At 57.1% G+C, this 55081-nt stretch carries 62 protein-coding genes, 4 tRNA genes and 1 rRNA gene (1 of these 67 cut by a window edge); 58 read left to right on the forward strand and 9 right to left on the reverse strand.

The window, feature by feature from the left end; genetic code table 11:
• The first annotated feature begins 2 nt into the window (after window positions 1–2).
• The 50 genes from rrf to bfr all read left to right on the forward strand — a co-directional run bounded on the left by rrf (window position 3) and on the right by bfr (window position 35677).
• Window positions 3–118 (forward strand): 5S ribosomal RNA (gene rrf, locus GIV35_RS10085).
• Between the two features lie 155 nt (window positions 119–273).
• Window positions 274–1233 (forward strand): bifunctional biotin--[acetyl-CoA-carboxylase] ligase/biotin operon repressor BirA, encoded by a 960-nt coding sequence (gene birA / locus GIV35_RS10090; protein ID WP_223024229.1) that lies wholly within the window; start codon window positions 274–276, stop codon window positions 1231–1233.
• A complete protein-coding gene (locus GIV35_RS10095; RefSeq protein WP_054896954.1) occupies window positions 1223–1972 on the forward strand; it encodes a pantothenate kinase in 750 nt (249 codons plus the stop codon). The genes birA and GIV35_RS10095 overlap by 11 nt, the downstream gene beginning before the upstream one ends.
• Before the next feature lie 7 nt (window positions 1973–1979).
• Window positions 1980–2426: a hypothetical protein gene (locus tag GIV35_RS10100; protein WP_236264451.1), complete on the forward strand. Its 447-nt coding sequence runs from the start codon at window positions 1980–1982 to the stop codon at window positions 2424–2426.
• A gap of 142 nt (window positions 2427–2568) precedes the next feature.
• Window positions 2569–2653 (forward strand) — tRNA-Tyr (locus GIV35_RS10105).
• 24 nt (window positions 2654–2677) lie between these two features.
• Window positions 2678–2751, forward strand: a tRNA-Gly gene (locus GIV35_RS10110).
• Window positions 2752–2777: 26 nt separating this feature from the next.
• A tRNA-Thr gene (locus GIV35_RS10115) sits at window positions 2778–2853 on the forward strand.
• Between the two features lie 143 nt (window positions 2854–2996).
• Window positions 2997–3072 (forward strand) — tRNA-Trp (locus GIV35_RS10120).
• A 45-nt stretch (window positions 3073–3117) separates the two neighbouring features.
• Window positions 3118–3486 carry a preprotein translocase subunit SecE gene (secE, locus tag GIV35_RS10125; protein ID WP_003194658.1) on the forward strand — a complete coding sequence of 123 codons (369 nt, stop codon included), beginning with the start codon at window positions 3118–3120 and terminating at the stop codon, window positions 3484–3486.
• Window positions 3487–3495: 9 nt separating this feature from the next.
• Window positions 3496–4029 (forward strand): transcription termination/antitermination protein NusG, encoded by a 534-nt coding sequence (nusG, locus tag GIV35_RS10130; protein WP_003176436.1) that lies wholly within the window; start codon window positions 3496–3498, stop codon window positions 4027–4029.
• Window positions 4030–4145: 116 nt separating this feature from the next.
• On the forward strand, window positions 4146–4577 hold the full coding sequence (rplK, locus tag GIV35_RS10135) for a 50S ribosomal protein L11 (RefSeq protein ID WP_003176435.1): 432 nt from the start codon (window positions 4146–4148) through the stop codon (window positions 4575–4577).
• Window positions 4577–5272: a 50S ribosomal protein L1 gene (gene rplA / locus GIV35_RS10140; RefSeq protein ID WP_003176434.1), complete on the forward strand. Its 696-nt coding sequence runs from the start codon at window positions 4577–4579 to the stop codon at window positions 5270–5272. Before rplK ends, rplA begins: the two co-directional genes overlap by 1 nt.
• Window positions 5273–5471: 199 nt before the next feature.
• Window positions 5472–5972 carry a 50S ribosomal protein L10 gene (rplJ, locus tag GIV35_RS10145; protein ID WP_003232405.1) on the forward strand — a complete coding sequence of 167 codons (501 nt, stop codon included), beginning with the start codon at window positions 5472–5474 and terminating at the stop codon, window positions 5970–5972.
• Window positions 5973–6050: 78 nt separating this feature from the next.
• Entirely contained in the window at window positions 6051–6416 is a 366-nt protein-coding gene (gene rplL / locus GIV35_RS10150; protein ID WP_020302454.1) for a 50S ribosomal protein L7/L12, read from the forward strand.
• A gap of 219 nt (window positions 6417–6635) precedes the next feature.
• Complete coding sequence (gene rpoB / locus GIV35_RS10155; protein WP_010206926.1) at window positions 6636–10709, forward strand: DNA-directed RNA polymerase subunit beta; 4074 nt, start codon at window positions 6636–6638, stop codon at window positions 10707–10709.
• A gap of 64 nt (window positions 10710–10773) precedes the next feature.
• A complete protein-coding gene (rpoC, locus tag GIV35_RS10160; protein WP_005791982.1) occupies window positions 10774–14973 on the forward strand; it encodes a DNA-directed RNA polymerase subunit beta' in 4200 nt (1399 codons plus the stop codon).
• Window positions 14974–15189: 216 nt separating this feature from the next.
• A complete protein-coding gene (rpsL, locus tag GIV35_RS10165) occupies window positions 15190–15561 on the forward strand; it encodes a 30S ribosomal protein S12 (protein ID WP_002555494.1) in 372 nt (123 codons plus the stop codon).
• A 118-nt stretch (window positions 15562–15679) separates the two neighbouring features.
• The gene (gene rpsG / locus GIV35_RS10170; RefSeq protein ID WP_002555493.1) at window positions 15680–16150 is read left to right on the forward strand and encodes a 30S ribosomal protein S7; all 471 of its coding nucleotides are present in this window, start codon (window positions 15680–15682) and stop codon (window positions 16148–16150) included.
• A gap of 30 nt (window positions 16151–16180) precedes the next feature.
• Window positions 16181–18286 (forward strand): elongation factor G, encoded by a 2106-nt coding sequence (gene fusA / locus GIV35_RS10175; protein WP_003194651.1) that lies wholly within the window; start codon window positions 16181–16183, stop codon window positions 18284–18286.
• Between the two features lie 30 nt (window positions 18287–18316).
• Window positions 18317–19510: an elongation factor Tu gene (gene tuf, locus GIV35_RS10180; protein WP_005791980.1), complete on the forward strand. Its 1194-nt coding sequence runs from the start codon at window positions 18317–18319 to the stop codon at window positions 19508–19510.
• A gap of 158 nt (window positions 19511–19668) precedes the next feature.
• Window positions 19669–19980 carry a 30S ribosomal protein S10 gene (gene rpsJ, locus GIV35_RS10185; protein ID WP_003186070.1) on the forward strand — a complete coding sequence of 104 codons (312 nt, stop codon included), beginning with the start codon at window positions 19669–19671 and terminating at the stop codon, window positions 19978–19980.
• A gap of 81 nt (window positions 19981–20061) precedes the next feature.
• Window positions 20062–20697 (forward strand): 50S ribosomal protein L3, encoded by a 636-nt coding sequence (gene rplC, locus GIV35_RS10190; RefSeq protein WP_003194649.1) that lies wholly within the window; start codon window positions 20062–20064, stop codon window positions 20695–20697.
• A gap of 12 nt (window positions 20698–20709) precedes the next feature.
• On the forward strand, window positions 20710–21312 hold the full coding sequence (gene rplD / locus GIV35_RS10195; protein ID WP_003176424.1) for a 50S ribosomal protein L4: 603 nt from the start codon (window positions 20710–20712) through the stop codon (window positions 21310–21312).
• On the forward strand, window positions 21309–21608 hold the full coding sequence (gene rplW / locus GIV35_RS10200) for a 50S ribosomal protein L23 (protein WP_002555488.1): 300 nt from the start codon (window positions 21309–21311) through the stop codon (window positions 21606–21608). The genes rplD and rplW overlap by 4 nt, the downstream gene beginning before the upstream one ends.
• 14 nt (window positions 21609–21622) lie before the next feature.
• Entirely contained in the window at window positions 21623–22447 is an 825-nt protein-coding gene (rplB, locus tag GIV35_RS10205) for a 50S ribosomal protein L2 (RefSeq protein WP_003186055.1), read from the forward strand.
• Window positions 22448–22463: 16 nt separating this feature from the next.
• Window positions 22464–22739 carry a 30S ribosomal protein S19 gene (rpsS, locus tag GIV35_RS10210; protein WP_002555486.1) on the forward strand — a complete coding sequence of 92 codons (276 nt, stop codon included), beginning with the start codon at window positions 22464–22466 and terminating at the stop codon, window positions 22737–22739.
• Between the two features lie 11 nt (window positions 22740–22750).
• The gene (rplV, locus tag GIV35_RS10215) at window positions 22751–23083 is read left to right on the forward strand and encodes a 50S ribosomal protein L22 (protein ID WP_003103908.1); all 333 of its coding nucleotides are present in this window, start codon (window positions 22751–22753) and stop codon (window positions 23081–23083) included.
• Between the two features lie 13 nt (window positions 23084–23096).
• On the forward strand, window positions 23097–23783 hold the full coding sequence (gene rpsC / locus GIV35_RS10220) for a 30S ribosomal protein S3 (protein ID WP_003176422.1): 687 nt from the start codon (window positions 23097–23099) through the stop codon (window positions 23781–23783).
• A 12-nt stretch (window positions 23784–23795) separates the two neighbouring features.
• Entirely contained in the window at window positions 23796–24209 is a 414-nt protein-coding gene (gene rplP / locus GIV35_RS10225) for a 50S ribosomal protein L16 (RefSeq protein ID WP_003176421.1), read from the forward strand.
• Window positions 24209–24400, forward strand: a complete 192-nt coding sequence (rpmC, locus tag GIV35_RS10230; protein WP_002555481.1) for a 50S ribosomal protein L29 — start codon at window positions 24209–24211, stop codon at window positions 24398–24400. The genes rplP and rpmC overlap by 1 nt, the downstream gene beginning before the upstream one ends.
• A gap of 2 nt (window positions 24401–24402) precedes the next feature.
• Window positions 24403–24669 (forward strand): 30S ribosomal protein S17, encoded by a 267-nt coding sequence (gene rpsQ, locus GIV35_RS10235; RefSeq protein ID WP_003194644.1) that lies wholly within the window; start codon window positions 24403–24405, stop codon window positions 24667–24669.
• A gap of 23 nt (window positions 24670–24692) precedes the next feature.
• Window positions 24693–25061: a 50S ribosomal protein L14 gene (rplN, locus tag GIV35_RS10240; protein ID WP_002555479.1), complete on the forward strand. Its 369-nt coding sequence runs from the start codon at window positions 24693–24695 to the stop codon at window positions 25059–25061.
• An 11-nt stretch (window positions 25062–25072) separates the two neighbouring features.
• The gene (gene rplX, locus GIV35_RS10245; protein ID WP_003176416.1) at window positions 25073–25387 is read left to right on the forward strand and encodes a 50S ribosomal protein L24; all 315 of its coding nucleotides are present in this window, start codon (window positions 25073–25075) and stop codon (window positions 25385–25387) included.
• A 22-nt stretch (window positions 25388–25409) separates the two neighbouring features.
• Window positions 25410–25949: a 50S ribosomal protein L5 gene (gene rplE / locus GIV35_RS10250; RefSeq protein WP_003194642.1), complete on the forward strand. Its 540-nt coding sequence runs from the start codon at window positions 25410–25412 to the stop codon at window positions 25947–25949.
• Window positions 25950–25962: 13 nt separating this feature from the next.
• Window positions 25963–26268 (forward strand): 30S ribosomal protein S14, encoded by a 306-nt coding sequence (rpsN, locus tag GIV35_RS10255; protein ID WP_003176414.1) that lies wholly within the window; start codon window positions 25963–25965, stop codon window positions 26266–26268.
• Between the two features lie 208 nt (window positions 26269–26476).
• Window positions 26477–26869, forward strand: coding sequence for a 30S ribosomal protein S8 (gene rpsH / locus GIV35_RS10260; RefSeq protein ID WP_003176413.1), 393 nt, complete (start codon window positions 26477–26479; stop codon window positions 26867–26869).
• A gap of 12 nt (window positions 26870–26881) precedes the next feature.
• Window positions 26882–27415: a 50S ribosomal protein L6 gene (gene rplF, locus GIV35_RS10265; protein WP_003194640.1), complete on the forward strand. Its 534-nt coding sequence runs from the start codon at window positions 26882–26884 to the stop codon at window positions 27413–27415.
• A 10-nt stretch (window positions 27416–27425) separates the two neighbouring features.
• Window positions 27426–27776, forward strand: coding sequence for a 50S ribosomal protein L18 (gene rplR / locus GIV35_RS10270; protein WP_003186037.1), 351 nt, complete (start codon window positions 27426–27428; stop codon window positions 27774–27776).
• A 3-nt stretch (window positions 27777–27779) separates the two neighbouring features.
• The gene (gene rpsE / locus GIV35_RS10275) at window positions 27780–28280 is read left to right on the forward strand and encodes a 30S ribosomal protein S5 (RefSeq protein WP_003176409.1); all 501 of its coding nucleotides are present in this window, start codon (window positions 27780–27782) and stop codon (window positions 28278–28280) included.
• Window positions 28281–28282: 2 nt separating this feature from the next.
• The gene (gene rpmD, locus GIV35_RS10280) at window positions 28283–28459 is read left to right on the forward strand and encodes a 50S ribosomal protein L30 (protein WP_003176408.1); all 177 of its coding nucleotides are present in this window, start codon (window positions 28283–28285) and stop codon (window positions 28457–28459) included.
• 3 nt (window positions 28460–28462) lie between these two features.
• Window positions 28463–28900 (forward strand): 50S ribosomal protein L15, encoded by a 438-nt coding sequence (rplO, locus tag GIV35_RS10285; protein ID WP_003176407.1) that lies wholly within the window; start codon window positions 28463–28465, stop codon window positions 28898–28900.
• On the forward strand, window positions 28901–30229 hold the full coding sequence (secY, locus tag GIV35_RS10290) for a preprotein translocase subunit SecY (RefSeq protein ID WP_003194637.1): 1329 nt from the start codon (window positions 28901–28903) through the stop codon (window positions 30227–30229).
• Window positions 30230–30257: 28 nt separating this feature from the next.
• A complete protein-coding gene (gene rpmJ, locus GIV35_RS10295; RefSeq protein ID WP_002555468.1) occupies window positions 30258–30374 on the forward strand; it encodes a 50S ribosomal protein L36 in 117 nt (38 codons plus the stop codon).
• Window positions 30375–30503: 129 nt separating this feature from the next.
• Window positions 30504–30860 carry a 30S ribosomal protein S13 gene (rpsM, locus tag GIV35_RS10300; RefSeq protein ID WP_003194635.1) on the forward strand — a complete coding sequence of 119 codons (357 nt, stop codon included), beginning with the start codon at window positions 30504–30506 and terminating at the stop codon, window positions 30858–30860.
• Window positions 30861–30890: 30 nt separating this feature from the next.
• Window positions 30891–31280 (forward strand): 30S ribosomal protein S11, encoded by a 390-nt coding sequence (gene rpsK / locus GIV35_RS10305; protein ID WP_002555466.1) that lies wholly within the window; start codon window positions 30891–30893, stop codon window positions 31278–31280.
• 18 nt (window positions 31281–31298) lie between these two features.
• On the forward strand, window positions 31299–31919 hold the full coding sequence (rpsD, locus tag GIV35_RS10310) for a 30S ribosomal protein S4 (RefSeq protein WP_003176404.1): 621 nt from the start codon (window positions 31299–31301) through the stop codon (window positions 31917–31919).
• 22 nt (window positions 31920–31941) lie between these two features.
• Complete coding sequence (locus GIV35_RS10315) at window positions 31942–32943, forward strand: DNA-directed RNA polymerase subunit alpha (protein WP_003176403.1); 1002 nt, start codon at window positions 31942–31944, stop codon at window positions 32941–32943.
• 41 nt (window positions 32944–32984) lie between these two features.
• Window positions 32985–33371, forward strand: a complete 387-nt coding sequence (gene rplQ, locus GIV35_RS10320) for a 50S ribosomal protein L17 (protein WP_003176402.1) — start codon at window positions 32985–32987, stop codon at window positions 33369–33371.
• 237 nt (window positions 33372–33608) lie between these two features.
• The gene (locus GIV35_RS10325; protein WP_236264452.1) at window positions 33609–35057 is read left to right on the forward strand and encodes a catalase; all 1449 of its coding nucleotides are present in this window, start codon (window positions 33609–33611) and stop codon (window positions 35055–35057) included.
• Window positions 35058–35212: 155 nt separating this feature from the next.
• Window positions 35213–35677: a bacterioferritin gene (bfr, locus tag GIV35_RS10330; protein ID WP_003176400.1), complete on the forward strand. Its 465-nt coding sequence runs from the start codon at window positions 35213–35215 to the stop codon at window positions 35675–35677.
• Between the two features lie 67 nt (window positions 35678–35744).
• On the opposite strand, the gene uvrA is transcribed toward bfr, so the two are convergent.
• Window positions 35745–38579 (reverse strand): excinuclease ABC subunit UvrA, encoded by a 2835-nt coding sequence (gene uvrA, locus GIV35_RS10335; protein WP_003194630.1) that lies wholly within the window; start codon window positions 38577–38579, stop codon window positions 35745–35747.
• Window positions 38580–38757: 178 nt separating this feature from the next.
• On the opposite strand from uvrA, the gene GIV35_RS10340 reads away from it, so the two are divergent.
• From GIV35_RS10340 to tam, 3 genes are all read left to right on the forward strand, one after another.
• Window positions 38758–40152, forward strand: a complete 1395-nt coding sequence (locus GIV35_RS10340; protein WP_236264453.1) for an MFS transporter — start codon at window positions 38758–38760, stop codon at window positions 40150–40152.
• Between the two features lie 9 nt (window positions 40153–40161).
• Complete coding sequence (locus GIV35_RS10345; protein WP_105228726.1) at window positions 40162–40677, forward strand: single-stranded DNA-binding protein; 516 nt, start codon at window positions 40162–40164, stop codon at window positions 40675–40677.
• Window positions 40678–40866: 189 nt separating this feature from the next.
• Window positions 40867–41628: a trans-aconitate 2-methyltransferase gene (tam, locus tag GIV35_RS10350; RefSeq protein ID WP_105228725.1), complete on the forward strand. Its 762-nt coding sequence runs from the start codon at window positions 40867–40869 to the stop codon at window positions 41626–41628.
• A 21-nt stretch (window positions 41629–41649) separates the two neighbouring features.
• Here the strand turns inward: tam and GIV35_RS10355 are convergent, their stop codons facing one another.
• Complete coding sequence (locus tag GIV35_RS10355; RefSeq protein WP_200647584.1) at window positions 41650–42213, reverse strand: cysteine hydrolase family protein; 564 nt, start codon at window positions 42211–42213, stop codon at window positions 41650–41652.
• Window positions 42214–42309: 96 nt separating this feature from the next.
• On the opposite strand from GIV35_RS10355, the gene GIV35_RS10360 reads away from it, so the two are divergent.
• From GIV35_RS10360 to GIV35_RS10370, 3 genes are all read left to right on the forward strand, one after another.
• Window positions 42310–43281, forward strand: coding sequence for a GlxA family transcriptional regulator (locus GIV35_RS10360; protein WP_105228723.1), 972 nt, complete (start codon window positions 42310–42312; stop codon window positions 43279–43281).
• Window positions 43282–43450: 169 nt separating this feature from the next.
• On the forward strand, window positions 43451–44560 hold the full coding sequence (locus tag GIV35_RS10365; RefSeq protein WP_223024232.1) for a DUF3182 family protein: 1110 nt from the start codon (window positions 43451–43453) through the stop codon (window positions 44558–44560).
• Window positions 44550–45305, forward strand: a complete 756-nt coding sequence (locus tag GIV35_RS10370) for an alpha/beta hydrolase family protein (protein ID WP_105228721.1) — start codon at window positions 44550–44552, stop codon at window positions 45303–45305. Before GIV35_RS10365 ends, GIV35_RS10370 begins: the two co-directional genes overlap by 11 nt.
• A 113-nt stretch (window positions 45306–45418) precedes the next feature.
• Here GIV35_RS10370 and GIV35_RS10375 read toward each other — a convergent pair whose 3' ends face one another.
• The 4 genes from GIV35_RS10375 to GIV35_RS10390 are packed head-to-tail and all read right to left on the reverse strand — an operon-like array spanning window position 45419 to window position 49332.
• A complete protein-coding gene (locus GIV35_RS10375) occupies window positions 45419–46384 on the reverse strand; it encodes a lysylphosphatidylglycerol synthase domain-containing protein (RefSeq protein ID WP_223024233.1) in 966 nt (321 codons plus the stop codon).
• Window positions 46374–47636, reverse strand: a complete 1263-nt coding sequence (gene clsB, locus GIV35_RS10380) for a cardiolipin synthase ClsB (protein ID WP_223024234.1) — start codon at window positions 47634–47636, stop codon at window positions 46374–46376. Before clsB ends, GIV35_RS10375 begins: the two co-directional genes overlap by 11 nt.
• Window positions 47633–48409, reverse strand: a complete 777-nt coding sequence (locus tag GIV35_RS10385; RefSeq protein WP_032895083.1) for an endonuclease/exonuclease/phosphatase family protein — start codon at window positions 48407–48409, stop codon at window positions 47633–47635. Before GIV35_RS10385 ends, clsB begins: the two co-directional genes overlap by 4 nt.
• Complete coding sequence (locus GIV35_RS10390) at window positions 48406–49332, reverse strand: DUF72 domain-containing protein (protein ID WP_223024235.1); 927 nt, start codon at window positions 49330–49332, stop codon at window positions 48406–48408. The genes GIV35_RS10385 and GIV35_RS10390 overlap by 4 nt, the downstream gene beginning before the upstream one ends.
• 188 nt (window positions 49333–49520) lie before the next feature.
• Here GIV35_RS10390 and GIV35_RS10395 point away from each other — a divergent pair, with 188 nt between their 5' ends.
• Window positions 49521–51605: a mechanosensitive ion channel family protein gene (locus GIV35_RS10395; protein WP_236264454.1), complete on the forward strand. Its 2085-nt coding sequence runs from the start codon at window positions 49521–49523 to the stop codon at window positions 51603–51605.
• 112 nt (window positions 51606–51717) lie between these two features.
• The gene (locus tag GIV35_RS10400; RefSeq protein WP_105228716.1) at window positions 51718–52602 is read left to right on the forward strand and encodes a sugar nucleotide-binding protein; all 885 of its coding nucleotides are present in this window, start codon (window positions 51718–51720) and stop codon (window positions 52600–52602) included.
• Between the two features lie 167 nt (window positions 52603–52769).
• Here the strand turns inward: GIV35_RS10400 and GIV35_RS10405 are convergent, their stop codons facing one another.
• From GIV35_RS10405 to GIV35_RS10415, 3 genes are all read right to left on the reverse strand, one after another.
• On the reverse strand, window positions 52770–53468 hold the full coding sequence (locus GIV35_RS10405) for an OmpW/AlkL family protein (protein WP_014720136.1): 699 nt from the start codon (window positions 53466–53468) through the stop codon (window positions 52770–52772).
• Between the two features lie 139 nt (window positions 53469–53607).
• The gene (locus GIV35_RS10410) at window positions 53608–54129 is read right to left on the reverse strand and encodes a DUF3299 domain-containing protein (RefSeq protein ID WP_200647578.1); all 522 of its coding nucleotides are present in this window, start codon (window positions 54127–54129) and stop codon (window positions 53608–53610) included.
• 11 nt (window positions 54130–54140) lie between these two features.
• Window positions 54141–55081 carry the 3' portion of an ABC transporter permease gene (locus tag GIV35_RS10415; protein WP_105228714.1) on the reverse strand. Its footprint extends 325 nt past the window's final position, so only the last 941 of its 1266 coding nucleotides appear in the window; its start codon lies beyond the right edge, outside the window; it ends in the stop codon at window positions 54141–54143.

Raw genomic sequence — 55081 nt, forward strand, 5'->3', positions numbered from 1 at the left:
TTCTTGACGACCATAGAGCATTGGAACCACCTGATCCCATCCCGAACTCAGCAGTGAAACGATGCATCGCCGATGGTAGTGTGGGGTTTCCCCATGTGAGAGTAGGTCATCGTCAAGATTAAATTCCGAAACCCCAATTGCGAAAGCAGTTGGGGTTTTGTTTTGGGCGCTCGAAAATCTGGTGGGGCGTCGATCATGACTGATATCCAGCCTTTCTATGCAATGACCCTGCGCATGGCTATCATGCGTGCCTCATTCTGAGGCGATATGTGCATGCTGACGTTGTTGAAACTTCTGAAAGATGGTCGCTTTCATTCTGGAGAAGCGCTTGGTGCCGCCCTAGGCGTCAGTCGCAGTGCCGTGTGGAAGCAGCTTCAGCATCTTGAGGCAGAATTGAATCTCCCCATTCATAAGATCCGGGGGCGCGGATATAAATTGGCTGCGCCATTGATGTTTTTGAATGCGCAGGAAATTTCTCAGAGGGCGGCTTCCTTGGCTTGGCCCGTTCACATTTTCGACTCCATTGACTCCACTAATGCTGAGGCTTTACGTCTTGTCGATGCGGGCAGTGCGGCTCCTTTTATTGTGCTAGCGGAGCAGCAGACGGCTGGTAGGGGGCGACGAGGCCGCAAATGGGTCAGCCCATTTGCGCAAAACGTTTACTACAGCCTTGTATTGCGTGTTGAGGGCGGCCTGCGGCAACTGGAAGGGCTGAGTCTGGTGGTGGGGCTGGCAGTCCTGCAGGCTCTGCGTGAGTCGGGCGTGGAGGGCGCAGCTTTGAAGTGGCCAAACGACGTCCTGGTTGGGCACAAGAAAATCTCAGGCATCTTGCTTGAGTTGGTGGGAGATCCCGCAGATATCTGTCACGTTGTGCTAGGGATAGGTATCAATGTGAATATGCAGAAGGCTGTAGAGGTTGATCAGCAGTGGACCTCGATGCAGCTCGAGACGGGCTCTTCTGTTGATCGCAATCACCTGGTGGCGCGACTGGGCTTGCAGCTACAAGCCTACCTGGACCGACACAAGGCTGCGGGTTTTGCTGGGCTGCAAGCAGAGTGGGAGCAGCATCACGCGTGGCAAGGGAAGTGTGTGTCGCTTATCGCGGGCGTCAATCAGATTGATGGGGTTGTGCTCGGTGTAGATTGTCAGGGCGCGTTGCGTTTGGATGTCGGTGGCGTTGAGAAAATATACAGCGGTGGTGAGCTAAGTCTGAGGTTGCGTGATGATTCTTGAGCTCGACTGTGGAAATAGCTTTATCAAGTGGCGTGTTCTTGAGTCGAGTGATGCAAGTGTCCGCGCCGAAGGCATCGCAGGTTCGGATATTGCGCTGATCGACAGTTTGGTGGCTTTGCCTGGTCTATTGCTCACGCGTTGTCGGTTGGTGAGTGTTCGCGCGCTTGAGGAGACCGATAAGTTGATAGCAGCGTTGGTAGGGGCATTTGGCGTTGCTGTTTCCTGTGCCACCTCTGCTCGAGAAATGAGCGGAGTGCGCAACGGCTACGAAGACTTCCAGCGCCTGGGAATGGATCGATGGCTGGCCATGCTAGGCGCGTTCAAGTTGGCGTCAGGTGCATGTCTGGTACTCGATTTTGGTACGGCGGCGACCGCAGATTTTATCGGTCCGGACGGTGAGCACCTGGGGGGGTTTATTTGCCCGGGTATGCCGCTTATGCGTAATCAACTGCGAACCCATACTCGCAAGATACGTTATGACGACGCGGCCGCTGAGCGGGCGCTGGAGCGTCTCTCTCCAGGTCGCACGACCGTAGAGGCCGTCGAGCGTGGTTGTACGCTCATGCTTAGAGGTTTCGTGCTGACTCAGCTCGAGTTGGCGCGAGGCTATTGGGGGGAGGATTTCACGGTCTTCCTCACTGGAGGCGATGCCGACCTGGTCAGGGATGCTGCGCCTCAGGCTCGGCTGGTCCCGGACCTGGTGTTTGTTGGTTTGGCGATGGCGTGTCCTTTGTCTTGAGGTGATTATGCGCTGGCTGTTTTTACTTTTACTGGTTCTCAATGTTTTTTATTACGTCTGGCATCAGCAAGAGGCGCCATTGCGGGCCAAGGATGTCACGCCCTTGAGTCTCCATCGAGGAGCGCAGCAAGATATTCGCCTCTTGAGTGAGTCGGCAGATGTGGTGGCTCGGCGTGATCGAGCGAGGTCGGTGGAGGCGCAGAATACCTGCTTGTACATCGGTGGTTTCTCGGATCGACGCCAAGCCTCCTCTCTCGAGCAGAGGCTCACGAGCCTGGATATAAAGGTCACGGTCCAGTTGCTGAATGCACAGAGCGCCTCGGGTTATTGGTTGCGTGTGGCCCCTGAGAGCCGTCGCCTGGCTGACGATCTGCCCTTTGAAAGCCTTGCTAATGAATTCAATGAGTTAAAACATAAAATAATGCTGTGCGAAGGCATTGCAACTCTCGAATAGTTTGCATAGAATGGCGCCCGCTTCGCAGTGAAGACCTTTAAGGGCTACAGTGCAAAGCTACCGTCAATGCAGCTAACCTCATAATTTAAATGAGAAAATGCTTGACAGAAGGTCGGCGTGATGTAAAATGCCGGCTCGCTTAGGAGGGGTTCCCGAGCGGCCAAAGGGATCAGACTGTAAATCTGACGTCTACGACTTCGAAGGTTCGAATCCTTCCCCCTCCACCATTTTTAGCGTGAGCTGCAAGCTCCGCGGGTATAGTTTAGTGGTAGAACCTCAGCCTTCCAAGCTGATGATGCGGGTTCGATTCCCGCTACCCGCTCCAAGTTTGCAGGTTGTGCGAGGTGTTTCGCTCTTGTAGCTCAGTTGGTAGAGCACACCCTTGGTAAGGGTGAGGTCAGCGGTTCAAATCCGCTCAAGAGCTCCATATGACAAGGCAGATATGAAAATATCTGCCTTTGTTTTAACAGCTGCCTCGGCTTGAATGTTGTTCGATGTTTCAGGTCTTGTGGGGTTGGTTGTTGTAAAGTCTTTTTCAGGCCTGCATAATGGTCGGCCTGATTTTGTTTTAGGTCAGTAGCTCAATTGGCAGAGCGACGGTCTCCAAAACCGTAGGTTGGGGGTTCGATTCCCTCCTGACCTGCCAGATTCACGTGGTGTGTCTGGCTTTCTTTTCACAGGATCTTCATAGATGACTCCTAAGGCTGAAGCTCAAAGCTCTCGTTTCGATCTGGTAAAGTGGCTCGCTGTAGTCGCCTTGGTGGTCGTAGGCGTTGTTGGCAATCAGTACTATTCTGCTTCGCCGATCCTGTACCGTGTACTCGCTTTGCTTGCCCTCGCTGCTGTAGCTGCCTTTGTAGGCCTGCAGACTGCCAAAGGCAAGTCCTTCGCGGTACTGGTTAAGGAAGCTCGCACCGAAATCCGTAAAGTCGTTTGGCCGACTCGCCAAGAAACCACTCAGACCACATTGATTGTCGTGGCTGTTGTTCTGGTTATGGCGTTGCTGTTGTGGGGGCTTGACTCCCTGCTCGGCTGGCTTGTTTCCTTGATTGTTGGCTAAGGGTGTCCCGTGGCTAAGCGTTGGTACGTTGTGCATGCTTACTCGGGTTACGAGAAGCATGTTATGCGCTCTTTGCTGGAGCGCGTAAAGCTGGCAGGCATGGAAGATGGCTTCGGCGAAATTCTGGTTCCCACTGAAGAAGTGGTTGAAATGCGGAATGGGCAGAAGCGCAAAAGCGAACGCAAGTTCTTCCCTGGCTACGTGCTGGTACAGATGGACATGAACGAAGGTACTTGGCACTTGGTCAAGGATACCCCTCGCGTCATGGGCTTCATTGGCGGTACTGCCGATAAGCCTGCTCCGATCACCGACAAAGAGGCGGAAGCAATTCTGCGTCGTGTTGCTGATGGTAGCGACAAGCCGAAGCCGAAGACGTTGTTCGAGCCTGGTGAGGTTGTTCGCGTTACAGACGGTCCGTTCGCTGATTTCAACGGTACGGTCGAAGAAGTTAACTACGAAAAGAGCCGGATCCAAGTGGCGGTGCTCATTTTCGGTCGCTCTACCCCGGTAGAGTTGGAGTTCAGCCAGGTCGAAAAGGTCTAGCAGGACAAGCATCCCAACCCCGCAGCCTAGGCTGTGGGGTTTTGTCGTCACTGGGATAAACGCGCAAGTAACCGGGGAGCCTTTCGAGGCGTTTGAACCCGTAATTGGAGTGCCTCATGGCCAAGAAGATTACCGCTTACATCAAGCTGCAAGTGAAGGCCGCTCAGGCCAACCCTAGCCCACCCGTCGGTCCAGCTCTGGGTCAGCACGGCGTGAACATCATGGAATTCTGCAAGGCCTTCAACGCCCGTACTCAGGGTCTTGAGCCAGGTCTGCCGACTCCAGTGATCATCACTGTATACAGCGACCGTAGCTTCACCTTCGAAACCAAGTCGACCCCGGCTTCGGTTTTGCTGAAGAAAGCTGCCGGTCTGACCAGCGGTTCCGCTCGTCCTAACACCGTTAAGGTTGGCACTGTAACCCGTGCTCAGCTGGAAGAAATCGCGAAAACCAAAAACGCGGATCTGACTGCAGCTGATATGGATGCAGCCGTGCGTACCATCGCCGGTTCTGCTCGTAGCATGGGCCTTAACGTGGAGGGTGTGTAATGGCTAAGCTGACCAAGCGCCAAAAGGCTATCGCCGGCAAAATCGAAGCGGGCAAGTCCTACAACTTCGTAGACGCTGCTGCCCTGCTGACCGAGCTGTCGACTGTCAAGTTCAGCGAGTCTGTTGACGTTGCTGTGAACCTGGGCGTTGACCCACGTAAATCCGACCAGGTCGTTCGTAGCGCTACTGTGCTGCCACACGGTACTGGCAAGACTGTACGTGTTGCCGTCTTCACCCAAGGCCCAGCTGCTGAAGCTGCTCTGGCCGCTGGTGCTGATCGCGTTGGCATGGACGACCTGGCTGCCGAAATGAAAGGCGGCGACCTGAACTATGACGTCGTAATTGCTTCCCCGGATGCAATGCGCGTTGTAGGTCAGTTGGGTCAGATCCTCGGTCCGCGTGGCCTGATGCCTAACCCTAAAGTCGGCACCGTAACTCCAGACGTAGCTACCGCGGTTAAAAACGCCAAGGCTGGTCAGGTTCGTTATCGCACCGACAAAAACGGCATCATTCACACCTCCGTTGGCAAAGTCGGCTTCGATGCCGTCAAGCTGAAGGAAAACGTTGAAGCCCTGATCGCTGATCTGAAGCGTATCAAGCCTGCTTCCTCGAAAGGTATCTACGTCAAGCGCGTTACCCTGAGCACCACTATGGGCCCAGGTCTGGTCATCGACCAAGGCTCGCTGGACGTATAAGACATAAATTGGCGCGAGCAATTGCGCCAATTGAAAGATTGGGGTCCCTGCCTGGCGGGGGCTATCCAAGACCGTAGGCGACGCAAGTCTTAAACCAACAAGCCTACGCAGATGGTGCTCCCGGTTCCTTACCGAATCAGACACCAAAACGACATCAGGCCTAGGCCAGATGAAACGGTAACAAGCAGGAGTTAAACCCGTGGCAATTAATCTCGAAGACAAGAAGGCCATCGTCGCTGAAGTCAACGAGGCTGCCAAAGCTGCTCTGTCCGCTGTCGTGGCTGATGCCCGTGGTGTGACAGTAGGCGCTATGACCGGACTCCGTAAAGAGGCTCGTGAAGCTGGCGTATACGTGCGTGTTGTACGTAACACCCTGCTCAAGCGCGCCGTTGCTGACACTGAATACAGTGTTCTCAACGACGTGTTCACTGGCCCGACTCTGATCGCGTTCTCTAAAGATCATCCAGGCGCTGCTGCCCGTTTGTTCAAGGAATTCGCCAAGAGTCAGGATAAGTTCGAGATCAAGGCAGCTGCGTTCGAGGGCAAGTTCCTCGCAGCTAACCAAATCGACGTACTGGCAACACTGCCGACCCGCGACGAAGCCATTTCGCAGCTGATGAGCGTGATTCAAGGCGCTACCAGCAAGCTGGCTCGTACTCTGGCTGCAGTTCGCGAGCAAAAAGAAGCTGCAGCAGCCTAAGGCTGAGCAACCTCTCTCGCGTATTTTTGTTTATTTCGATGGCCGCGTAGGCCGTCCCCCAATTCAGGAAATACAGCAATGTCTATCTCCCAAGACGATATCCTCAACGCCGTAGCTGAAATGTCGGTTCTGCAGGTTGTTGAGCTGATCAAAGCTTTCGAAGAAAAATTCGGCGTTTCCGCTGCCGCTGCTTCCGCCGGTCCAGCTGCTGCTGCCGCCGTTGTTGAAGAGCAAACCGAATTCAACGTCATGCTGACCGAAGCTGGCGAGAAGAAAGTAAACGTGATCAAGGCAGTACGTGAACTGACCGGTCTGGGCCTGAAAGAAGCCAAGGCTGTAGTTGACGGCGCTCCTGCCATGGTTCTGGAAGCTGTTACTAAAGACGCAGCTGACAAAGCCAAAGCTACTCTGGAAGAAGCAGGCGCTAAAGTCGAGCTGAAGTAAGCATCGACCTTGCGTCTCCAGCCCAAGCGTTAAGCTGAAGGCTGATGGCTGGTGGCTCTTGCCACCGGCCTTTTTCCGTTCTTGGCTGTCGACTCGGTCGCCGCCATTAACGCGCTGTAGCCACCCGAAGCGGTGGTGCAAACCATGGGGTTTGCAAGATTTTCTGGCTGCTCCCGTCGGAGGGGCCAAACAAGCAGGTGACCAAGCTGGGGAACGCTGATGGCTTACTCATATACTGAGAAAAAACGTATCCGCAAGGACTTTAGCAAGTTGCCGGACGTCATGGATGTCCCGTACCTTCTGGCTATCCAGCTGGATTCGTATCGTGAATTCTTGCAGGCGGGAGCGACCAAAGATCAGTTCCGCGACGTGGGCCTGCATGCGGCCTTCAAATCCGTTTTCCCGATCATCAGCTACTCCGGCAATGCTGCGCTGGAGTACGTCGGTTATCGCCTGGGCGAACCGGCATTTGATGTCAAAGAATGCGTGTTGCGTGGCGTTACGTACGCCGTACCTTTGCGGGTAAAAGTCCGTTTGATCATTTTCGACAAAGAATCGTCGAACAAAGCGATCAAGGACATCAAAGAGCAAGAAGTCTACATGGGCGAAATCCCATTGATGACTGAGAACGGTACCTTCGTAATCAACGGTACCGAGCGTGTAATCGTTTCCCAACTGCACCGTTCCCCGGGCGTGTTCTTCGACCACGACCGCGGCAAGACGCACAGCTCCGGCAAACTCCTGTACTCCGCGCGGATCATTCCGTACCGCGGTTCGTGGTTGGACTTCGAGTTCGACCCGAAAGACTGCGTGTTCGTGCGTATCGACCGTCGTCGCAAGCTGCCGGCCTCGGTACTGCTGCGCGCGCTCGGCTATACCACTGAGCAAGTGCTGGACGCTTTCTATACCACCAACGTATTCAGCCTGAAGGATGAAACTCTCAAGCTGGAGCTGATCGCTTCGCGTCTGCGTGGTGAAATTGCTGTCCTGGACATCCAGGATGAAAAAGGCAAGGTCATCGTTGAGGCTGGCCGTCGTATCACTGCGCGCCACATCAACCAGATCGAAAAAGCCGGTATCAAAGAGCTGGAAGTGCCTCTGGACTACGTTCTGGGTCGCACTACCGCCAAGGTCATCGTTCACCCGGCTACAGGCGAAATCCTGGCTGAGTGCAACACCGAGCTGAACACCGAGATCCTGGCCAAAATCGCCAAGGCCCAGGTTGTTCGTATCGAGACCCTGTACACCAACGATATCGACTGCGGTCCGTTCATCTCCGACACACTGAAGATCGACTCCACCAGCAACCAATTGGAAGCGCTGGTCGAGATCTATCGCATGATGCGTCCTGGTGAGCCACCAACCAAAGACGCTGCCGAAACCCTGTTCAACAACCTGTTCTTCAGCCCTGAGCGTTATGACCTGTCTGCGGTCGGCCGGATGAAGTTCAACCGTCGTATCGGTCGTACCGAGATCGAAGGTTCGGGCGTGCTGTGCAAGGAAGACATCGTCGCGGTATTGAAGACTCTGGTCGACATCCGTAACGGCAAAGGCATCGTCGATGACATCGACCACCTGGGTAACCGTCGTGTTCGCTGCGTAGGCGAAATGGCCGAGAACCAGTTCCGCGTTGGCCTGGTACGTGTTGAGCGTGCGGTCAAAGAGCGTCTGTCGATGGCTGAAAGCGAAGGCCTGATGCCGCAAGACCTGATCAACGCCAAGCCAGTGGCTGCGGCGGTGAAAGAGTTCTTCGGTTCCAGCCAGCTTTCGCAGTTCATGGACCAGAACAACCCGCTCTCCGAGATCACCCACAAGCGCCGTGTTTCTGCACTGGGCCCGGGCGGTCTGACCCGTGAGCGTGCTGGCTTTGAAGTCCGTGACGTACACCCGACGCATTACGGTCGTGTATGCCCGATCGAAACGCCGGAAGGTCCGAACATCGGTCTGATCAACTCTCTGGCTGCCTATGCGCGCACCAACCAGTACGGCTTCCTCGAAAGCCCATACCGTGTGGTGAAAGACGCCCTGGTCACCGACGAGATCGTATTCCTGTCCGCCATCGAAGAAGCTGATCACGTGATCGCTCAGGCTTCGGCCACGATGAACGACAAGAAAGTCCTGGTCGACGAGCTGGTAGCTGTTCGTCACTTGAACGAGTTCACCGTCAAGGCGCCGGAAGACGTCACCTTGATGGACGTTTCTCCGAAGCAGGTAGTTTCGGTTGCAGCGTCGCTGATCCCGTTCCTGGAACACGATGACGCCAACCGTGCGTTGATGGGTTCCAACATGCAGCGTCAAGCTGTACCGACCCTGCGTGCTGACAAGCCGCTGGTAGGTACCGGCATGGAACGCAACGTAGCACGTGACTCCGGCGTTTGCGTCGTGGCTCGTCGTGGCGGCGTGATCGACTCCGTTGATGCCAGCCGTATCGTGGTTCGTGTTGCCGATGACGAAGTAGAAACTGGCGAAGCCGGTGTCGACATCTACAACCTGACCAAATACACCCGCTCGAACCAGAACACCTGCATCAACCAGCGTCCGCTGGTGAGCAAGGGTGATCGCGTTCAGCGTAGCGACATCATGGCCGACGGCCCGTCCACCGACATGGGTGAACTGGCTCTGGGTCAGAACATGCGCATCGCGTTCATGGCATGGAACGGCTTCAACTTCGAAGACTCCATCTGCCTGTCCGAGCGTGTGGTTCAAGAAGACCGCTTCACCACGATCCACATCCAGGAACTGACCTGTGTGGCGCGTGATACCAAGCTTGGGCCTGAGGAAATCACTGCAGACATCCCGAACGTGGGTGAAGCTGCACTGAACAAGCTGGACGAAGCCGGTATCGTTTATGTAGGTGCTGAAGTTGGCGCTGGCGACATCCTGGTCGGTAAAGTCACTCCGAAAGGCGAGACCCAACTGACGCCGGAAGAGAAGCTGCTGCGTGCCATCTTCGGTGAAAAAGCCAGCGACGTTAAAGACACCTCCCTGCGTGTACCTACCGGTACCAAGGGTACGGTCATCGACGTACAGGTCTTCACCCGTGACGGCGTTGAGCGTGATGCTCGTGCACTGTCCATCGAGAAGACCCAGCTCGACGAGATCCGCAAGGACCTGAACGAAGAGTTCCGTATCGTTGAAGGCGCGACCTTCGAACGTCTGCGTTCCGCTCTGGTAGGCCACAAGGCTGAAGGCGGCGCAGGCCTGAAGAAAGGTCAGGACATCACCGACGAAATCCTCGACGGTCTTGAGCACGGCCAGTGGTTCAAACTGCGCATGGCTGAAGATGCTCTGAACGAGCAGCTCGAGAAGGCCCAGGCCTATATCGTTGATCGTCGCCGTCTGCTGGACGACAAGTTCGAAGACAAGAAGCGCAAACTGCAGCAGGGCGATGACCTGGCTCCAGGCGTGCTGAAAATCGTCAAGGTTTACCTGGCAATCCGTCGCCGCATCCAACCGGGCGACAAGATGGCCGGTCGTCACGGTAACAAAGGTGTGGTCTCTGTGATCATGCCGGTTGAAGACATGCCGCACGATGCCAATGGCACCCCGGTCGACGTCGTCCTCAACCCGTTGGGCGTACCTTCGCGTATGAACGTTGGTCAGATCCTTGAAACCCACCTGGGCCTCGCGGCCAAAGGTCTGGGCGAGAAGATCAACCGCATGATCGAAGAGCAGCGCAAAGTCGCAGACCTGCGTAAGTTCCTGCACGAGATCTACAACGAGATCGGCGGTCGCAACGAAGAGCTGGACACCTTCTCCGACCAGGAAATCCTGGATCTGGCGAAGAACCTGCGCGGCGGCGTTCCAATGGCTACCCCGGTGTTCGATGGTGCCAAGGAAAGCGAAATCAAGGCCATGCTGAAACTGGCAGACCTGCCAGAAAGCGGCCAGATGCAGCTGTTCGACGGCCGTACCGGCAACAAGTTCGAGCGCCCGGTTACTGTTGGCTACATGTACATGCTGAAGCTGAACCACTTGGTAGACGACAAGATGCACGCTCGTTCTACCGGTTCGTACAGCCTGGTTACCCAGCAGCCGCTGGGTGGTAAGGCTCAGTTCGGTGGTCAGCGTTTCGGGGAGATGGAGGTCTGGGCACTGGAAGCATACGGTGCTGCATACACTCTGCAAGAAATGCTCACAGTGAAGTCGGACGATGTGAACGGTCGTACCAAGATGTACAAAAACATCGTGGACGGCGATCACCGTATGGAGCCGGGCATGCCCGAGTCCTTCAACGTGTTGATCAAAGAAATTCGTTCCCTCGGCATCGATATCGATCTGGAAACCGAATAACACGTGACGCGAATCGAGAGCGGGGCTGTTTAGCCCGCTCTCTGCTCCGCCAGGAGGAAAGGCCTTGAAAGACCTACTGAATTTGCTGAAAAACCAGGGTCAAGTCGAAGAGTTCGACGCCATCCGTATTGGGTTGGCATCGCCTGAGATGATCCGTTCGTGGTCGTTCGGTGAAGTTAAAAAGCCGGAAACCATCAACTACCGTACGTTCAAACCTGAGCGTGACGGCCTGTTCTGCGCCAAGATCTTTGGCCCGGTAAAGGATTACGAGTGCCTGTGCGGTAAGTACAAGCGCTTGAAGCACCGTGGTGTGATCTGCGAGAAGTGTGGCGTTGAAGTCGCACTGGCCAAAGTTCGTCGTGAGCGCATGGCGCACATCGAACTGGCTTCGCCGGTTGCCCACATCTGGTTCCTGAAATCGCTGCCGTCCCGTATCGGCTTGCTGATGGACATGACCCTGCGTGATATCGAACGTGTTCTCTACTTCGAGAGCTATGTCGTTATCGACCCAGGCATGACCACCCTTGAAAAAGGTCAGCTGCTGAACGACGAGCAGTACTTCGAAGCGCTGGAAGAGTTCGGCGACGATTTCGATGCCCGCATGGGTGCCGAAGCTGTCCGCGAACTGCTGCACGCTATCGACCTGGAGCACGAGATTGGTCGTCTGCGCGAAGAGATTCCGCAAACCAACTCCGAAACCAAGATCAAGAAACTGTCCAAGCGTCTGAAGTTGATGGAAGCCTTCCAGGGTTCCGGCAACTTGCCAGAGTGGATGGTGCTGACCGTTCTGCCGGTTCTGCCGCCAGACCTGCGTCCGCTGGTGCCGTTGGACGGTGGTCGTTTCGCGACGTCCGACCTCAACGACCTGTACCGCCGCGTGATCAACCGTAACAACCGCTTGAAGCGCCTGCTTGATCTGTCCGCTCCGGACATCATCGTGCGCAACGAAAAGCGTATGTTGCAAGAAGCGGTCGATGCCCTGCTCGACAACGGTCGTCGTGGCCGCGCTATCACCGGTTCGAACAAGCGTCCTCTGAAATCCTTGGCTGACATGATCAAGGGTAAGCAGGGTCGTTTCCGTCAGAACTTGCTCGGTAAGCGTGTTGACTACTCCGGTCGTTCGGTAATTACCGTAGGCCCGACCCTGCGTCTGCACCAGTGCGGTCTGCCTAAGAAGATGGCACTCGAGCTGTTCAAGCCGTTCATCTTCGGCAAGCTGGAAATGCGCGGTCTTGCGACCACCATCAAAGCGGCCAAGAAAATGGTCGAGCGCGAACTGCCAGAGGTTTGGGACGTTCTCGCTGAAGTGATCCGCGAACACCCGGTTCTCCTCAACCGTGCACCGACCCTTCACCGTCTGGGTATCCAGGCGTTTGAACCTGTACTGATCGAAGGTAAGGCTATCCAGCTGCACCCTCTGGTCTGTGCTGCGTACAACGCCGACTTCGACGGCGACCAAATGGCCGTGCACGTACCGCTGACACTGGAAGCCCAGTTGGAAGCGCGTGCGTTGATGATGTCGACCAACAACATTCTGTCGCCAGCTAACGGTGAGCCAATCATCGTTCCGTCGCAGGACGTTGTATTGGGTCTGTACTACATGACTCGTGAAGCGATCAACGCCAAAGGCGAGGGTCGTGTGTTCGCTGACCTGCAAGAAGTTGACCGTGTGTTCCGTGCTGGCGAAGCCGCACTGCACGCCAAGGTCAAGGTGCGGATCAACGAAACCGTCAACGACCGTGACGGCGGCAGCGTGAGCAACACCCGTATCGTCGACACCACTGTCGGCCGTGCGCTGTTGTATCAGGTTGTGCCAAAAGGTCTGTCGTACGACGTCGTCAACCTGCCGATGAAGAAAAAGGCGATCTCCAAGCTGATCAACCAGTGCTACCGCGTGGTTGGTTTGAAAGAGACCGTTATCTTCGCTGACCAGTTGATGTACACAGGTTTCGCTTACTCGACTATCTCCGGCGTTTCCATCGGTGTTAACGACTTCGTTATCCCGGATGAAAAAGCTCGCATCATCAGTGCTGCTACTGACGAAGTGAAAGAGATCGAGAGCCAGTACGCCTCCGGCCTGGTAACTCAGGGCGAGAAGTACAACAAGGTGATCGACCTTTGGTCCAAGGCGAACGACGAAGTTTCCAAGGCGATGATGGCCAACCTCTCGAAAGAGAAAGTCATCGACCGTCACGGCGACGAAGTTGACCAAGAGTCCTTCAACTCGATGTACATGATGGCCGACTCGGGCGCACGGGGTTCTGCTGCGCAGATCCGTCAGCTCGCCGGTATGCGTGGCCTGATGGCCAAGCCGGACGGTTCCATCATCGAAACGCCGATTACTGCGAACTTCCGTGAAGGTTTGAGCGTACTTCAGTACTTCATCTCCACTCACGGTGCTCGTAAGGGTCTTGCGGATACCGCGTTGAAAACCGCTAACTCCGGTTACCTGACTCGTCGTCTGGTAGACGTTGCACAAGATCTGGTTGTAACCGAGATCGATTGCGGCACCGAGCACGGCCTGCTGATGACTCCGCACATTGAAGGCGGTGACGTTGTAGAGCCGCTGGGTGAGCGCGTATTGGGTCGTGTTATTGCCCGTGACGTATTCAAGCCAGGCACCGAGGAAGTTATCGTTCCTGCCGGTACCCTGGTGGATGAGAAGTGGGTCGAGTTCATCGAACTCAACAGCATCGACGAAGTGATCGTTCGCTCGCCGATCAGCTGCGAAACCCGCTACGGCATCTGCGCCAAGTGCTACGGCCGTGACTTGGCTCGTGGTCACCAGGTGAACATCGGTGAAGCGGTCGGCGTTATCGCTGCCCAGTCCATCGGTGAGCCGGGTACCCAGCTGACCATGCGTACGTTCCACATCGGTGGTGCGGCAAGCCGGACCTCCGCAGCCGACAGTGTTCAGGTTAAGAATGGCGGTACCGTCCGTCTGCACAACCTCAAGCACGTTGAGCGAGTGGATGGCCACCTGGTTGCTGTGTCCCGTTCCGGTGAGCTGGCAATCGCTGATGACTACGGTCGTGAGCGCGAGCGTTACAAGCTGCCGTACGGTGCTGTGATTTCGGTTAAAGAAGGTGACAAGGTCGACGCTGGCGCAATCGTGGCCAAGTGGGATCCGCACACTCACCCAATCGTTACCGAAATGAAAGGTACCGTGACCTACGTGGGCATGGAAGAAGGCATCACGATCAAGCGTCAGACTGACGAATTGACCGGTATGACCAACATTGAAGTACTCGACGCCAAAGATCGTCCAGCTGCCGGCAAAGACATCCGTCCTGCCGTGAAGATGGTCGACGACAACGGCAAGGACCTGTTGCTGCCAGGCACTGACGTAATCGCTCAGTACTTCCTGCCAGCCAACGCCCTGGTCGGTGTAGCGGATGGTGCGAAGATCGCGATCGGTGATGTTATCGCGCGTATTCCGCAAGAAACTTCGAAGACCCGTGACATCACCGGTGGTCTGCCGCGTGTTGCCGACTTGTTCGAAGCTCGTCGTCCGAAAGAAGCGTCGATTCTGGCTGAAGTCAGCGGCACCATCGCGTTCGGTAAAGAGACCAAGGGCAAGCGCCGTCTGGTCATTACTCCGAACGACGGTAGCGATCCGTATGAAGAGCTGATTCCGAAGTGGCGTCACCTGAACGTGTTCGAAGGCGAGCAGGTAAACCGCGGCGAAGTTATCTCCGACGGCCCGAGCGATCCACACGACATCCTGCGTCTGCTGGGTGTGAGTGCGCTGGCCAAGTACATCGTTAACGAAATCCAGGACGTTTACCGTCTGCAAGGCGTGAAGATCAACGACAAGCACATCGAGACCATCCTGCGTCAGATGCTGCGTAAAGTTGAAATCGCTGAATCCGGCGATTCCAGTTTCATCAAGGGTGACCAGATGGAACTGACTCACGTACTGGTAGAAAACGAGCGCCTGGCGAACGAAGAGAAATTTGTCTCCAAGTTCACTCGCGTGTTGCTGGGTATCACCAAGGCGTCGTTGTCCACTGAGTCGTTCATCTCGGCGGCCTCCTTCCAGGAGACCACTCGCGTACTGACCGAAGCAGCGGTAACCGGCAAGCGCGATTACCTGCGCGGCCTGAAAGAAAACGTAGTCGTGGGTCGTCTGATCCCGGCGGGTACCGGCTTGGCTTACCACAGCGAACGTAAGCGTCGCCGTGATGCTGACAAGCCGCTGCGCGTAAGCGCCAGTGAAGTGGAAGCTGCACTGACCGAAGCGCTGAACTCAAGCGGTAACTGAGTTCCGCGATAGATGAGTCTGGGCCCTGGCACTCCCATTCGTCGGATCGAGGCATTTTTGCCCCGGTTCGACGCGAGGGGAGGTCGGGGCCTTGCCTTGACTGGGGGCAAGATCCTCTTTAGACTCTTGTACCCCTAAATTTGGCGGGAATTCGTTCCTGCCATTTTGCTTTTCTTGCAAGACAATAGCGTCGCAAGACAACAGTGGAGCTAGTAGATGGCAACTATCAACCAGCTGGTACGTCAGCCGCGTAAGCGTATCGTCGAGAAATCCGACGTACCTGCGCTGCAGAACTGCCCGCAACGTCGTGGCGTATGCACCCGTGTGTATACCACCACGCCGAAAAAACCTAACTCGGCACTGCGTAAAGTATGCCGTGTGCGTCTGACCAACGGTTTCGAGGTTTCCTCGTACATCGGCGGTGAAGGCCACAACCTGCAAGAGCACAGCGTGGTACTGATCCGCGGCGGTCGTGTAAAAGACTTGCCAGGTGTTCGTTATCACACCGTACGCGGTTCCTTGGATACTTCCGGCGTTAAAGGTCGTAACCAGGGTCGTTCGAAGTACGGTACCAAGAAGCCTAAGTAGTAGCGGCTTTTTGTAAACCTGAATCATCTTATTTTCTGAGTCGATAAGAGTAAGGTCGGAGGCGTCCCGAAAGGGCACCGATTCCGAGCGAACCTGAAGACCGTTTGAGGGCTTATCCATGCCAAGAAGACGCGTAGCAGCCAAGCGCGAAGTGCTTGACGATCCAAAATACGGAAGCCAAATTCTGGCCAAGTTCATGAACCACGTAATGGAAAGCGGCAAGAAAGCCGTTGCCGAGCGTATCGTTTATGGCGCGCTGGAAAAGGTTAAAGAGCGCAAGAACAGCGACCCCCTGGAAATCTTCGAGAAAGCTCTCGACGCCATCGCTCCGCTGGTCGAAGTGAAGTCGCGCCGTGTAGGCGGTGCTACTTACCAGGTTCCGGTTGAAGTTCGCCCGTCCCGTCGTAACGCTCTGGCAATGCGCTGGTTGGTAGACTTCGCCCGTAAGCGCGGCGAGAAGTCTATGGCTCTGCGTTTGGCCGGCGAACTGTTGGACGCTGCTGAAGGTAAAGGTGCTGCTGTTAAGAAGCGTGAAGACGTGCACCGTATGGCTGAAGCCAACAAAGCTTTCTCGCACTACCGCTTCTAATTTTAGCTTCACTAATTTTGCGAGGGCTTTATGGCTCGTACTACTCCGATTAGCCGCTACCGTAACATCGGTATCGTCGCTCACGTGGATGCTGGTAAAACCACCACCACCGAGCGCGTACTGTTTTACACCGGCAAAAGTCACAAAATGGGCGAGGTGCATGACGGCGCCGCGACCACAGACTGGATGGTTCAGGAGCAGGAGCGTGGTATTACCATTACTTCTGCTGCTATTACCGCCTTCTGGAAAGGTTCCGAGAAGCAGTACAAAGACGAGCATCGCTTCAACGTAATCGATACCCCGGGTCACGTAGACTTCACCATTGAAGTTGAGCGTTCCCTGCGCGTACTCGACGGCGCTGTCGTTGTGTTCTGCGGCACCTCGGGTGTTGAGCCTCAGTCGGAAACCGTATGGCGTCAAGCCAACAAGTACGGCGTTCCACGTCTTGTTTATGTAAACAAGATGGACCGTGCTGGTGCCAACTTCCTGCGCGTGATCGGTCAGATCAAGCAGCGTCTGGGTCACACTCCGGTGCCAATCCAGTTGGCTATCGGTTCCGAAGACAACTTCCAGGGTCAGATCGATCTGATCAACATGGAAGCTGTTTACTGGAATGATTCTGACAAAGGTATGGTTCCTGTTCGCAAGCCTATCCCTGAAGAGCTTCAGGAACTGGCTGACGAGTGGCGCAACAACATGGTTGAGGCTGCGGCCGAAGCCAGCGAAGAGCTGATGAACAAGTACCTCGAAGGTGAAGAGCTCACCAACGTGGAAATCAAGGCCGCCCTGCGTCAGCGTACCATCGCTGGCGAGATCGTCTTGGCTGTTTGCGGTTCTTCCTTCAAGAACAAGGGTGTTCCCCTGGTTCTCGACGCCGTTATCGACTACCTGCCTGCTCCAACCGACATTCCTGCTATCAAGGGTTCCAACCCTGATAACGAGGAAGAAGAGATGGAGCGTCATGCAGACGACAACGAGCCGTTCTCGGCTCTGGCGTTCAAGATCGCTACCGACCCATTTGTGGGTACTTTGACCTTCGTCCGCGTTTACTCGGGCGTGTTGGCCTCCGGCGACGGCGTGATCAACTCGGTTAAAGGCAAGAAAGAGCGCGTGGGTCGTATGGTGCAAATGCACGCAAACGCCCGTGAAGAGATCAAGGAAGTACGCGCTGGTGACATCGCGGCCCTGATCGGCATGAAGGACGTCACCACTGGTGAGACTTTGTGCGACGCTGCCAAGCCAATCATCCTGGTTCGCATGGACTTCCCGGAGCCGGTTATTTCGGTTGCCGTAGAGCCTAAGACCAAGGATGACCAGGAAAAAATGGGTATCGCTCTGGGCAAGCTTGCTCAGGAAGATCCATCTTTCCGCGTCAAGACTGATGAAGAGACTGGTCAAACGATCATCTCCGGCATGGGCGAGCTGCACCTGGACATCCTGGTTGACCGGATGCGCCGTGAGTTCAACGTCGAAGCCAACATCGGTAAGCCTCAGGTTTCCTATCGTGAGCGCATCACGAAGAACTGTGAAATCGAAGGCAAGTTCGTTCGTCAGTCCGGCGGTCGTGGTCAGTTCGGTCACTGCTGGATCCGTTTTGCTCCTGCTGACGAAGGTCAGGAAGGTCTGCAATTCGTGAACGAAGTAGTAGGTGGTGTTGTTCCTAAGGAATACATCCCTGCTATCCAGAAGGGTATCGAAGAGCAGATGAAGAACGGTGTTGTTGCCGGCTATCCGCTGATCGGCCTGAAAGCAACCGTTTTTGACGGTTCTTACCACGACGTCGACTCCAACGAGATGGCGTTTAAGGTGGCTGCTTCCATGGCAACCAAGCAACTGGCCCAGAAGGGCGGTGGTGAGTTGCTTGAGCCAATCATGGCGGTAGAAGTTGTTACACCTGAAGACTATATGGGTGATGTCATGGGCGACCTTAACCGTCGTCGCGGCATGATCTTGGGTATGGAAGACACGGTTTCCGGCAAAGTGATTCGCGCCGAGGTTCCGTTGGGCGAGATGTTCGGTTATGCGACCGACGTTCGTTCCATGTCCCAGGGTCGCGCAAGCTACTCTATGGAATTCAAAAAATACAACACAGCTCCGGCGCACATCGCTGAAACTGTATCCAAAAAACAAGGCTGATTCAGTCCTTTAGGCAAGGAGTTAATTGTCGTGGCTAAAGAAAAATTTGATCGTTCCCTACCGCACGTAAACGTTGGCACCATCGGCCACGTTGACCACGGTAAAACCACTCTGACCGCTGCTCTGACTCGCGTCTGCTCCGAAGTTTTCGGTTCGGCTCGTGTTGACTTCGACAAGATCGACAGCGCACCAGAAGAAAAAGCTCGTGGTATCACCATCAACACCGCGCACGTTGAGTACAACTCGACTATTCGTCACTACGCTCACGTTGACTGCCCAGGTCACGCTGACTACGTGAAGAACATGATCACTGGTGCTGCCCAGATGGACGGCGCTATCCTGGTTTGCTCGGCCGCTGATGGTCCGATGCCACAAACCCGTGAGCACATCCTGCTGTCCCGCCAGGTTGGCGTTCCGTACATCGTGGTTTTCCTGAACAAGGCTGACCTGGTAGACGACGCTGAGCTGCTGGAACTGGTTGAGATGGAAGTGCGCGATCTGCTGAGCACTTACGACTTCCCAGGCGACGACACTCCGATCATCATCGGTTCTGCTCGTATGGCTCTGGAAGGCAACGACGAAAACGAAATGGGCACCACTGCCGTTCGTAAACTGGTTGAAACTCTGGACAGCTACATCCCAGAACCAGTTCGTCTGACCGACAAGCCGTTCCTGATGCCAATCGAAGACGTATTCTCGATCTCCGGTCGCGGTACTGTTGTGACTGGTCGTATCGAGCGCGGTATCGTTCGCGTTCAGGATCCACTGGAAATCGTTGGTCTGCGTGACACTACTGTTACCACCTGCACCGGTGTTGAAATGTTCCGCAAACTGCTCGACGAAGGTCGTGCTGGCGAGAACTGCGGCGTTCTGCTGCGTGGTACCAAGCGTGACGACGTTGAGCGTGGCCAGGTTCTGGTTAAGCCAGGTTCGGTCAAGCCGCACACCAAGTTCACCGCAGAAGTTTACGTTCTGAGCAAAGAAGAAGGCGGCCGTCATACTCCGTTCTTCAAAGGCTACCGTCCACAGTTCTACTTCCGTACTACTGACGTGACCGGTAACTGCGAATTGCCAGAAGGCGTTGAAATGGTAATGCCAGGCGATAACATTCAAATGACTGTTACCCTGATCAAAACCATCGCAATGGAAGACGGTCTGCGCTTCGCTATCCGTGAAGGCGGCCGTACCGTTGGTGCTGGCGTTGTAGCTAAAATCATCGAGTAATCTCTCTTTTGAGTGAGCTCTGATGTTTTGAGAAGGCCCCCGCTTAGCGGGGGCCTTTTTTATTGGGTTGACACATATCTAGGGCGTCTATAGAATTGCGCCTCCTTTTAACGGGCGTATTGCGCCCGGTGGGAATAGCAGCCGGAGTCTGAAATCCAATGCAAAATCAGCAAATTCGTATCAGGTTGAAGGCTTTTGACCATCGCCTGATCGACCAATCCACCCAGGAAATCGTGGAAACCGCGAAACGTACTGGTGCTCAAGTGCGTGGTCCAATTCCACTGCCTACCCGTAAAGAGCGGTTCACCGTTCTGGTCTCCCCGCACGTCAACAAAGACGCGCGTGACCAGTACGAGATCCGTACTCATAAGCGCGTACTGGACATCGTCCAGCCAACGGATAAAACCGTTGATGCACTTATGAAGCTCGATCTGGCGGCCGGTGTGGAAGTACAGATCAGCCTCGGCTAAGACTTGGGTCTTAGTCGTGTAACGCTCTGAAATGGGCGGCCATAGCGGGTGAAAGCCCCGTACACTCATGAGGTTTACAACATGACTATTGGTGTAGTCGGTCGTAAATGCGGTATGACCCGTATTTTCACCGAAGAAGGTGTCTCCATTCCGGTCACGGTCATTGAGATCGAACCGAATCGCGTCACCCAGTTCAAAACTGAAGAAACCGATGGCTATCGTGCAGTGCAAGTCACTGTCGGCGAGCGTCGCGCTTCGCGCGTGACTGCTGCTCAAGCAGGTCACTTCGCTAAAGCAAACGTTGCAGCTGGTCGTACTGTTATGGAGTTCCGTCTTGAAGACGGCGACTACCAGGCTGGCGATCTGATCAACGCTGAAATCTTCGCCGCTGGTCAACTGGTTGATGTAACCGGTCAGTCCAAGGGTAAAGGCTTCCAGGGTACGATCAAGCGTTGGAATTTCCGTGGTCAAGACAACACTCACGGTAACTCCGTTTCCCACCGCGTCCCGGGCTCTATTGGCCAGTGCCAGACTCCTGGTCGTGTATTCAAGGGCAAAAAAATGTCCGGTCATATGGGCGCTGAGCGCGTGACCGTGCAGTCCCTCGAAGTAGTGCGCGTCGACGCTGAACGCAATCTGTTGTTGGTCAAGGGTGCTGTTCCTGGCGCTACTGGCGGCAACCTGGTTGTACGTCCAGCGGCCAAGGCTCGCGGTTAAGGGGAAGCTGACATGCAATTAAATGTAAATGACGCTCAAGCGATCGAAGTTTCCGAACTGACATTTGGCGGCGAATTCAACGAGACGCTCGTTCACCAAGCAGTCGTGGCCTACATGGCCGGCGGCCGTCAAGGTAGCAAGCAGCAAAAGACCCGTTCCGACGTACGTGGTGGCGGTAAGCGCCCTTGGCGTCAGAAAGGCACTGGCCGTGCTCGTGCCGGTACTATCCGTAGCCCAATCTGGCGTGGCGGCGGTACCACTTTCGCAGCTCGTCCACAGGATCACTCTCAGAAGCTCAACAAGAAGATGTACCGCGCAGCACTGCGCTCCATCCTTGCTGAACTCGTGCGTACTGATCGTCTGGTCGTGGTTCAGGACTTCGCTGTTGAAAGTCCAAAAACCAAAGATCTGCTGGGCAAACTGAACAACATGAGCCTGACCGACGTTTTGATCGTGTCCGAAGCTGTTGATCAGAACCTGTACCTGGCTGCTCGTAACCTGCCACACGTTGATGTACGTGACGTGCAAGGTTCCGATCCAGTTAGTCTGATCGCATACGACAAGGTGTTGATCACCGTGTCGGCCGTGAAGAAATTCGAGGAGCTGCTGGGATGAACCAGGAACGCGTATTTAAAGTTCTGCTTGGCCCGCACGTTTCCGAAAAGGCTACGGTTCTGGCTGACAAGAAAGGCCAGTTCGTTTTCAAGGTTGCAACTGACGCAACCAAGCTGGAAATCAAGAAGGCCGTCGAAAGCCTGTTCAGCGTGAAAGTAGAGCGTGTTACTACCCTGAATGTTCTGGGTAAGAGCAAGCGCACTGCTCGCGGTCTGGGCAAGCGTAATGACTGGAAGAAGGCGGTTATCTCCCTTCAGCCAGGCCAAGATCTCGATTTCAGCAGCAGTGCTGAGTAAGGAAGGGGTGCATCATGGCAATCGTTAAATGCAAACCGACTTCCCCTGGCCGCCGTTTTGTGGTCAAGGTGGTCAACCAGGAGCTGCATAAAGGCGCTCCTCACGCACCGCTGCTCGAGAAAAAATCGAAGTCTGGTGGTCGTAACAACAATGGTCGTATTACCACTCGTCACATCGGTGGTGGCCATAAGCAGCATTATCGTCTGGTCGACTTCCGTCGCAACGACAAAGATGGCATCGCTGCCACTGTCGAGCGTATCGAATACGATCCAAACCGTACTGCTCACATCGCTCTGCTGCTGTACGCAGATGGCGAGCGTCGCTACATCATCGCCCCTAAAGGCGTGAGTGCTGGCGACCAGCTGATCGCAGGTGCTCTGGCACCGATCAAGCCGGGCAACGCTCTGCAACTGCGTAACATTCCAGTTGGTAGCACCGTACACGGCATCGAATTGAAGCCAGGTAAAGGCGCACAGATCGCTCGTTCCGCTGGTGCTTCGGCTCAGTTGATCGCTCGTGAAGGTGTCTACGTGACCCTGCGTCTGCGTTCTGGTGAGATGCGTAAAGTACTGGCTGAATGCCGTGCGACCCTGGGCGAAGTCTCGAACTCCGAGCACAGCCTGCGTTCGTTGGGTAAAGCTGGTGCCAAACGCTGGCGTGGCGTTCGCCCAACCGTTCGTGGTGTTGCCATGAACCCGGTTGACCACCCACACGGTGGTGGTGAAGGTCGTACCTCTGGTGGTCGTCATCCGGTATCGCCATGGGGCTTCCCGACTAAGGGCGCGAAGACTCGTGGTAATAAGCGTACCGACAAAATGATCGTCCGTCGTCGCAAGTAAATAGAGGGATACGACAGTGCCACGTTCTCTGAAAAAAGGTCCTTTTATTGATCTTCACCTACTGAAGAAGATCGAAGTGGCGGCGGAAAAGAACGATCGCAAACCAGTTAAGACCTGGTCGCGTCGTTCGATGATCCTGCCACAAATGGTCGGTCTGACCATCGCAGTACACAACGGTCGTCAACACGTCCCAGTTCTCGTTAACGAAGACATGGTCGGCCACAAACTGGGCGAGTTTGCCGGTACCCGCACTTATCGTGGGCACGTGGCAGACAAGAAAGCCAAGCGTTAAGGGGTTAGGAAATGGAAGTAGCCGCTAAGTTGTCGGGCGCTCGAATCTCCGCCCAGAAAGCCCGCTTGGTCGCCGACCAGATCCGCGGGAAGAAGGTGGGCGAAGCGCTCAACCTGTTGGCTTTCAGCAGTAAGAAAGCCGCCGAGATCATGAAGAAAGTGCTGGAGTCGGCCGTAGCCAACGCCGAGCATAACGAAGGCGCAGACGTTGATGACCTGAAGGTCAGCACCGTTTTCGTCAACGAAGGGCGTTCGCTGAAGCGCATCATGCCACGTGCCAAAGGCCGTGCTGATCGCATCGTCAAGCGGTCTTGCCATATCACTGTCAAGGTTGCTGACAAGTAACGGAGTCGAAGAGATGGGTCAGAAAGTACATCCCATTGGCATTCGCCTGGGAATCGTCAAGGAGCACACCTCCGTCTGGTACGCAGACGGTCGGACTTATGCGGACTACTTGTTCGCTGATCTGAAGGTGCGTGAGTATCTCCAAGACAAACTAAAAAGCGCGTCCGTAAGCCGTATCGATATCCATCGTCCGGCGCAAACTGCACGTATCACCATCCACACCGCTCGTCCAGGTATCGTTATCGGGAAGAAAGGTGAAGATGTTGAGAAACTGCGTCAGGACCTGACCAAGCAAATGGGTGTGCCTGTGCACATCAATATCGAAGAGATCCGCAAGCCGGAGCTCGACGGTATGCTGGTTGCGCAGAGCGTAGCTCAGCAGCTGGAGCGTCGCGTAATGTTCCGTCGCGCTATGAAGCGCGCCGTACAGAACGCCATGCGCATTGGTGCCAAAGGCATCAAAATCCAAGTGAGCGGTCGTCTCGGCGGTGCTGAAATCGCACGTACTGAATGGTATCGCGAAGGTCGTGTGCCACTGCACACCCTGCGTGCCGACATCGACTATGCCAACTACGAAGCTCACACCACTTACGGTGTGATCGGTGTAAAGGTTTGGATCTTCAAAGGCGAAGTAATTGGTGGTCGCCAAGAAGAACTGAAACCACAAGCACCAGCGCCTCGTAAAAAAGCTGCTAAGTAAGGGGTACGCCAAATGTTGCAACCTAAGCGTACGAAGTTCCGCAAGCAGATGACAGGCCACAACCGTGGTCTGGCTCAGCGCGGTAGCAAAGTCAGCTTCGGCGAGTTCGCGCTGAAGTCTGTAGCTCGTGGTCGTCTCACCGCTCGTCAGATCGAGTCAGCGCGTCGTGCTCTGACCCGTCACGTAAAACGTGGCGGCAAGATCTGGATCCGTGTATTCCCGGACAAGCCGATCTCCAAAAAGCCTCTCGAGGTTCGGATGGGTAAAGGTAAGGGTAACGTGGAATACTGGGTAGCCCAGATTCAGCCAGGCAAAGTCCTGTATGAAATCGAGGGTGTTTCTGAAGAGCTGGCGCGTGAGGCTTTCGCCCTGGCTGCTGCAAAGCTGCCGCTCGCCACCTCCTTTGTTAAACGGACGGTGATGTGATGAAAGCGAATGAACTTCGTGAAAAATCCGCACAGCAGCTGAACGAGCAACTGCTCGGCCTGCTGCGCGACCAGTTCAATCTGCGTATGCAGAAAGCAACTGGCCAGTTGGGGCAGTCTCATCTGCTCTCGCAAGTTAAGCGTGACATCGCTCGCGTGAAGACTGTGCTCAACCAGCAGGCAGGTAAGTGATCATGGCTGAAGCCGAAAAGACTGTCCGTACGCTGACTGGCCGTGTTGTCAGCGACAAGATGGACAAAACCATCACCGTTTTGATCGAGCGTCGCGTTAAGCACCCGATCTACGGTAAATATGTTAAGCGTTCGACTAAGCTGCACGCGCACGACGAAACCAATCAGTGCCACATCGGCGACAAAGTCACTATTCGTGAAACTCGTCCGATGGCCAAGACCAAGTCTTGGGCACTGGTTGATGTTCTCGAACGCGCTGTGGAAGTCTAAGGACTAGGGGTCGGAGAAATTATATGATTCAGACTCAATCCATGCTCGATGTGGCCGATAACAGCGGCGCTCGCCGTGTTATGTGCATCAAGGTGCTGGGTGGCTCCCATCGTCGTTACGCTGGTATCGGTGACATCATCAAAGTTACCGTGAAGGAAGCAATTCCTCGCGGTAAGGTGAAAAAAGGCCAAGTGATGACTGCTGTTGTAGTCCGCACTCGTCACGGCGTACGTCGTGCTGATGGCTCCATTATCCGCTTTGATGGCAACGCTGCTGTTCTTCTGAACAACAAGCAAGAGCCGATCGGCACCCGTATCTTTGGGCCAGTGACTCGTGAACTTCGTACTGAGAAGTTCATGAAGATCGTCTCGCTCGCCCCAGAAGTGCTGTAAGGAGATCCGACATGCAAAAGATTCGTCGTGACGACGAGATCATCGTGATCGCCGGCAAAGACAAAGGTAAGCGCGGTAAGGTGCTTAAGGTTCTCGCTAATAACCGTCTGGTTATCGGTGGTCTGAACCTGGTCAAGCGTCATACCAAACCTAACCCGATGTCGGGCGTGCAGGGCGGTATCGTCGAGAAAGAAGCTCCGCTGGATGCTTCTAACGTCGCCATCTTCAACGGCGAAACCAACAAGGCTGACCGCGTTGGTTTCAAAGTAGAAGACGGTAAGAAAATTCGTGTCTTCAAGTCGACCCAAAAAGCGGTTGATGCTTGAACACTGCTAGGTAGATTAGACCATGGCACGACTACAAGAGATTTACCGGAAGGAAATCGCCCCTAAGCTTAAGGAAGAACTTAAGCTCGGGAACGTGATGGAAGTTCCGCGCGTCACCAAAATCACCCTGAACATGGGTCTGGGCGAAGCGATCGGCGACAAAAAAGTCATCGAGCACGCTGTTGCTGACCTGGAAAAGATCACCGGTCAAAAAGTCGTTGTGACTTACGCTCGGAAATCCATCGCTGGCTTTAAAGTCCGTGAAGGTTGGCCGATCGGCGTCAAAGTGACTCTGCGCCGTGAGCGTATGTACGAATTCCTGGATCGTCTGCTGTCGATCTCCCTGCCTCGGGTCCGCGACTTCCGCGGCCTGAATGCCAAGTCCTTCGATGGTCGTGGTAACTACAGCATGGGCGTGAAAGAGCAGATCATCTTCCCGGAAATCGACTACGACAAGATCGATGCTCTCCGCGGTCTGGACATCACCCTGACCACCACTGCCAAGAACGATGATGAAGGCCGCGCTCTGCTGCGTGCGTTCAAATTCCCGTTCCGCAACTGATTGGAGTAGGACCATGGCCAAGATGAGCATGAAAAACCGCGAGCTGAAGCGTCAGCTCACGGTTGCCAAGTACGCCAAGAAGCGTGCAGCACTGAAAGCAATCATCGTTGATCTGAACGCAAGTCCAGAAGCGCGTTGGGAAGCTACAGTTGCTCTGCAGAAGCAGCCACGTGACGCAAGCGCTTCGCGCATGCGTAACCGCTGCCGCCTGACCGGTCGTCCACACGGCGTTTACCGCAAGTTCGGCCTCGGCCGTAACAAACTGCGTGAAGCGGCAATGCGTGGTGACGTACCAGGTCTGGTTAAAGCCAGCTGGTAAGTACTTTCAACGTCCAGGTGGTCGGAATCGCAAGATACTGACCGCCGGTGACCTTGAATCTGGATCAAGCCCCTTTTGGGGCTTGTTTCATTTCTGGAGTATGTCTAAAATACGCGGCTCGCCTGAGCCCGTGTTTTTTGTGCTCGGAGATTCTCGGCGACATATGTAGCCGCAAGGCTAATTTTTTTGTATTAGGAGCGTCTAGCCCATGAGTATGCAGGACCCGTTAGCGGACATGCTAACTCGTATCCGTAATGCCCAGATGGCTGAAAAGTCCGTCGTAAGCATGCCATCTTCCAAGTTGAAGGTAGCTGTTGCCAAAGTCCTGAAAGACGAAGGCTACATTGCGGGTTATCAGATCAGCAGCGAAATCAAACCACTGCTGTCCATCGAGCTGAAGTACTTCGAAGGCCGTTCGGTCATCGAGGAAGTGAAGCGCGTTAGCCGTCCAGGCCTGCGTCAGTACAAGTCCGCTGAAGATCTGCCGAAAGTTCGTGGCGGTCTGGGCGTGTCTATCGTCTCCACCAACAAAGGTGTGATGACGGATCGTGCTGCGCGCGCTGCCGGTGTCGGCGGCGAAGTTCTTTGCACTGTGTTCTAAGGGGGGATAAGCATGTCTCGCGTCGCTAAGAACCCCGTTAAGCTGCCAGCCGGTGTCGAAGTCAAATTCGCAGGCCAACAGCTTTCGGTGAAGGGTGCCAAGGGTACTCTTGAACTGAACATCCATTCGTCCGTTGAGATCGTTGAAGAAGCTGGTGAGCTGCGTTTCGCTGCTCGCAATGGCGATCAACAAACTCGCGCAATGGCCGGTACCACGCGTGCGTTGGTAAACAACATGGTCCAAGGCGTAAGCCAAGGCTTCGAGCGTAAGCTCCAGCTGGTCGGTGTTGGTTACAAAGCGCAAGCAAAAGGCACGGTTTTGAACCTTGCCCTTGGCTTCTCGCACCCAGTGGATTACGAACTGCCAGCGGGCATCACTGCTGAGACTCCTAGCCAGACCGATATCCTGATCAAGGGCATCGACAAGCAGCTGGTAGGTCAAGTGGCCGCTGAGATCCGCGACTTCCGTCCACCAGAGCCGTACAAAGGCAAAGGTGTGCGCTACGCGGACGAAGTCGTCCGTCGTAAAGAAGCCAAGAAGAAGTAGGGCATAGCAAATGACCGACAAAAAAGTTACTCGACTGCGTCGCGCTCGCAAAGCACGCCTGAAAATGCACGAACTCGAAGTCGTGCGTCTCTGCGTGTTCCGCTCGTCGCAGCACATCTACGCCCAGGTCATCTCGGCCGACGGCAACAAAGTCCTGGCAAGCGCCTCGACTTTGGATAAAGAACTGCGTGATGGTGCCACTGGCAACATCGACGCGGCCACAAAGGTTGGCCAGCTGGTCGCTACGCGTGCTAAGGCCGCTGGCGTCTCGCAAGTGGCTTTCGACCGCTCTGGCTTCAAGTACCATGGCCGCGTGAAAGCGCTGGCTGATGCTGCTCGTGAAGCTGGGCTGGAGTTCTAAGTTATGTCAAATAACGACCAAAAGCGCGACGAAGGCTACATTGAGAAGCTGGTTCAAGTTAACCGCGTAGCCAAAACCGTTAAAGGCGGCCGTATCTTCACTTTCACCGCGTTGACCGTGGTGGGTGATGGTAAAGGGCGTGTTGGCTTCGGCCGTGGCAAGTCACGTGAAGTGCCTGCTGCGATCCAGAAGGCAATGGAAGCTGCTCGTCGCAACATGATCCAAGTTGATCTGAACGGCACCACTCTGCAGTACGCAATGAAGTCCGCTCACGGCGCTTCGAAGGTGTACATGCAGCCTGCTTCTGAAGGTACCGGTATCATCGCTGGCGGCGCTATGCGTGCTGTCCTCGAAGTTGCTGGCGTTCAGAACGTTCTGGCCAAGTGCTACGGCTCGACTAACCCGGTAAACGTGGTTCACGCCACTTTCAAGGGTCTGAAGGCTATGCAATCTCCTGAGTCCATCGCTGCCAAGCGTGGCCTGACTGTCAAGGAGATCTTCTGATCATGGCTACCGTTAAAGTAACGCTGATCAAAAGCATGACCGGCCGCATCCCTAACCACAAATTGTGCGTTAAAGGTTTGGGTCTGCGTCGCATCGGTCACACTGTAGAAGTCCAGGATACTCCCGAGAATCGCGGGATGATCAACAAGGCTTACTACATGCTGCGTGTAGAGGGTTAATCGATGAAACTCAATGATCTGAGTCCAGCGCCGGGTTCCCGTCGCGAAAAGCATCGTCCGGGCCGTGGTATCGGTAGTGGTTTGGGTAAGACCGGTGGCCGTGGCCACAAGGGTCAAACCTCCCGCTCCGGTGGCACCATTGCTCCAGGCTTTGAAGGCGGTCAACAGCCGCTGCATCGTCGCCTGCCTAAGTTCGGTTTCGTGTCCTTGAAAGCCATGGATCGCGCAGAAGTGCGTCTGTCCGAGCTGGCTAAAGTGGAAGGCGACATCGTTACTGTGCAGACCCTGAAAGATGCCAACGTGATCAACGTCAACGTACAGCGTGTGAAAATCATGCTGTCCGGTGAAGTGACTCGCGCTGTCACTATCGGCAAGGGAATCGGCGCCACCAAAGGTGCGCGTTCGGCTATCGAAGCAGCTGGCGGCAAGTTCGAGGAATAAATGGCTAAGCAAGGTGCTCTCTCAGCGCTCGGCAAAGGCGGTATGTCTGAACTTTGGGCTCGTCTGCGTTTTCTGTTCCTGGCGATTATCGTCTACCGAATAGGCGCACACATCCCGGTTCCAGGTATCAACCCGGACCGACTCGCAGACCTGTTTCGACAGAATGAGGGGACCATTCTTAGCTTGTTCAACATGTTTTCCGGCGGCGCGCTGGAGCGGATGAGCATCTTTGCACTGGGGATCATGCCGTATATCTCGGCATCGATCATCATGCAACTGATGACAGCCGTCAGCCCGCAGCTGGAGCAGTTGAAGAAGGAAGGTGAAGCTGGCCGTCGCAAGATTAGCCAGTACACCCGCTACGGCACTGTCGTCCTCGCCCTGGTTCAAGCTATCGGCATGTCCGTTGGCCTGGCAGGGCAGGGCGTTGCGTTCACTGGTGACTTTGGCTTCCATTTCGTCGCGGTATCCACGTTTGTGGCTGGTGCGATGTTCATGATGTGGCTGGGTGAGCAGATTACTGAGCGTGGTGTTGGCAACGGTATCTCGATGTTGATTTTCGCAGGTATCGTCGCCGGTCTTCCGAGAGCAATCGGGCAGTCTTTCGAGTCTGCGCGTCAGGGTGATATCAATATCTTCGCCTTGGTTGCCATCGGTTTGCTGGCAGTAGCGATTATCGGTTTTGTGGTGTTCATTGAGCGTGGCCAGCGTCGTATTGCTGTTCACTACGCCAAGCGTCAGCAGGGCCGTAAGGTCTTTGCTGCGCAGACCAGCCACTTGCCGCTGAAAGTGAATATGGCCGGTGTTATTCCGGCAATTTTCGCGAGCAGCATCTTGCTGTTTCCGGCTTCGTTGGGTACCTGGTTTGGTCAGTCTGAAAATATGGGCTGGCTGCAGGACCTCTCTCAGTCGATCGCTCCTGGTCAGCCGTTGAATATTCTGCTGTTTAGTGCAGGGATTATTTTCTTCTGCTTCTTCTATACGGCGTTGATGTTCAATCCGAAAGACGTAGCGGAAAACCTGAAGAAGTCCGGTGCCTTTATTCCGGGCATCCGTCCAGGTGAGCAGTCGGCACGCTACATTGATGGCGTTCTGACCCGTTTGACCCTGTTCGGTGCTCTATATATGACGGCCGTATGCTTGTTGCCCCAATTCCTGGTGGTTGCAGCAAACGTTCCGTTCTACCTTGGCGGGACCTCGTTGCTGATCGTGGTCGTGGTTGTGATGGACTTCATGTCCCAAGTACAATCGCACCTCGTTTCGCACCAGTACGAATCCCTGATGAAGAAAGCCAACCTGAAGGGCTACGGCAGCGGCATGTTGCGCTGAGTACCCCATAAGGTTCGAGGAGTTGGTGATGAAAGTTCGTGCATCGGTGAAAAAGCTGTGCCGTAACTGCAAGATTATTCGCCGCGAAGGTGTTGTTCGAGTAATTTGCAGCGCGGAACCGCGTCACAAACAGCGCCAAGGCTGAGTGTGATCCGCTTGAAGCCCGGCAGCTAGTGCGCTGCCGGGTTGATTATTTGTTATTACAGCGATATTATCTCGCGCCCTATTTCTTGGCTTCCGGGGCGTAGGTAGCTGTCAATTGGAGTCCCACTGAATGGCCCGTATTGCAGGCGTTAACATTCCAGATAACAAGCACACTGTTATCTCGCTGACCTACATCTATGGTGTTGGTCGCACTACTGCGCAGAAAATTTGCGCGGTTGCTGGGGTAAACCCAGCCGCTAAGATCAAGGATCTGAGCGACGAGCAGATTGAACAGCTGCGTGGCGAAGTGGCGAAGTTCACCACTGAAGGTGACCTGCGTCGCGAAATCAACATGAAAATCAAGCGTTTGATGGACCTCGGTTGCTATCGCGGTCTGCGTCATCGTCGTGGTCTTCCAGTACGCGGTCAGCGTACCAAGACTAACGCGCGTACCCGTAAAGGTCCGCGTAAGCCGATCCGCAAGTAATCGCCCCAGCGAATCGACAGGAAAATTATCATGGCAAAACCTGCTGCTCGTCCTCGTAAAAAAGTTAAAAAGACAGTGGTTGATGGCATCGCCCACATCCATGCATCTTTTAACAACACCATCGTGACCATCACCGACCGTCAAGGTAACGCGCTTTCTTGGGCTACCTCCGGTGGTTCGGGTTTCCGCGGTTCCCGCAAGTCCACCCCGTTTGCTGCTCAAGTAGCTGCTGAACGTGCTGGTCAAGCTGCGCTGGAATATGGCCTGAAAAACCTCGACGTTAACGTCAAAGGTCCAGGTCCAGGTCGTGAGTCTGCTGTCCGTGCTTTGAACGGCTGTGGCTATAAGATCGCCAGCATCACCGACGTGACGCCAATCCCGCACAACGGGTGCCGTCCGCCGAAGAAGCGCCGCGTGTAATCCAGGAGATTGTAAAGAATGGCTCGTTACATTGGTCCAAAATGCAAACTCGCTCGTCGCGAAGGCACCGATCTCTTCCTGAAGAGCGGCGTGCGCGCGATCGAATCGAAGTGCAACATTGAAGCAGCACCTGGTATCCACGGCCAACGCCGCGGTCGCCAGTCCGACTACGGCACCCAACTGCGTGAAAAGCAGAAGGTCCGTCGTATCTACGGCGTTCTCGAGCGTCAGTTCAGCGGCTACTACAAAGAAGCTGCTGGCAAGAAAGGTGCAACCGGTGAAAACCTGCTGCAACTGCTCGAATGCCGTCTGGACAACGTTGTATACCGTATGGGCTTTGGTTCGACTCGTGCCGAATCCCGTCAGCTGGTATCGCACAAGTCGATCAGCGTTAACGGTCAGACCGTAAACGTTCCGTCCTACCAGGTTCGTGCTGGTGACGTGGTCGCAGTTCGCGAGAAAGCAAAAAACCAACTTCGCATTGTCCAAGCTCTCGATCTGTGTGCCCAACGTGGCCGCGTAGAATGGGTAGAAGTAGACACTGAGAAGAAGTCGGGCGTTTTCAAGAACGTTCCTGCTCGCAGTGATCTGTCCGCCGACATCAACGAAAGCCTGATTGTCGAGCTCTACTCCAAGTAAGGGCTAGAAAATAGGTGCATCCATGCAGATTTCGGTAAATGAGTTCCTGACACCCCGCCACATTGATGTGCAGGTTGTCAGTCCAACCCGCGCCAAAATTACTCTCGAGCCTCTCGAGCGTGGTTTTGGCCACACCCTGGGCAACGCGCTGCGCCGCATCCTGTTGTCCTCAATGCCCGGCTGTGCAGTAGTCGAGGCCGAGATTGACGGTGTGCTCCACGAGTACAGCGCCATCGAAGGTGTACAGGAAGACGTAATTGAAATCCTGTTGAACCTTAAAGGTCTGGCTATCAAGCTGCACGGCCGTGACGAAGTTACGCTGACCTTGTCGAAGAAGGGTTCGGGGGTGGTTACCGCTGCCGATATTCAGCTGGATCATGATGTCGAGATCGTTAACCCCGATCACGTAATCGCTAACCTGGCGTCTAACGGCGCCCTGAACATGAAGCTCACTGTAGCTCGTGGTCGTGGTTATGAACCGGCCGACTCGCGTCAGAGCGATGAAGACGAAAGCCGCAGCATTGGTCGCTTGCAGCTTGACTCTTCGTTCAGCCCGGTTCGCCGTATCGCATACGTGGTGGAAAACGCCCGTGTCGAGCAGCGTACTAACCTGGACAAGCTGGTTATTGATCTGGAAACCAACGGTACCCTGGATCCTGAAGAGGCTATCCGCCGCGCTGCAACCATTCTGCAACAGCAGTTGGCTGCGTTCGTCGACCTCAAAGGTGACAGCGAACCAGTGGTAATCGAGCAGGAAGACGAGATCGATCCGATCCTGCTTCGCCCGGTTGACGATCTGGAACTGACTGTACGTTCGGCTAACTGCCTTAAGGCGGAAAACATTTACTACATCGGTGACCTGATCCAGCGCACCGAAGTAGAACTGTTGAAGACTCCGAACCTGGGCAAGAAATCCTTGACTGAAATCAAGGACGTTCTGGCCTCCCGCGGTCTGTCCCTCGGCATGCGCCTCGACAACTGGCCGCCTGCAAGTCTTAAGAAGGACGACAAGGCGACTGCCTGATCGTCGTAATCACCGAACGTGAGTTTGGTAAGGAATGAACCATGCGTCATCGTAAAAGTGGTCGTCACCTGAGCCGTACCAGCTCGCACCGCAAGGCCATGTTCCAAAACATGGCGGTGTCGCTGTTCGAGCACGAGCTGATCAAAACTACACTGCCGAAAGCTAAAGAACTGCGTCGCGTTGCTGAGCCGCTGATCACTTTGGCCAAGACAGACAGCCTGGCTAACCGCCGTCTGGCTTTCGACCGTACTCGTTCGAAAGCTATCGTTGGTAAGCTCTTCAACGACCTGGGCAAGCGTTACGCTACCCGTGAGGGCGGCTACCTGCGCATCCTCAAGTGCGGTTTCCGCGCTGGCGACAACGCGCCTATGGCGTACGTCGAGTTGGTTGATCGTGCTACTGCTGGCGAAGCTGTAAGCGCCGAGTAATACGACAAGCTGCAACGAAGAACCGGGCCTAGTGCCCGGTTTTTTGTGCGCGTAACAAAAGCGCGTTGCGTACAAGAATCTTCAGGCGACACGCTTCACTATGAGCATCGGGCATGTTGGTAGTTATTTTCTATTGAAGCCTACAATTTAATGAATTTGTAGGTGTCATGTGAATGGTCAATACTCCCTCCAAGCCGATTAGCCGGCAGTTTCAAGCCCGACCTGAGGAAGATGCGCATGAGCCAGAATAAAGTCCTTACCACCGCCAGCGGCGCGCCCGTTGCGGACAATCAGAACTCACGTTCCGCCGGCCCTCGTGGCCCCTTGCTGCTCGACGATTTTCACCTGATCGAGAAGCTCGCTCACTTCAACCGTGAAAACATCCCTGAGCGTCGCGTGCACGCCAAAGGTTCGGGTGCCTTCGGTACCTTCACGGTGACAAAAGACATTACCCAATACACCAGCGCCAAATTGTTCGAGTCTGTTGGCAAGCAGACGCCTACGTTCCTGCGTTTCTCCACGGTAGGTGGGGAGCGCGGTTCGGCCGACACTGAGCGCGATCCACGTGGCTTCGCCTTGAAGTTCTACACCGAGGAAGGCAACTGGGACATCGTCGGTAACAACACCCCTGTGTTTTTTATCCGTGATCCGCTGAAGTTCCCGGATTTTATCCACACCCAGAAGCGTTTGCCCCAAAGCAACCTGAAAAGCGCGCAGATGATGTGGGATTTCTGGTCGCACTCCCCTGAGGCATTGCACCAGGTCACCATCCTGTTTTCGGACCGCGGGATTCCAGACGGCTACCGTCACATGCACGGTTTCGGCAGCCACACTTACAGTCTGATCAATGCCCAGGGCGAGCGTCATTGGGTGAAGTGGCACTACAAGACCAAGCAAGGCATCAAGAACCTGGCTCCGGCCGAGGCTGCCCGCTTGGCGGGTACCGATCCTGACTACGCCCAGCGCGATCTGTTTGGTGCAATCGAGCGCGGTGACTTCCCCAAGTGGCGCGTGTGCATCCAGATCATGACCGAGGCGCAGGCGAATGCCCATTACGAAAACCCGTTTGATGTGACCAAGACCTGGTCGCAAAAAGAGTTTCCGTTGATTGAAGTGGGTGAGCTGGAGCTCAACCGTAATCCGCAGAACTACTTCGCGGAAGTTGAGCAGGCTGCATTTGGCCCAAGCAACATGGTCCCAGGCGTTGGCCTGTCCCCAGACCGTATGCTCCAAGGTCGGGTATTCGCCTACGCCGATGCTCACCGCTACCGTGTGGGTACCAACCACCAGCAACTGCCGGTGAACGCGCCACGTAGCCCGGTTAACAGCTACCAGCGTGACGGTTCCATGGCTTTCGGCAGCAACGGTGGGGCGGCTCCGAACTACGAGCCAAACAGCTATGCCGACGCACCGAAACAAGCCCCGCAATATGCAGAGCCAGCACTGGCCCTGAGCGGCGCTGCCGATCGTTACGATCACCGCGAAGATACGGACTACTACAGCCACGCCAGTGCGCTGTTCCGTCTGATGAATGATGAGCAGAAAGCGTTGCTCACCAATAACATCGCGGGCGCAATGGCTGGGGTTTCCAGCGATGTGGTCCAGCGTCAGCTGCAGCACTTCTATAAGGCTGACCCGGCTTATGGAGAAGCAATTGCAAAGGCACTGGGTGTATCGCTTAACTGACTCTAAACGATAAGCAGAACCGCCCTCATTTGGGCGGTTTTTGCGTTATTTCAGCTACTTTTCTCCGGAAATCTTCACTTTTCTGCCGTTTGTCCCGTGACCTTCAAGTCAGCATGGTTCAAACTACAGTCTTTCAAGCAGGGAGATGTAGGGCGATGCAAGGTCACCCCGACGTAATCGATTACCTCAACACGTTGCTGACGGGCGAACTGGCAGCTCGTGACCAATATTTCATCCATTCGCGTATGTACGAAGACTGGGGCTTTACCGAGCTCTATGAGCGTATCAACCACGAAATGGAAGAAGAGGCACAGCACGCTGACGCCCTGATGCGCCGCATTCTGATGCTCGAAGGCACGCCGCGTATGCGTCCTGATGATCTGGACGTGGGTACCACAGTGCCTGATATGCTCGCTGCCGATCTTCGCCTTGAGTACAAGGTCCGTGCCGCACTCTGCAAGGGCATTGAGCTTTGCGAACAGCACAACGACTATGTCACCCGCGAAATATTGCGGGTGCAGTTGAATGACACCGAAGAAGATCACACCTACTGGCTGGAAAAGCAGTTGGGCCTGATCAAGTTGATCGGCCTGGAGAATTACCTGCAATCGCAGTTCTGATTCCCGGTTACAAAAAAGCCCCTGTCACCGCAAAGTGGCAGGGGCTTTTTATTGGGCGATGAAAAAATCAGGCCCTGTCGCGTTCCAGCAACGGTTTCAAGTAGTAACCGGTGTGCGATTGAGGCATTTCGGAAACCTGCTCCGGAGTGCCCACTGCGATGATCTGGCCACCCTTAGAACCACCTTCTGGCCCCAGGTCTACCAGCCAGTCGGCAGTCTTGATCACATCAAGGTTGTGCTCGATCACCACCACGGTATTGCCGTGGTCCCGCAAGCGGTGCAGTACGTCCAGCAACTGCTGGATATCCGCGAAGTGCAGGCCAGTGGTCGGCTCATCGAGGATGTACAAGGTTTTGCCGGTATCACGCTTGGACAGCTCGCGAGATAGCTTGACCCGCTGCGCCTCGCCACCCGACAGCGTGGTCGCTGACTGCCCCAGCTTGATGTACGACAGGCCCACATCCATCAGCGTCTGCAGCTTGCGCGCCAGCGCCGGCACTGCGTCGAAGAACTCGCGAGCTTCCTCGATCGTCATCTCCAGGGTTTCATGGATGCTCTTGCCCTTGTACTTGATCTCCAGGGTCTCGCGGTTGTAGCGCTTGCTCTTGCACACATCGCACGGCACGTAGATGTCCGGCAGGAAGTGCATTTCCACCTTGATCAGGCCATCGCCCTGGCACGCTTCACAGCGGCCACCCTTGACGTTGAACGAGAAGCGGCCCGGCCCATAACCCCGTGAGCGCGACTCTGGCACGCCAGCGAACAACTCACGGATAGGGGTAAACAGCCCGGTGTAGGTGGCTGGGTTGGAGCGAGGCGTACGCCCAATCGGGCTCTGGTCGATGTCGACCACCTTGTCCAGATGCTCCAGGCCCTTGATGCTGTCGTGAGCCGCCGCTTCCAGGGTGGTCGCGCCATTCAGGGCGGTGGCACTCAGTGGGAACAGGGTGTTGTTGATCAGCGTCGACTTGCCCGAACCGGAAACACCGGTCACGCAGGTCAGCAGGCCCAGCGGAATCTCCAGGTCGACATTGCGCAGGTTGTTCCCGCGCGCGCCCTTTAGATGCAGCGCCATCTTCTTGTTACGCGGCGTTCGCTTGGCGGGTACTTCAATCTTCACACGGCCGGACAAGTATTTGCCGGTCAGTGAGTCAGGATGTGCCATCACCTCGGCAGGCGTGCCTTCAGCAACGATATGGCCGCCATGCACGCCCGCGCCGGGGCCGATATCGACCACGTAGTCCGCCAGGCGGATAGCGTCTTCATCATGCTCGACCACAATCACGGTATTGCCGATATCGCGAAGGTGTTTCAGCGTGCCCAGCAGGCGGTCGTTATCCCGTTGGTGCAAGCCAATCGACGGCTCGTCGAGGATATACAGCACGCCCACGAGGCCGGCGCCGATCTGGCTGGCCAGGCGAATGCGCTGTGCCTCACCGCCAGACAGGGTATCGGCACTGCGGTCCAGCGACAGATAGTCCAGGCCCACGTTGACCAGGAACTGCAATCGCTCGCGAATCTCCTTGAGGATCTTGTCGGCAATCTCTCCACGACGACCGGTCAGCTTCAGCACGCCAAAGTATTCACAGGCATCGCCGATCGGCAGGTTGGTTACTGCCGGCAGGGTCTTCTCGCCCACCCATACATGCCGGGCTTCACGGCGCAGGCGCGTGCCACGGCAATCCGGGCATGGCTGTGTGCTGAGGAACTTCGCCAGCTCCTCGCGCACGCTCGCCGATTCGGTTTCGCGGTAACGGCGTTCCAGGTTCGGCACGATGCCTTCGAACGGGTGCGAGCGCTTGACGATATCGCCGCGATCGTTCAGGTATTTGAAGTCGACATTCTGTGAACCGCTGCCATTTAGAATGACCTTCTGCTGGTCTGCTGGCAGTTGGTTGAACGGTACTTCCAGGCTGAACTTGTAGTGGGAGGCCAACGACCCAAGCATCTGGAAGTAGTAGACGTTACGCCTGTCCCATCCGCGTATCGCACCCTCGGCCAAGGTCAGCTCGCCATTGACCAGGCGCTTGATGTCGAAAAACTGCTTCACACCCAGGCCGTCGCAAGTCGGGCAGGCGCCGGCCGGGTTGTTGAAGGAAAACAGTTTGGGTTCCAGCTCGCTGATGGCATGGCCACAGATCGGGCAGGCGAAGCGTGCGGAGAAGATGATCTCTTCGCCCGGCTCGTCATCCATCGGCGCTACCAGAGCAATGCCATCGGCCAGCTTCAGCGCGGTTTCGAACGATTCCGCCAAACGCTGCTGCAAGTCGGCGCGCACCTTGAATCGGTCGACCACCACATCAATGGAGTGCTTTTTCTGCTTGTCCAGCTTCGGCGCTTCGTCCAGCTCATAGAGCTTGCCGTTGATGCGCGCACGTACAAAACCCTGGGCACGCAGCTCTTCGAAGACCGACAGGTGTTCGCCCTTGCGCTCGCGAATGACAGGCGCCAGCAGCATCAGCTTGGCGCCTTCGGGCTGGGCCAGCACCAGGTCGACCATCTGGCTGACGGTCTGGGCTTCCAGGGGGATATCGTGGTCCGGGCAGCGGGGGATACCCACGCGTGCGTAGAGCAGGCGCAGGTAGTCGTAGATCTCGGTAATGGTACCCACGGTGGAGCGCGGGTTGTGGGACGTGGATTTCTGCTCGATGGAAATAGCCGGCGACAGGCCTTCAATGGTGTCGACATCGGGCTTTTCCATCATCGACAGGAACTGCCGGGCGTAGGCCGACAGCGATTCCACATAGCGACGCTGACCTTCGGCATACAGCGTGTCGAACGCCAGGGACGATTTGCCGGAGCCGGACAAGCCGGTGATGACGATCAGTTTGTCCCGGGGCAGGGTCAGGTCGATGTTCTTCAGGTTGTGGGTTCTAGCCCCACGAATCAGGATCTTGTCCAAGATGGCCTCGCACGGCGGGCGTAAATGATGCCGGAGTATACGGCTAAAGACTGGATGAATATACACTGTCAAAACGCCGCCTGCAGCCTTACATGAAAGCTGCGCGGCAAAGCGCCGCATATACCCTCTCAATCGATGGGACTGGTAGAATCGCCGCCGGTTCACACGAGGTTTTTCCATGCACGATCCCCACAGCGAACGCATGAGTAGCGGCGAGACCCGAGCGGCAAGCGGGCTGGCCCTGGTGTTCGCCTTCCGTATGCTGGGCATGTTTATGGTGTTGCCAGTGCTGGCCACCTATGGGATGGATCTCGCAGGTGCGACCCCCGCCTTGATCGGCCTGGCGATTGGTGCCTATGGCCTGACCCAGGCGATTTTCCAGATCCCGTTCGGGATTATTTCCGACCGCATTGGCCGTCGCCCGGTGATCTATCTCGGGCTGATCGTATTCGCCCTTGGCAGTGTGCTAGCGGCCCGGTCCGATTCGATCTGGGGCGTGATCGCCGGCCGCATCCTGCAGGGCGCCGGTGCGATTTCCGCCGCCGTGATGGCGCTGCTGTCGGACCTGACCCGCGAACAACACCGCACCAAGGCCATGGCGATGATCGGCATGACCATCGGCCTGTCGTTTGCCGTGGCCATGGTGGTCGGGCCCTTGCTCACGCGCGCGTTCGGCTTGCATGGGCTGTTCCTGGCCACAGGCGGCATGGCGTTGTTTGGCATCCTGATCGTTGCCTTTATGGTGCCGCGCTCCACCGGTACCCTGCAGCATCGTGAATCGGGCGTCGCACGCAAGGCGTTGCTTCCGACGCTCAAGCACCCGGACCTGCTGCGCCTGGATTTAGGTATCTTCGTATTACACGCCATGCTGATGTGCAGCTTCGTCGCCTTACCCCTGGCCCTGGTGGAAAAAGCTGGCCTGCCCAAGGAGCAGCACTGGTGGGTCTACCTCACTGCGCTGTTGATTTCGTTCTTCGCCATGATCCCGTTCATCATCTATGGCGAGAAGAAACGCAAAATGAAACGAGTTTTACTCGGCGCCGTCGCGACATTGATGCTCACTGAACTATTCTTCTGGCAGTTCGGCGATAGCCTGCGAGCGCTGGTGATCGGTACGGTGGTGTTTTTCACCGCCTTCAACCTGCTCGAAGCGTCGTTGCCGTCACTGATCAGTAAAGTTTCACCGGCAGGCGGCAAGGGCACGGCCATGGGGGTGTATTCCACCAGCCAGTTCCTGGGTTCCGCGTTGGGCGGCATCATGGGCGGCTGGATGTTCCAGCATGGCGGTTTGTCGGTTGTGTTCCTCGGATGCGCCGGGCTGGCTGCACTTTGGCTGGTCTTTGCTGTTACCATGCGCGAACCTCCCTACGTCACCAGTCTGCGTTTGCCGCTATCGCCCGAGGCAATCCGCGAAGCCGGCCTGGTAGAGCGCCTGAAGGCTGTCGTAGGGGTAACGGATGCAGTCGTGGTCGCTGAAGAGGCGGCCATTTACATCAAATTGGACACCGAATTATTGGATCGCGCGACGCTCGAGCAACTGGTCAACCCAGTGCCGACAGCGCGCCCAGCCTAGGAGAACGTTATGGCCCGTGGGGTTAACAAAGTCATATTGGTCGGTACTTGCGGCCAGGATCCCGAAGTTCGCTACTTGCCTAACGGTAATGCTGTGACCAACCTAAGTCTGGCGACCAGCGAGCAATGGACCGATAAGCAGACCAACGAGCGCAAAGAGAAAACCGAGTGGCACCGCGTGTCGATGTTCGGCAAGGTCGCAGAGATCGCCGGTGAATACCTGCGCAAAGGTTCGCAGGTGTACATCGAAGGCAAACTGCAAACCCGCGAGTGGGAAAAAGACGGCATCAAGCGTTACACCACCGAAATCGTGGTCGACATGCAAGGCACCATGCAACTGCTGGGCGGCCGTCCACAGGGCGACCAACAGGGCCAGGGCGGCATGTCCAACTCGGCACCGCGCCCACAGCAGTCGCGTCCGCAGCCAAGCCAGCAGCCACAGCGTGAGTCGCGCCCAGCACCACAACAGGCTGCTCCGCAACCGGCTCCGGATTTCGACAGCTTTGATGACGATATCCCGTTCTAAGGTCCAAGACCGACCCTGAACAAACAAAACCCCCGATAGCGAAAGCATCGGGGGTTTTTTATGGTCGACGTGCAGGCGTCGAGCGCGGGATGCCTTAGTACATACAGGCAGCACACCAACCCCAGCATTTGTTCTCATGGCTCACAAGATTTAGGCTGTCGCCACCTCTAAGAAAGAAGGAAGACTGTGATGACCTGGTCCGCCAAGCAGTACACGATGTTCGAACAGCAGCGCACTCGCCCCGTCCGTGACCTGGTTGCGGCAATTCCCAACACCGACGTGGGCACCGCAGTCGACCTGGGGTGCGGGCCGGGAAACTCCACCCAAGTGCTGGCCGAGCGTTTCCCCCAAGCGCACGTCACTGGCATGGACAGCTCCGATGACATGTTGGCAGACGCCCGCAAGCGCCTGCCCAGGTTGAACTTCGAGCTGGCAGATATCGGCGCCTGGCATCCTGCGCAACGCTTGGATGTGATCCTGGCCAATGCCTCGCTGCAATGGCTGCCCGACCACGCCACGCTCTACCCGCATTTGGTCCACCAACTGAACCCAGGCGGTACGCTGGCGGTGCAAACCCCGGACAACCTTGACGAGCCCGCTCATCGCCTGGCCCGAGAAGTCGCGGCCGATGGCCCATGGTCGGCAAAGATAGGGGCGGTCAAACACAATGAACGGCACACCGCCAGTTATTACTACGAACTGCTGAGCAAGCATTGCAGTACCGTGGATGTGTGGCGCACCACCTATCAACACCCCTTGGCGGACCACGCGGCGGTGGTGGAGTGGTTCAAGGCTTCGGCATTGCGGCCTTTTCTTGCGCCGTTGACGGACGATGAAAAAGCCGCCTTCCTGCAGCAATACCAGGCGCGAATTACCCAGGCTTATCCAGCCCTGGCCGATGGCACGGTGTTGTTGCCCTTTCCGCGGCTGTTCATCATTGCCACACGCTAAAGCGATCAGCCCAGGTGGCGGTCACGCAGCCGCTGTTTGGGCTTTCAGATATTCCTCTGCCGACACTACACCCGCATAGCCAAATGCCAGGGAGGCCATGTACGCCCCGTGCACCTGTGCCGCCGGAATCACCTGGCCGTTGAATTCCTGGTCGCGGGTCGCGCAGGCGTCATGGATCACCGTAACCTTGTAGCCCAGGTCCGCTGCCGCCCGCACCACGGCGTCAACGCACATATGGCTCATGCTGCCCACTACCACCACATCGGTGATGCTGCGCTGTTCCAGCAGTTCGCGCAGGTTGGTTTGGCGAAACGCATTCACGAAGTGTTTGAGCACCACCGGTTCATCGCCCTCGTTGAGCACCTTGGCATGCAAATGCGCGCCTTCGGAGCCCGGTGTGAAGAACGGTGCGTCGTCGCCAGCGAACTCATGCCGTACATGAATCACCGCATCGCCTGCTTGTCGAAACGCCTGGAGCACCTGCGCCGCCTTGTCCGCTGCGGCTTCCACGCCGTCGAGCGGCCACTTGCCCTGGGGGAAGTAGTCGTTCTGGATATCGATTAGGATGAGCGCCTGCTTGGCCATGTGTGTTGCCTCGTGATGGGTTGATGGGCCTAGTATCTTAGCTGGCGATCACACCGAGAATTGGCTGCACCGACAATAACAGGGGGAAAACTGACAATGGCCGCGCAACGCAGCACTGTCGAGCTGGGTGTGTTGATCTACCAGGGCGCGCAACTCGCCGCAGTCCACGGGCTGACCGACCTGTTCGGGGTCGCTAACCGCATCGCCGCCGAGCATGAATCTGCGCAATTACCGCTGCTGCGGGTCAGCCACTGGCAGGTAGATGCCCACGGCACGCCCGCGCGCACGTTCGACAGCCACCCAGGCCCCGAGCAACCGATGATGGCCGTGTTGGTGCCGCCCTCGATTGCAGAGTTCACCGAAGACCAGGCGCCGCTTGCGCTGCTGGAATGGCTGCGCCTGCAACATGCGGGCGGCACCGTGCTGGGCGGCGTGTGCATCGGCTCGATCATGCTGGCGCGCAGCGGCCTGTTGGATGGCCGCAGTGCCACCACCCACTGGTCCTCCGCGAAGTCTTTTGCGGCCTGTTACCCGGCGGTGCGACTGGAAGCGGATAAACCTATTGTCGATGACGGCGACCTGATCACCTCCGCTGGGCTGATGGCCTGGTCGGAGCTGGGCCTGCGCCTGGTCGATCGGCTTATGGGTCCGAGCATTGCAGCTGACACTGCGCGCTTTCTGGTGATCGAGCACAGCGCCAGTGCCAGCCAGTGCGGTAGCAACTTTGCGCCGATTCTCAGGCATGGTGATGGTGCGGTTCTCAAGGTCCAGCATTGGCTGCAGGCCAGTGGCGCGGTGGATGTGTCCGTGGCGGCGATGGCGCAGGAGGCGAACTTGGAGGCGCGCACGTTCTTGCGCCGCTTTCGCAACGCCACCGGGCTGAAACCCACCGAGTACTGTCAGCATCTGCGAGTCGGCAAGGCGCGGCAGATGCTGGAGTTCACTAACGGCACGATCGATCACATTGCCTGGACCGTCGGCTATCAGGACCCCAGCGCCTTTCGCGCCATCTTCAAGAAAATCACCGGCCTGTCCCCCAGTGATTACCGCAACCGCTTCGGGGTTTGAATCGTGCAGAACGCCGCAGGGTTCGCCCCGGGTCGTGCAAAATAAAACAGGCTAACGGCCATCACTTTTTGCGCAACTGATTGATTTAACAGCTCTCCCCTCAATCCCCGCGTTGGCCTGATCCATGCAACCTCACTGCTACACAAAGGTTGATGGAAAAGGGGACCGCATGACCCCCATAAGTCGCAAGAAGTTGGTGGTCGCCCACTCCATGCGAGAGGGGGCGCCCCTGCATGAAATCGAAACCAACCGAGCCCTCGCACGCTGGCTCGCGCAGATCCTGGGGCTCAAGTTCGGGGGCAGTTACGACCCGGCCCTGCATGCGGGTCGGGAATTGTATCTGCTGCCCACGCAAACCCTGGTCGGGCCCGCCCAAGCGCGCCAGCTCAATATCAAGGGGCCGGGCGATCTGTGGGGCGGCTATGTCGATCACGCGTTCATCTGCACCAAAGCCATCAGTCACGGCCTGCTGAGTCCCGAGGCAAAGGCGCCCGAAGGCTGGTCGCCGTCATTCTGCGAACGTGTGCGTGACGTGGTGTTGGACGGTGTGAGTGTGTTCGCCCTTGAGGATGCACGGTCTGCCGCGACCCGCTTGCTCTACAGCGGCCCGATTCGTCTGAAACCCGTAAATGCCTGTGCAGGGCGGGGGCAGGAAGTTATCCACAGCCTGGATGAGTTCGACGCGATAGTGGCGCGCCCGGAAGCGGCCCGAATGTTCAATGAAGGTATGGTGCTGGAACAAGACCTGCACGAGGTGGTCACCCACAGTGTGGGCCAGAGTTTTATCGGCGATCACCTCTTCAGCTACTGCGGCGAGCAGCACCTGACGCGAGACGGGCAGGGGGAAGAGGTCTACGGCGGTTCCGATCTGCTGGTCGTCCCCGGTGATTATGCTGCCCTGCTCAAACTGGATCTGCCTGAAGACGTGCGTGTGGCCATCGAACAGGCGCTGGTTTTCGACCGTGCTGCGAATGAGGCCTACCCAGGCTTCTTCGCCTCGCGCCGCAACTACGACATCGCCCAAGGCCTGGACAGCACAGGCCAGCGCCGCAGTGGTGTGCTCGAACAATCCTGGCGCATGGGCGGGGCCAGCAGCGCGGAAGTCGCGGCGTTGCAGAGTTTTATCAACCATCCGGGCCTTAAGGCCATCCGTGTGTCCTCGGTAGAAACCTATGTAGACCAGGCGCTGCCGGCGCATGCCATCGAGGTATACCGAGGCCCGGCCGAAAACAGCGACTTTCTACTCAAGTATGTGACGGTCAAGACTTATGACGGCTAGAAGCGAGAGCATCACCATCGGTATAGACGACGAACAGATGAGCGGGACATTCCTCAGTCCCAAGTCCAAAGTGCCCGGCGTGTTGTTCGTGCACGGCTGGGGCGGCAGCCAGGAGCGCGACCTGGAGCGGGCCAAAGGCATCGCAGGCCTTGGATGTGTATGCCTGACCTTCGACCTGCGTGGCCATGCTGGCACCGGCATCCCCTTGTCCCGCGTCACCCGCGAAGACAACCTGCGCGACCTGCTGGCCGCCTACGACCGCCTGCTGTCCCACCCGGCTATCGACACCTCGGCGGTGGCAGTGGTGGGCACCAGCTATGGCGGGTACCTCGCGGCGATCCTCACCTCGTTGCGCCCGGTACGTTGGCTGGCGCTGCGAGTGCCGGCGCTGTACCGCGACCAGGAATGGCTCAAGCCCAAGCGCGACTTGGATAAAGCCGACCTGATGGATTACCGCGGCACCCTCGTGCACGCCGAAACCAACCGCGCCCTGCATGCCTGCGCGCAATTTACCGGCGATGTGCTGATTGTCGAATCGGAAACCGACGACCATGTGCCCCACGCCACCATCATGAGTTACCGCGCGGCGTGCCAGCAGACCCATTCGCTGACCCACCGCATCATCGACGGCGCCGACCATTCCCTGAGCGACCCGGTGTCGCAGCAGGCGTACACCTCGATCCTGGTGGACTGGATTACCGAGATGGTGGTGGGGGAGCGGTTGAGCATCATTCAGTCCCGATAGGTGTTGCCTTGGTGATCGCTATCGCGGGCAAGCCCGGCTCCCACCTTGGAATGCATTCCCCTGTGGGAGCCGGGCTTGCCCGCGATAGCGATTCAACAGTCACCACCGCCTCATCAGGCTGTCTTCTTCACTCGCAACGCCTTGGCCTTGGCCTCCACCCCCAAATACATCACCAGTGCAATCAACAACGGGCAGATAAAGTAAATCGCCCGATACGCGATCAGCCCCGCCAGCAAACTCCCCCGCGACGCCTCATGTTGCAACAGTGCAATGAACACCGCCTCCAACACCCCCAACCCGGCGGGGATATGGGTGACCACTCCGGCAATCGCGCTGATCAACAGCACGCCCAGCACCAGTGGGTAATCCAGTTTGGCCGGCAGCAAGGTAAAGATCACCGCGGCCATCAATGACCAGTTCAACGCACCCAGGGCCAACTGCAAACAGGCCATGCGCAACGACGGCAAGTTGATCTCGATGCCGCGAATCGACCACGCGCGCTTTTTCGAAAACCGGCACGCCGCCAGGTAGCCCAGGCTCGCGATCACCAATAACACCCCGACGCCTTGCAAGGCGCCGCTGCTGAGCTTCCAGCCTGGCGGCAGGGTCACCAACCCGCTGCTGAACACCACCCCGGCCAACGCCATATAGCCGAACCAATTGGTGGCCAGGCTCAGGCCGAGGATCTTGGCGATATTGCTGGTGCTGACGCCCAGGCGCGAATACAGCCGATACCGCATGGCGATGCCACCGACCCAGGCGCTGAGGTTGAGGTTGAACGCGTAGCTGATGAAACCCACCGGCAATATCTGCTTCCAACGCAACGGCTGGCGAATGTAGGTGCGGCCGATCAAATCGAAGCAGGCATAGACGATAAAACTGCACAGCGTCAGCGCGCCGGCGATGAACAATGTGCGTAGCTTGAACTCGCTCAGGGTCTGGAACACTTCGCTCCAGTCGATGCGCCGGGCCAGCAGGGTAAACAACACGATCAGCAGCACGAAGAACGCGATCGTCAGCGGTTTTTTCCAGCGCTTGAACCCAGAGGCTTGCGCTTGGGGGCGGGCTTCAGACGTCATGGGGCGTGGCCTCAAAAGGTTTCAAGCGCGGTTTGTGGGCCGGCAACCAACTGGCCAGTACCGGGAAATGGCGCATCACATGAAACACCAGGAAACCCACGGTCAAGCGCCAGAGCCACAGGCGTGGCTTGCGCTTTTTCGGCATGGTCTGGCAATGATTGTGGGCGAGGGCTTCCAGGCGTTCGTAGAGCTGCTGATTGAAAGCCCGGTCGCGAATCAGCACATTGGCCTCCAGGTTCAATGCCAGGCTCAGTGGGTCCAGGTTGCTCGAACCGACGGTGCTCCATTCGTCATCCACCAGCGCCACCTTGCCGTGCAATGGGCGTTGGCAGTATTCGTGAATCACCACGCCATCCTTGAGCAGATAGTCATAGAGCATGCGCGCGGCCAGTTTCGCCAACAGCACGTCGGGCTGGCCCTGCATGATCAACTGCACCTGCACGCCACGGCGCGCCGCGTTACGGATCTCGCGAAGCAAGCGGTAGCCGGGGAAGAAGTACGCGTTGGCGATCACCACCCGCTGCCGGGCCTGGCTCAAGGCGTGGATATACGCTTCTTCGATGTCGTCACGATGCTGGATATTGTCGCGGTAAATCAGGCGTACCAGGCCGTCGCCTGGCTCGTTCGTCCAGGGTGAAGGCCGCTGTTGGCGCCGCCGCCAACCGCGACGGCTGCGCACCTGGCGGCCACTTTGGGCAAGGGCGAAATGGTGCAGGTCGGCCACGGCCGGGCCGATCACCTGCACGGCGTAATCCTGCTTGGCTTCGGGGCCGAAATCCGCCAAGTGGTCAGCAGAAAAATTGATCCCGCCGATAAACGCCACGCGGGCATCTACCACGACGATCTTGCGGTGCAGGCGGCGAAACCAGTTAGTGCGTATGCCGAAGGTCTTGGGCGCCGGGTCGAACATCTGCACCATCACCCCGGCTTCGGCCAACTCCCGCAGGAAGCCCGGGCTCAGCTCGCCGCAACCAAAACCGTCGAGGCTGACCACCACCTTTACCCCACGCTTGGCCGCCTCGATGAGGATGCTGTGCAGCTCAAAGCCGACCTTGTCTTCAAAAAGGATGAAGGTCTCCAGCAGGATCTCGCGCTCGGCGCTGCGCAACGCCTCGAACACGGCAGGAAAGTACGCCTCGCCGTTCTCCAGCAACGCCACCTGGTTGCCGCTCTGCCAGCCGTAATCCAGATCTCGCGCCTTGCTGTCATCTGGCGGTTGGTCTGTGGCGATATGGTCTACCGCAACGTTCATAACTCAACCTCCACCGACAGCGGCACATGGTCTGATAAATGGGACCAGGGGCGAGTGGTGAGCACGCGAGGGTTGTGCACCGTCAGGTTACGCACATAAATGCGGTCCAGCGGCAGCAACGGCAGGCGTGCCGGGAAGGTGCGCGCCGGTTTGCCGAGGGTGTGCATGAACACTTCCTGCAGGCCGCTTTGGCTCAGGTCGGCTTTTTGCCGCCAGTCGTTGAAATCGCCAGCGACCACCAACGGCGCATCGGCGGGAATCTCGCTGATACGTTGTTCCAGCAAGCGCAATTGTTGTTGGCGATGCACCTCGCGCAAGCCCAGGTGGATGCAGATCGCGTGCACCTGCTGGCCGCTGCCCGGCAGGCGCAACACGCAATGCAGCAGGCCGCGGTTTTCATGGCCGCTTTGCGAAATATCGAGGTTGTCGTAGCGGATGATCTGGAATTTCGACAGCAGTGCATTGCCATGGTCGCCATGGGGGTACACGGCATTGCGCCCATAGGCAAACTGCGGCCAGATGCTGTCGGCCAGGAACTCATACTGCGGCATTTTTGGCCAGTCGCTGTAGCGCTGGGGATGGCGTTCGTGAGTGCCATGGATCTCCTGCAAGAACACCATGTCTGCGCCCACGCTGCGCACCGCTTCACGCAGCTCGGGCAAGATGAAGCGGCGATTCAGTGCGGTGAAACCCTTGTGGATATTAACCGTCAGCACCGTGAAACGGGTGATGGCGGTGGTCGGCGGGGTGGGGATTAGCTCTGGATGCGTCATGGCAATACTCCTGGTTCCGGCAGCCGGCCAGGTTCGGTGAGCAGGTGTTGGTCCAGCCCGAAACGTTGCAGCAATTGGCGTGCATCGAAGGGGGCACGAACTTTGATGTCGTTGTCGAAAAAGCAGAACACATCGCGCTGTTTACGCCTGCGGGGTGTGTGGTGCGTGTCGACGAGGTGTGCATCGGCAGGCTGCTTGCCCTGGGCCCAGCGATTGATGCGGTCACCCCAGCGCTGGAGCGCTTCGGCGCTATAACCGCTGGCGTATAACTGCTTGTCGCCGTGCAAGCGCAGGTACATGAAGTTGGCGGTCACGTCTTCCACGTACGGCCACTTGCCGGCAGTGTCCGCAACCACCAGCGCCACACCGTGCTTATCCAGCATCTTGATGAACTCGGGCACGGCAAAACTCATATGGCGAATCTCCACGGCATGGCGCAACGGCTTCTTGGCATAGGCCTTCATGCTCGCCTTGCCGTTCAGGCGTGGCTCATGCTGGCGGGCGAGGGCGGCGGCCTGTTGCGTGTTGGTGGGTAACTCGGCCAGGAAGGTTTCGAACAGCGTGGCGTCGAATTTGAAGCTGGGCGGAAACTGCCAGAGGATGGGGCCGAGTTTTTCTTTGAGTTCCAGCACCCCGGAAGCGAAGAAATTTGCCATCGGCTTGTGCACGTCGCGCAGGCGCAGGATATGCGTGATGAAACGGGGCGCCTTGACACTGAACAGGAAACCTTCGGGCGTATCGGCATACCACTCGGCGTAGCGCTTGGGGGTTTGCAGCGCGTAGAACGAGCCGTTGATTTCGATGCTGTTGACGGCGCGTGACGCAAACTGCAACTCGCGTTTCTGGGTCAGCCCTTCGGGGTAAAAGTCCCCGCGCCAGGGCGTGTAGCGCCAGCCGGAAATGCCGATGTGAATCGCCGCCATGTGTGCTCCCGTGGATGGTGGGTGAGGTGACCTCCGTTATGGGATGACTGCGCTATTTGGCTGAAAGTTTCCACATTCCTACAGGCGGTACAGGGTATGAAAATAGGGGAGGGCATAGCCCATGCGGGGAACGATCAAGGCCCAAACCCGTCAGTTCCTTACAGACCCTGCTGAAGGAGCTTGCTGTTTTGCTGAATCTAAAGACTGCATTACTGCTTGGCGCACTGCTGCTCTGCGGCAACGGCGCATTGCAGGCCGCGGCCTCTGCGCCTGCTGCCGACACACCGGCCAAGCCGGAGCTGCTGGTGGAGGGCGGGTTGCTCGGGGCCATCAGTTCCAGCATCGACGACGTGCAGAACAAGCTCGACCTCGACCAGAACCTTATTGACGCCTGGCGCCTGCGTGCTGATCGCGCCGCGGATGAAGTAGGGCGCCTGGTAGACCAGACCGCCGCACGCTCGCCCTGGAGCGTGGCGGGCGATTTCCTGCTGTTGTCCGGGGTGTGGGTCGGTGCCTTTGCGGTGTTGACGATGCTTGGGCGCTTGATTGTGCGACGGTCGAGCCTGCGCCCATTCCTCGCGCGGCGCCGGCGCCTGCAAGGCCTGCTGAGCTATGTAGTGCCCTACACGATTCCAGCGCTGATCTGCCTGCCGCTGACCCTTTATGTCAGTCACTTTTTACCTGCGTCTGTCGGCCGAGCCCTGGCACTGTGTTTTGCCTACGCCACCAGCAGTGGCATCTTTTCCACCTCGCTGTTGCTGTGCGTCATTGTCATGTTCAATGTCGGGCACAAGCGGCCTGCCGTGCGGATCATTCGTGACTATTGCCCCAAGCCTCTATTCCTGATCGGCTTTCTCGCGGCCCTCAGCGATGCACTGACCAGCCCGCAAATCGCTCGGCAACTGGGCGGCAATATCACCAGCAGCATCGCTGTGTTTACCGGCCTGTTTGCAGCGGTCATCTTTGGCGTGCTGGTGGTACGTCTGCGTCGGCCGGTGGCCCATTTGATCCGCAACCGGCCATTGGCCCAGCGCCTCAAACATCCGGCATTACAACAGTCGCTGCGGGTGTTTTCCGGGCTCTGGTACTGGCCGATTCTGTTGATGGTGCTGGTGTCGGCGGTCAACCTGATCGGTGCCGGTGACGACAACCAAGAGGCCCTGCGCTGCGCGCTGCTCACCACCTTGTTACTGATCGGCACGGTGTTTCTCAGCACCGTGCTGCAACACCTGTTCAAGTCCCGCAGCCAGGTATCGATCCAGCGCAGCAGTGCCTACAAGGAACGCTTCCTGAGTTTGCTGCACGCGATTTTGCGTATCGTCATGGCCATCGTGTTTATCGAGATACTCGGGCGTATCTGGGGTGTTTCGCTGTTCGAATTCGCCCAGCGCAACTCGGTGGGCCGTGCCATCAGTGATTCCCTCAGCAGTATCGGCCTGATCCTGTTGGTGACCTGGCTGTTCTGGGTGGTGCTCGACACCGCGATCCAGGAAGCCCTCAAACCTCCGGTGAATAAACGCTCCAGTCGCCAGCCCAGTACCCGGGTCAAAACCATCCTGCCGCTGCTGCGCAATGCGGTGAAGATCATCCTGGTGGTGATCTGCGCGATCACCACCATGGCCAACCTGGGCATCAATGTCGCGCCGTTGCTGGCGGGCGCCGGGGTGGTGGGACTGGCGATCGGTTTCGGTTCCCAGCAATTGGTGCAGGATGTGATCACCGGCCTGTTCATCATTATCGAAGACACCCTGTCCATTGGCGACTGGGTGGTGCTCGACTCCGGCCACGCCGGCACCGTGGAGGGCCTGACCATCCGCACCCTGCGCCTGCGTGACGGCAAGGGGTTTGTGCATTCGGTGCCGTTCGGGCAGATCAAGGCGGTCACCAACCAGTCCCGTCAATTCGCCTATGCCTTCTTCTCGGTGCAGTTCACCTACGACACCGATGTGGACAGGGCCGTGGAGCTGATCCGCGAAGCGGGCCAATCGATTCGCGACGACGTGTTCCTCAAGTACAACCTGCAAGGGCCGCTTGAAGTATTTGGCGTGGACAAGATGGACCTCAATGGCGTGGTGCTCACGGCGCAGTTCCGTACGGTGTCGGGTGGCCAATACGCGGTCAGCCGCGCGTTCAACCAGCGTTTGAAAAAGCTTGTGGATAATTGCGAGTCGGTGCATTTCGCCCAGACTTATCCACAGCAGGTGCTGCTTGCACCCCGTACGGCGCTGAAACAGGAGGCCGCCGAACCCGACGTCAAGACACTTAATCCGTGACGGTTGCGCTACAAGCCCGCAAAATGCAACGATTCTGGCAATGACCTACGACAGGGCACACGCGCCTGTCGATAATAACCATCGTTCCAAACAGACCGGGCCTGCTCAATCTATGCGAATGCGCCTTATGTTACTGGGCGGCGGGAATGCCCTCGGGCAGGCGCTGATTCGCCTCGGTGCGGAGGAAGACATCGGTTTCCTCGCCCCCAAACCGCCCCAAGACGGCTGGGATGCCGCAAGCCTCACCCAATTGCTCGACGACACCCGTCCCGATGCCTTGATCAACCTCGCCTACTATTTCGACTGGTTCCAGGCCGAAGCCGTGAGCGAAACCCGCTTGGCCGCCCAGGAGTTCGCCATCGAACGCCTGGCCGAGCTGTGCCAGCATCACAGCATCACCCTGCTGCAACCCTCCAGCTACCGCGTGTTCGATGGCTCCCGCGCCACCGCCTACAGCGAGAAAGACGAGCCGGTGCCCTTGGGCCTGCGCGGCCAGGCGTTGTGGCGTATCGAACAAAGCGTGCGCGCTACGTGCCCGCAGCATGTGCTGCTGCGGTTTGGCTGGTTGCTCGATGACAGCGTCGACGGCACGCTCGGGCGCTTCCTGGCCCGGGCCGAGAGCGCCGACGAGCTACTGATGGCCGACGACCGCCGGGGCAACCCGACGCCGGTGGACGATGCGGCGCGGGTGATCATCTCGGTGCTCAAGCAACTCGATTGCGCTGCGCCGCTGTGGGGCACCTACCACTACGCCGGCCACGAGGCGACTACCCCGTTGGCGCTGGGGCAGGCGATTCTGACTGAAGCGCGCAACTTCCATCCGCTGGCCATCGAGTCCCCCACCGCCCAGGCTCACGCAGCGCGGCCGGATGCGGCGGATGAACCGCAGCATGCGGTGTTGGCCTGCAAGAAAATCCTCCACACCTTTGGCATCAAACCACGGGCATGGCGGGCAGGTTTGCCGGCTCTCCTGGATCGCTTCTACCGCCATAGCTGACACCCTCAAAACACAAAATGTGGGAGGGGACTTATGTGGGAGCTGGCTTGCCTGCGATAGCATCACCTGGGTATCACTGATACACCGTGGTGTCTGCATCGCGGGCAAGCCCGGCTCCCACATAAGCCCCCTCCCACATGGGTTATGCGGTGTGGCTTAAACCGAACTCAGAATTTGTAACCGATACCCACCATGTAAACCATCGGGTCTACATCCACATTGACCTTGGCCCGAGTGCCCTGGCCCAGCGCGTTGTTATCCACAGTCGCTTTGGTGCTGATGTCGATGTAGCGCGCCTGGGCGTTGATCATCCACTTGTCGTTGATCATGTAGTCGGCGCCGATCTGTGCAGCCCAGCCCCAGGAGTTTTCGGCCTTGAAGTTGCTGAAACCAGCCTGTTCGGCGCGGCTGCCCACGTGCTCGTCGTAGATCCAGGTGTAGTTGATACCGGCGCCTACATACGGCTGGAACGCGGACTTGTGGTCCAGCGGGTAGTACACGACGCTCAAGGTCGGCGGCAGGTGCTTCAGCGTGCCGAGCTTGCCGTTGGCGGCGCCCAGGGCGGTGTTCTTGATCTTCACGTCATGCTCGAACGGCGTGGCCGCGAGCAATTCGATGCCGACGTGGTCGGTGATCATGTAGGCGAAGTTCAAGCCCAGTTGGGTGTCGCTGCTCATGGTCGCCTTGCCGCCCAGATTGGTGCCGGCCAATGGGCCCTGGTCAACCTTGACGCTGCTGCTGTCGGCCTTCGGGTTCACGGTAATTGCACCGGCGCGAACCAGAATATCGCCCGCCTGGTGAGCGTGAGCGACAGGGGCGACGAGGGCGAGCGCGAAGAGGGACGCGCCGAGCAGAGACTTGTTCATGGGAGCTCCAAAGGACGTTTAAAAGTTGTACGTCCAATGGTAAAGATCGTTCCGCTCGGTCTTTTGACTCAGCTCAATGAAAGGGTGATCAGTCACTTTCGCCACTGATCTAAACCTGTGGGAGCTGCGGTGTGTGGGGTTATTCCTCGAGCTCGTACATGTAAATCTTCTGAGCGTTCATCTGGTAACCCGCGTCCGCCAATTCGCTGGACGATGGCTTGACCTGCATCGCGCCCTCGATCCAGTACGGTTGATACAGCTCATCGAGCTTCACCCCCACCTCGCTTTTCACATGCACGATCTGGTTCGACGGCGGTGGCGGCACATGGATACAGGCGCCGAAATACGGCACCAGCAGAAACTCCGTGGTGCGGCCTTCTTCGCTGACTTCCAGGGGCACGATATACCCCGGCAGGCGAATGTGCTGGCCGTCCAGGCTCTGTACCACTGGCGCATTAGGCATGTCCTGCTTGGCCGCCGGCGCGGCTTCGACAGACAAGGCATCGGCCATGTTCGACAGGTCGTGCAGCGGCTTCATATTGGGCACTTCCGGTGGCGCATCCGGCGGGATCATCTCCTGCCAGGACAGATCCTTGGGCTGTTCCTGCGCCCAGGCAGGCACGGCCATCAACAACAACAGGGCAAACAGGGCACGACGCATCGAAGCCTTCCTCATAAACGGATGGACAGGCCATCGGCCAAAGATTGGCGGTAGGCGCGCCACGCGGGCACGCTGCCCATCAACAGGGCGGCTGCCAGGATACCGGCGAGCAACGTCCATTCATATTCGCTCGGCCACGACATCGGCAGGTCCAGACCGTAGTTTGCCTGCAAATAACCCCGCGAGGCCGCGATGCACAGGTACAGCAACCCCAGGCCCGCCATTACGCCGGACAAGGCCAGAGCGAAGGCTTCGAAGATCAGCAGCGTTGCGATGTGCCAAGGCCGCGCGCCCACCGACCGCAGGATCGCCATCTCGCGGCGGCGCTCGTTAAGGCTGGTGAGGATCGCCGTGAGCATGCCGATCAAACCGGTCAGTACTACGAACAGCGAGATCACAAACAAGGCTTTTTCGGCAGTGCCCATCATGCTCCAGAGTTCTTGCAGCGCGACACCGGGCAGGATCGCCAGCATTGGCTCGCCACGGAATTCGTTGATCTCTCGTTGCAAGGCAAAGGTGGAAATCTTGTTGTTCAGGCCGAGCATGAACGCGGTAATGGCCTGCGGCGTCAGGTCCATATTGCGCGCCTGGTCAGCACTGATGCGGCCTTTGCCCTGGGCCGGCACACCGTTGTGCCAGTCGATATGGATCGCTTCCATGCCGCCGAGGCTGATATGCAGCGTGCGGTCCACCGGCGTGCCGGTGCGCTTGAGAATGCCCACCACCGTGAACGGCTTGTCGTCATGCTTGACCAGGCTGACCACCGCCACGCCGTGGGCCAGCACCAGCTTGTCGCCGAGTTTGTAATGCAGCGCGTCGGCCACTTCGGCGCCGAGCACCACCTCGAACGGGTCGGTGGCGAAGGCGCGGCCGCTGGCCAGCTCGAGGTTTTGCTTGCGCCCGTACTGGTAGTGCTCGAAGTAGGATTCGTTGGTGCCCATCACCCGGTAGC

Source organism: Pseudomonas sp. PA-1-6B (genome assembly GCF_021609545.1).
GTDB classification, from domain to species: domain Bacteria; phylum Pseudomonadota; class Gammaproteobacteria; order Pseudomonadales; family Pseudomonadaceae; genus Aquipseudomonas; species Aquipseudomonas fluorescens_BV.

Bases quoted from the DNA above. Each gene is read 5' to 3' on its own strand.
- birA (WP_223024229.1), top strand. From the start codon at position 274: ATGCTGACGTTGTTGAAACTTCTGAAAGATGGTCGCTTTCATTCTGGA.
- GIV35_RS10095 (WP_054896954.1), top strand. From the start codon at position 1,223: ATGATTCTTGAGCTCGACTGTGGAAATAGCTTTATCAAGTGGCGTGTT.
- GIV35_RS10100 (WP_236264451.1), top strand. From the start codon at position 1,980: ATGCGCTGGCTGTTTTTACTTTTACTGGTTCTCAATGTTTTTTATTAC.
- secE (WP_003194658.1), top strand. From the start codon at position 3,118: ATGACTCCTAAGGCTGAAGCTCAAAGCTCTCGTTTCGATCTGGTAAAG.
- rplK (WP_003176435.1), top strand. From the start codon at position 4,146: ATGGCCAAGAAGATTACCGCTTACATCAAGCTGCAAGTGAAGGCCGCT.
- rplA (WP_003176434.1), top strand. From the start codon at position 4,577: ATGGCTAAGCTGACCAAGCGCCAAAAGGCTATCGCCGGCAAAATCGAA.
- rplL (WP_020302454.1), top strand. From the start codon at position 6,051: ATGTCTATCTCCCAAGACGATATCCTCAACGCCGTAGCTGAAATGTCG.
- rpoB (WP_010206926.1), top strand. From the start codon at position 6,636: ATGGCTTACTCATATACTGAGAAAAAACGTATCCGCAAGGACTTTAGC.
- rpsL (WP_002555494.1), top strand. From the start codon at position 15,190: ATGGCAACTATCAACCAGCTGGTACGTCAGCCGCGTAAGCGTATCGTC.
- rpsG (WP_002555493.1), top strand. From the start codon at position 15,680: ATGCCAAGAAGACGCGTAGCAGCCAAGCGCGAAGTGCTTGACGATCCA.
- fusA (WP_003194651.1), top strand. From the start codon at position 16,181: ATGGCTCGTACTACTCCGATTAGCCGCTACCGTAACATCGGTATCGTC.
- rpsJ (WP_003186070.1), top strand. From the start codon at position 19,669: ATGCAAAATCAGCAAATTCGTATCAGGTTGAAGGCTTTTGACCATCGC.
- rplC (WP_003194649.1), top strand. From the start codon at position 20,062: ATGACTATTGGTGTAGTCGGTCGTAAATGCGGTATGACCCGTATTTTC.
- rplD (WP_003176424.1), top strand. From the start codon at position 20,710: ATGCAATTAAATGTAAATGACGCTCAAGCGATCGAAGTTTCCGAACTG.
- rplW (WP_002555488.1), top strand. From the start codon at position 21,309: ATGAACCAGGAACGCGTATTTAAAGTTCTGCTTGGCCCGCACGTTTCC.
- rplB (WP_003186055.1), top strand. From the start codon at position 21,623: ATGGCAATCGTTAAATGCAAACCGACTTCCCCTGGCCGCCGTTTTGTG.
- rplV (WP_003103908.1), top strand. From the start codon at position 22,751: ATGGAAGTAGCCGCTAAGTTGTCGGGCGCTCGAATCTCCGCCCAGAAA.
- rpsC (WP_003176422.1), top strand. From the start codon at position 23,097: ATGGGTCAGAAAGTACATCCCATTGGCATTCGCCTGGGAATCGTCAAG.
- rplP (WP_003176421.1), top strand. From the start codon at position 23,796: ATGTTGCAACCTAAGCGTACGAAGTTCCGCAAGCAGATGACAGGCCAC.
- rpmC (WP_002555481.1), top strand. From the start codon at position 24,209: ATGAAAGCGAATGAACTTCGTGAAAAATCCGCACAGCAGCTGAACGAG.
- rpsQ (WP_003194644.1), top strand. From the start codon at position 24,403: ATGGCTGAAGCCGAAAAGACTGTCCGTACGCTGACTGGCCGTGTTGTC.
- rplN (WP_002555479.1), top strand. From the start codon at position 24,693: ATGATTCAGACTCAATCCATGCTCGATGTGGCCGATAACAGCGGCGCT.
- rplX (WP_003176416.1), top strand. From the start codon at position 25,073: ATGCAAAAGATTCGTCGTGACGACGAGATCATCGTGATCGCCGGCAAA.
- rplE (WP_003194642.1), top strand. From the start codon at position 25,410: ATGGCACGACTACAAGAGATTTACCGGAAGGAAATCGCCCCTAAGCTT.
- rpsN (WP_003176414.1), top strand. From the start codon at position 25,963: ATGGCCAAGATGAGCATGAAAAACCGCGAGCTGAAGCGTCAGCTCACG.
- rpsH (WP_003176413.1), top strand. From the start codon at position 26,477: ATGAGTATGCAGGACCCGTTAGCGGACATGCTAACTCGTATCCGTAAT.
- rplF (WP_003194640.1), top strand. From the start codon at position 26,882: ATGTCTCGCGTCGCTAAGAACCCCGTTAAGCTGCCAGCCGGTGTCGAA.
- rplR (WP_003186037.1), top strand. From the start codon at position 27,426: ATGACCGACAAAAAAGTTACTCGACTGCGTCGCGCTCGCAAAGCACGC.
- rpsE (WP_003176409.1), top strand. From the start codon at position 27,780: ATGTCAAATAACGACCAAAAGCGCGACGAAGGCTACATTGAGAAGCTG.
- rpmD (WP_003176408.1), top strand. From the start codon at position 28,283: ATGGCTACCGTTAAAGTAACGCTGATCAAAAGCATGACCGGCCGCATC.
- rplO (WP_003176407.1), top strand. From the start codon at position 28,463: ATGAAACTCAATGATCTGAGTCCAGCGCCGGGTTCCCGTCGCGAAAAG.
- secY (WP_003194637.1), top strand. From the start codon at position 28,901: ATGGCTAAGCAAGGTGCTCTCTCAGCGCTCGGCAAAGGCGGTATGTCT.
- rpmJ (WP_002555468.1), top strand. From the start codon at position 30,258: ATGAAAGTTCGTGCATCGGTGAAAAAGCTGTGCCGTAACTGCAAGATT.
- rpsM (WP_003194635.1), top strand. From the start codon at position 30,504: ATGGCCCGTATTGCAGGCGTTAACATTCCAGATAACAAGCACACTGTT.
- rpsK (WP_002555466.1), top strand. From the start codon at position 30,891: ATGGCAAAACCTGCTGCTCGTCCTCGTAAAAAAGTTAAAAAGACAGTG.
- rpsD (WP_003176404.1), top strand. From the start codon at position 31,299: ATGGCTCGTTACATTGGTCCAAAATGCAAACTCGCTCGTCGCGAAGGC.
- GIV35_RS10315 (WP_003176403.1), top strand. From the start codon at position 31,942: ATGCAGATTTCGGTAAATGAGTTCCTGACACCCCGCCACATTGATGTG.
- rplQ (WP_003176402.1), top strand. From the start codon at position 32,985: ATGCGTCATCGTAAAAGTGGTCGTCACCTGAGCCGTACCAGCTCGCAC.
- GIV35_RS10325 (WP_236264452.1), top strand. From the start codon at position 33,609: ATGAGCCAGAATAAAGTCCTTACCACCGCCAGCGGCGCGCCCGTTGCG.
- bfr (WP_003176400.1), top strand. From the start codon at position 35,213: ATGCAAGGTCACCCCGACGTAATCGATTACCTCAACACGTTGCTGACG.
- GIV35_RS10340 (WP_236264453.1), top strand. From the start codon at position 38,758: ATGCACGATCCCCACAGCGAACGCATGAGTAGCGGCGAGACCCGAGCG.
- GIV35_RS10345 (WP_105228726.1), top strand. From the start codon at position 40,162: ATGGCCCGTGGGGTTAACAAAGTCATATTGGTCGGTACTTGCGGCCAG.
- tam (WP_105228725.1), top strand. From the start codon at position 40,867: ATGACCTGGTCCGCCAAGCAGTACACGATGTTCGAACAGCAGCGCACT.
- GIV35_RS10355 (WP_200647584.1), bottom strand. From the start codon at position 42,213: ATGGCCAAGCAGGCGCTCATCCTAATCGATATCCAGAACGACTACTTC.
- GIV35_RS10360 (WP_105228723.1), top strand. From the start codon at position 42,310: ATGGCCGCGCAACGCAGCACTGTCGAGCTGGGTGTGTTGATCTACCAG.
- GIV35_RS10365 (WP_223024232.1), top strand. From the start codon at position 43,451: ATGACCCCCATAAGTCGCAAGAAGTTGGTGGTCGCCCACTCCATGCGA.
- GIV35_RS10370 (WP_105228721.1), top strand. From the start codon at position 44,550: ATGACGGCTAGAAGCGAGAGCATCACCATCGGTATAGACGACGAACAG.
- GIV35_RS10375 (WP_223024233.1), bottom strand. From the start codon at position 46,384: ATGACGTCTGAAGCCCGCCCCCAAGCGCAAGCCTCTGGGTTCAAGCGC.
- clsB (WP_223024234.1), bottom strand. From the start codon at position 47,636: ATGAACGTTGCGGTAGACCATATCGCCACAGACCAACCGCCAGATGAC.
- GIV35_RS10385 (WP_032895083.1), bottom strand. From the start codon at position 48,409: ATGACGCATCCAGAGCTAATCCCCACCCCGCCGACCACCGCCATCACC.
- GIV35_RS10390 (WP_223024235.1), bottom strand. From the start codon at position 49,332: ATGGCGGCGATTCACATCGGCATTTCCGGCTGGCGCTACACGCCCTGG.
- GIV35_RS10400 (WP_105228716.1), top strand. From the start codon at position 51,718: ATGCGAATGCGCCTTATGTTACTGGGCGGCGGGAATGCCCTCGGGCAG.
- GIV35_RS10405 (WP_014720136.1), bottom strand. From the start codon at position 53,468: ATGAACAAGTCTCTGCTCGGCGCGTCCCTCTTCGCGCTCGCCCTCGTC.
- GIV35_RS10410 (WP_200647578.1), bottom strand. From the start codon at position 54,129: ATGCGTCGTGCCCTGTTTGCCCTGTTGTTGTTGATGGCCGTGCCTGCC.